We start from the raw sequence: 49,465 nt of genomic DNA on the forward strand, positions 1-49,465 counted from the left end.
CCGTTGTCTCGCAGGCGCTTGAACGCTCAGCTCCTGTGGCCGTTCCGGCTGCCGCGGAATGATATTGCGCCCATAGCGCCGCGAACTGGACCAATCGACAGCCCTCCGGCAAAGGTGCATGTGTTCTGCCTCTTTCTTGGAGGCATCCCATGCAGAAATCGATCGAACGCATTTCCGGCGACAGCGAAGGCGTTTTCTACGAATTCCCGGCATTCCGCTTCACCGGCGCCGACAAGTCAGCGCCCTCTGCCTATCTGCAGTCGGCACTCCATGCCGGCGAATTGCCGGGCGTCGTCGCCATCGACGCCTTGATGCCGGCGTTGAACAAGGCCGAAGCCGAGGGGCGCATCAAGGGCAACATCACGGTCGTGCCCTGGGCCAACCCGATCGGCCGCGCTCAATATCATTTCGGCGAACATCAGGGCCGCTTTCATCTCGGCACCCGCACCAACTTCAACCGTGCCTTTCCGCTGCTTGCCGCGCCTGACACCGCACTGTTGCCGGACACCAGGTTCGGAACGGCCGACCAGCAGTTGAAGACGCGGCTGCTGCAACTTTCCATCGGCCACGACATCGTGCTTGATCTGCATTGTGACGATGAAGGGCTGGCCTATCTCTACGTCCACACCAGCCTGTGGCCGGCAATGGCCGATTGCGCCGCCGCCATGGGCATCGATGCGGTGGTGCTGTGGAGCGAAGACAACGACGGGACCTTCGAGGGCGCCACGATCATGCCCTACCAGAACGTCCCCGCCAGCGTGGCGAAGTTCGAGCGGCGCGTCGCCACCACGGTCGAATATCGCGGGATGCTCGATGTCGACGGCGGGCTGGCCGCATCCGATGCCGAAGGTCTCTACCGGCTGCTGGTGGCGCGCGGCGTGATCGCCGACCCGGCCCTACCCGCACCAGGTCCTTTCACTGGTTTCGTTGCACCGTTGGAAAACATCGACATGATGCCGGCACCCCGGGCGGGTGCCGTGCTCTACGACGTGAAGCCCGGCGACCGCGTCGCCAAGGGCGCACGCCTCGCCACCATCGTCCACACACCAGGCGAGACGGGCGGCCGCACGGAAGTATTTGCCCCGCAGGACGGCATCATTCTGACCCGCCGCGCGCGCCGCATCATCCGCGCCGGCGAGGATCTGCTGAAACTCGTCGGCGACAAGAAGAGCGCTGATGCGCGGTCGGGGACGCTGGAGGACTGACCTAGCCCGAGATCGCCAGCCGCGCTTTCGCCTCCAGCCATTCGGCCATCTGCCGGTAGGGCACAGGCCCGTGGCTGATGCGGGAGACGCCGAGCTCGGCCAGCCGCTGGCGTGGCGGCACATGCGCCAGCGCGATGATGTTGACCGGCAACGCTGTGGCCTTGCAGAGCGCCTCGATCAGCCCCTCATCGCCAAGACCCGGCGCAAAGAAACCGCTCGCGCCGGCCCTTTCATAGGCCATTGCCCGCTCGATCGCCTGGTCGAGCAGGCCCTTGTCATGCGCATCCGGCTTCGCCTTGAGGAAGATGTCGGTGCGGGCGTTGATGTAGGCGGGAATGCCCGAAGCCTTCACCGCTGCCGCCGCCGCCTCGATCCGCTTCACCTGCACGGCGATGTCGTGCAGGCCAGTGCCGCCTACGATCTGGTCCTCGAAATTGAAGCCGATGGCGCCGGCCTGCAGCGCAAGCGTCACGGTGCGGGCAACGGCTTCCGGCTCGACGCCGTAACCGCCCTCGAGATCCATGGTCACCGGCAGGTCGACCGCCGCCACGATGCGCTTGATGTTGTCCAGCGCCAATTCCCTAGGGATTTTCTCGCCATCGGCATAGCCGAAGGCGGCCGCCACCGGCCAGCTTCCGGTGGCGATCGCCTTGGCTCCGGCTTTCTCGACGATCTTTGCCGAGCCCGGATCCCAGGCATTGTAGAGAACGATCGGGTTTCCCTTGACGTGGAGGGAATGGAACGTGCGTGCGCGCTCGATCTGGTCGGTCATCGGTGTCTTCCCGTCTTCTCGATGTTGGGTGGTTAGTCTAGGCAGGAACGCCGGCCCTGACGATGTGCCATGAGCCCCGGAAGCGGCGGCCACAAGCTGGCCTTTCAAACCTGTTGCGCATCCGGCTTTTCGCCGCTATGGATTTCGCCCATGAACATGCGTTCGATCAAGACCGTTTGGTGGTGGGCTCGCTGACAGCGGCCTGTTCGAACGCGTGCGCGTGAAAATAGAAGGTGGCCGCAACGGAATGTCCGGGCGGCCATTTGTTTTTTCAAAGCCAGTCCCGGGTCCGTTGCCCAACAAGCCAGATGGAGACGGCAATGACGACAATGAAGGTTCTGGAAAACGGCGCGGAACGCTTCGTGACCGCGGGCGGCGTCACCATTACCCGCGAGCGCCACGACAAGCCCTATGCCGGCGCGATCGACGCCTATGTCGACGGGCTGAATTCGCGCCGCGGGGCCGTGTTTTCCTCAAACTACGAATATCCCGGCCGCTACACGCGCTGGGATACGGCCATCATCGATCCGCCGCTGGTGATTTCCGCGCGCGGCCGCGCCATGCGCATCGAGGCGCTGAACGGCCGTGGCGAGGTGCTGTTGCCTGTAATCGGCAAGGCGCTCGCCAGCTTGAGCGAAGTCACAGTCACTGAAACCTCGAAAAAGCTGATCCGCCTCGATGTCGCCAAACCAGGCCGGGTCTTCACTGAGGAAGAGCGCAGCCGCGTTCCCTCGGTCTTCACCGTGTTGCGCGCCATCACCGCTCTGTTCAAGACCGACGAAGACGCCAATCTCGGCCTCTACGGCGCCTTCGGCTACGACCTCGCCTTCCAGTTCGATCCGGTCGACTACAAGCTCGAGCGCAAGCAGAGCCAGCGCGACCTCGTGCTGTTCCTGCCCGACGAAATCCTGGTCGTCGACCATTACTCGACCAAGGCCTGGACCGACCGCTACGACTATTCCGGCGAAGGTTTTTCGACCGAGGGACTGCCGCGTGACGAAATCGCCGAGCCGTTCAAGACCGCCGACCGAATTCCGCCGCGCGGCGACCATGAACCCGGCGAATATGCCAATCTGGTGCGCAAGGCGATGGATAGCTTCAAGCGCGGCGATTTGTTCGAGGTCGTGCCCGGGCAAATGTTCTACGAGCGTTGCGAGACGCAGCCTTCCGAAATTTCGCGCAAGCTGAAGTCGATCAACCCCTCGCCCTATTCCTTCTTCATCAATCTCGGCGAAAACGAGTATCTGATCGGCGCTTCGCCGGAAATGTTCGTGCGCGTCAATGGGCGCCGGGTCGAGACCTGCCCGATCTCCGGCACGATCAAGCGCGGCGACGACGCCATTTCCGACTCTGAGCAGATCCTGAAGCTGCTGAACTCCAAGAAGGATGAATCCGAGCTGACCATGTGCTCGGACGTCGACCGCAACGACAAGTCAAGGGTCTGCGATCCGGGTTCGGTCCGCGTCATCGGCCGCCGCCAGATCGAGATGTATTCACGCCTGATCCACACGGTGGATCACATCGAAGGGCGGCTGCGCGAAGGCATGGACGCTTTCGACGCCTTCCTTTCGCATGCCTGGGCGGTCACCGTCACCGGCGCGCCGAAACTCTGGGCCATGCGCTTCATCGAGCAGAATGAGAAGAGCCCGCGCGCCTGGTATGGCGGTGCCGTCGGCATGGTCAATTTCAACGGCGACATGAACACCGGCCTCACGCTGCGCACCATCCGCATCAAGGATGGCATTGCCGAGGTGCGCGCCGGCGCCACGCTGCTCTTCGACAGCATCCCCGAGGAAGAAGAAGCCGAAACCGAACTGAAGGCATCCGCCATGCTCTCCGCCATCCGCGACGCCAAATTAGGCAACGCCGCCGGCGCCGAACGCACCACCGCGCGCGTCGGCGACGGCGTCAACATCCTGCTCGTCGACCACGAGGACTCCTTCGTCCACACGCTGGCCAACTATTTCCGCCAAACCGGCGCCAATGTCTCGACCGTGCGCACGCCAGTGCCGGAGGAGGTCTTCGAGCGGCTGAAGCCCGACCTCGTCGTGCTGTCGCCGGGACCCGGCACGCCGAAGGATTTCGACTGCGCCGCGACCATCAAGAAGGCCAGGGCCCGCGACCTGCCGATCTTCGGCGTCTGCCTTGGCCTGCAGGCGCTGGCCGAGGCTTATGGCGGCGAGCTCAGGCAGTTGCATGTGCCGATGCACGGCAAGCCGTCGCGCATCCGTGTCTCCAAGCCCGGCATCATCTTCTCCGGCCTGCCCAAGGAAGTCACCGTCGGCCGCTACCACTCGATCTTTGCCGATCCGGTACGGCTGCCCGACGGCTTCGTTGTCACCGCCGAGACAGAGGACGGTGTCATCATGGCCTTCGAGCATCGCAAGGAGCCCATCGCCGCCGTGCAGTTCCATCCGGAATCGATCATGACGCTCGGCCACAATGCCGGCATGCGCATCATCGAGAACATCGTTGCGCATCTGCCGCGCAAGGCCAAGGAAAAGGCGGCCTGACCGGTATGGCCGCAGCGGACAGCGTGACGGCGATCGCGGCAAAGGAGGCGGCCAAGCAAAGGGTCGCCGCCCTCGCCTTCTGGTCGATCGTCGTCGCCTGCGTCGTGCTCGCGCTGAAGCTTGCCGCCTGGTACATCACGGGCTCCGTCGCGCTCTATTCGGACGCGTTGGAATCGATCGTCAACGTCATCGCCTCGGCCGCCGCTTATTGGGCGATCCAGGTCAGCTACAAGCCGGCCGACCAGGACCATCCATTCGGCCACCACAAGGCCGAGTATTTCTCGGCCGTGCTGGAAGGCGTGCTGATTGTGCTGGCAGCACTTTTGATCCTCAGCGAGGTCTGGCGCTCCTGGCAGGCGCCGACGCCGCTTGAACAGCCTTGGGAAGGCTTGGGGATTAACGGCGTCGCCACCGTCATCAACGCTTTCTGGGCCTGGACGCTGATCCGCGCCGGCCGCAGCGCAAAATCACCGGCGCTGGTTGCCGACGGCCGCCACATCATGACCGATGTGGTGACTTCCGTCGGCGTCTTCGGCGGTCTCGTCGGCGCAATCCTGACCGGCTGGCAAATCCTCGATCCGGCGCTTGCCGTCATCGTGGCGCTCAACATCCTGTGGCAGGGCTGGCATGTCATCGGCTCGTCGATGAACGGGCTGATGGACCGCGCCGTCGACACGCAGGAACACATGCATATCCGCGACACTATCTCGGCCAATTGCAAGGGCGCGCTGGAGGTTCATGACCTCAAGACCCGCATAGCCGGCCGCGCCACCTTCATCGAGTTCCACCTGGTCGTCGACGCCGACATGACCGTCGGCGCCAGCCACGTTATCTGCGACCGCATCGAGGATGCGCTGAAAGCCGAAATCCCCTCGGTGCGCGTCACCATCCATGTCGAACCGGATGATGAAGCGAAGCTGCCGAAAGGCACAACGGCGGTGCCGTTCGCGTAGCCCAGCGCTAGGTGCGAAGGTCTGTCGAGATTCAGGTCAGGCCGAGTCGAGAATGGTGGCTTTCGAGAACCGGAGCGGAGCGTACTTGAAGTACGTGAGCACCGGAAGCGCAGGAAGCCGCCGTTCGCAGGCCGGCCTCACCTGAATGTCGATAGGCCTTACGGGGCGCAGGCCGATTGCGGCATCGACTCCAGCCGATAAACCTTGTCATCGGACGCGGTCTTGCCGTCCGCTGCCTTCGAGCACAGGTCGACGATCGCCAGGCTGCTGTTGGGGTTGGCCAGCATCATGGTGCCGTTGGCGCCGCGCTTGAGGTAGATTTCCTTTTGGCTGATGTCGCAGGAAAAATTGCTCATCTTCGGACTGGCAGCGCAGCGCCATTGGTCGGCTTCGCCCTGACACGAATAGGTCTGCGTGACCTTGGTTCCGTTCTTCCTGGTGGTCACCGAGACGGCGATGTCGGCGCCGTCGGGCCAGTTGGCGACATCGCCGCCTGAGGCGAAGGACGCCAGTTCGACCGGCCCGCGAAAGACGCGGATCGACTGCGTCACCTGGTCGGGATGAGAGCTCAGATGCGCGGCATCGTAGTCGCGGCCGAAGCAGAAGGGCTGGTCCGGCTTCAGCCGTTCGCGCAAAGGCGCGCCAAGCGCCGGATCGATCGGATCGATCTTGGCGAATTCGGCCTTGCAGGTCGCCGCCGGCATCGGGTCGAGGCGGAAATTGTCGTCCTCTGAGCCCAGCGCCTGCCGGTCATACTCCGCTTCGCCGAGTTCGTCTTCCGATCCGGCGTCGAGATAGAGATCGGACGAGACATCGGTAATGATCAGGCGGCCTTTGTCGTCGAGCTTCAGGGAAGCCATGGTGCGGTCGCAGTCCATGCCGCAGCGGATCGGGCCCGATTTGCCGTCCTCGGATTCGTGATTGCACCAGCCGCCGGCCCATTGCGGCGTCTTGGCGCCGCGCACGGTGGTGGTGAGAAAACCATTGTAGGAGGTATCGGCGTTAGCCATCGGCTCCTCGTTCGGATGGCTCACCGGATCATGACCATAGAGGAAGAAGATCCGTGCCACCTTCTGCTTGGGATGCGCCTTGAGGTGGGCTGCGTCATAGACCCGGCCGAAACAGGCATCGGCGCCATTCGGGCTGAGTTCGGTGAGCCCTGGCCTCTCGTCGGCATGTGCGGTTCCGGCAAGCGCACTGAACAACACCGCGCCAAATCCCGCTCCGGCAATCGTCTTCCACTTCCTGAATGCCATTGGACCCCTCCCTCGCATCGACAGGACGTAACGTCAGTTTATGCTAGGATGATGGCCGCAGCCACGCAATTTGCGGTGGGCGCCAGGACGAGGAGGATGCTATGCGCCGACGCGACATGTTCCGGGCCAGCCTTGCCGGCGCCGCCGGCCTGTTCGGGTTGAGCCGGGCGGCCGCTGCCGAAGACAAGCCGAAGGTTGCCTATCACCTCAGCGATGTCGACAAGGTCAATTTCGTGCTCGGCAACATCAAGAACCACTATGAAGGCACCGGCGGCAATGTCGACATCGTGCTGGTCGTGCATGGTCCAGCCCTTGCCGCCTTCAAATCGAAAGGCATATCGGCGGCGATCTCGGGACGCTTCGCCAGTCTGGTGCAGCAAGGTCTTGAACCGCAGGCGTGCGGCAACACCATGAAAGGCATGGAGATCACGCTTGCCGACCTGCTCGAGGGCTTCCACGCCGCCGACAAGGGCGGCGTCGTCAAGCTCGCCGAACTGCAGCGCCAGGGTTACGCCTATCTCAGGCCATAAGCCGCCATGGACTTGAACGTGACGGCAACGAGAGCCTACGAAGGGAGAGCAGACATTCCGGAGGAAAAACGCCCATGACCGCGACCGCTCTTGTCATCCCAGATCTTGCCGGCAAGGCGGTGCTGGTCACCGGCGCCTCGACCGGCATTGGTGCAGCCCTCGCACTGGCCTATGCCGAGCAGAAAAGCCGGGTCGCTCTGCACTACAATTCGAGCCGCGACGCGGCCGAGAAGCTTGCCAAGACCATTCGCGATGGCGGCGGCGAGGTGTTCCTGACACAGGGCGATTTCTCAGCGGCCGCCGATGTCGAGCGCGTCGTCGAGGAAAGTGCTGAGCATTTCGGCCGGCTCGACGGGTTGGTCAACAATGCCGGCGGCATGCTTGGCCGCGTGCCTTATGCCGAGCAGACCGAGGCGCATTACGACGCGGTGATGGACCTCAACGCCCGCTCGGTGCTGACGGCGTCACGCAAGGCGATGCCATGGCTGAAGAAGCAGGGCGGCTTCATCGTCAACACCTCGTCGATCGCCGCGCGCAATGGCGCCGGTGGCGGCGCCGGGCTCTACGGCTCGGCCAAGGCCTTCGTCTCCAACGTCACCCGCGGCATGGCCAAGGAGCTGATCGGCTTCGGCATCCGCGTCAACGCCGTGGCGCCGGGTACGATCCTGACGCCATTCCATGAGCGCTATTCCACCCACGAACAGATCAAGGGCATGGTCGCCACCATTCCTCAGGGGCGCGCCGGCACGGCCGAAGACTGCGTCGGCGCCTATCTGTTCCTCTCGTCCGATCTCCTGAGCGGCTACATCACCGGCCAGGTGATCGAGGTGAACGGTGGCCAGTTGATGCCTTGAGCGGTCAATTGCATACTGCGTCTCGCAACGATGCATGTCGTGCGAGCGTTGCTGAGGTTTGAAGGGGAGACGTAAGGCAATGTACGGACTGATCGGCAAGATGCGGGCGGCGCGCGGCCAGCGCGACGCGATCATGGACGTCCTGCTCGCCTCGACCGGCGCCATGCCCGGCTGCCTGAGTTATGTCATCGCCCGCGATCCGGCGGATGCCGACGCCATCTGGGTAACCGAAGTGTGGACCGACGCCGCGAGCCACAAGGCGTCGCTGCAACTGCCCGAAGTCCAGGCCGCGATCGCCAAGGCACGGCCGATCATCGCCGGCTTCGAATTCCAGGTCGAGACCCATCCCGCCGGCGGTTTCGGTTTGCCCCAGACCAAAACCGGCTGACATCCGAAAGCAACGCAGACCCTGAATTCTGTTCGCGGGCGGGGTTCGCATTTCTCTTCTCCAGGTCTAAGACCCAGATATGGACTCCTCGCCAGACCAGCCGGCCGTCGAACGCATGGCGCGCATGCGCCCTGTCCGGCAGTGGCTGGTGCTGCTGATTTTCTCGCTGCTGTTTGCCAGCGCGCTGGAATATGCCGCACTGCCTGCGGCGTTGCTGATCGGGCCGATGCTGGCGGCCATCCTTGCCGGCACCAACGGCGCTACGGTGCGCGTGCCGCGCCCGCTGTTCGGCGCCGCCCAGGCCGTCGTCGGCTGCCTTGTAGCGGCGTCGATCTCCGCCGACATCTTTTCGGTCTTCTACAAGGAATGGCCTCTGTTCCTCGTCGTGGTGCTGGCGACCCTTGCGGCGTCCAGCCTGCTCGGCTGGCTGATCAGCCGCTGGCGGATTCTGCCCGGCACCACTGCGGTCTGGGGCTCTTCGCCGGGTGCGGCCACCGCCATGGTTCTGATGGCGGGCGCCTTTGGCGCCGACCAGCGCCTCGTTGCCTTCATGCAGTATCTGCGCGTGATCTTCGTCTCGATGACGGCGGCACTCGTGGCCAAGATGTGGGTCGACACCTCCGGCGTTGAAATCCCAGCCACTGTCTGGTTCCCGCCGATCGACACAATGGCCTTTGCCGCCACGCTCGGCGTGGCGCTGGTCGGCGGCCTGCTCGGCCGCTTGTGCCGATTGCCCTCGCCCTTCTTCCTCGGCACCTTCATCTTCGGTACCATCATCCATCTCGGCTTTGGCGTGGCGATGCAATTGCCGCCATGGCTGCTGGCACTCTCCTATGCGATGGTCGGCTGGTCGATCGGTCTGAACTTCACCCGGGCAATCCTGCGCCATGCGACGCGGGCACTGCCGCAGATCGTCGGTTCGATCGTCGTGCTGATCGCCTTTTGCGGCGGTCTCGCCTGGCTGATCAGCCATGTCCTCGGCATCGATCCGCTGACCGCCTATCTCGCCACCAGCCCCGGCGGCATGGACAGCGTCGCCATCATCGCCGCCGCCGCGCAGAACGTCGACATCTCCTTCGTCATGGCGCTGCAATCGGCCCGCTTCCTGGTCGTGCTCATCGCCGGCCCAAGCATCGCGCGGCTGGTGGCGAGAGCCGTCAGGGACTGAGTTACGAATTCAAGTATCCGGGAAGAGGAAACTGCCCATGAACCGTCGCGTGAATGCCGTCGATCTCTCAGGCCGTGTCGCCGTGGTGACGGGCGGCGCGCAAGGCATCGGCCTTGCTGTTGCCCGGCGCCTGCTGTCGTCGGGCGCCAGCGTTGCCATCTGGGATGTCGACCAGGCTGCGATGAAGAACGCCGTCGCCGAACTCGCCCCGCTCGGTCGGATCGAGGCTTTGCTGTGCGATCAATCGCTGATCGAGGCCGTGGACAGCGCCGCGACGCAAACCGAGCGCTCGCTCGGCCCGGTCGATCTGCTCGTCAACAATGCCGGCATTGCCGGACCGGCGGCTACCGTGGTGGACTATGATCCTGCCGCGTGGCGCCAGATCATCGACATCGACCTCAACGGTGTCTTCTACTGCTGCAAGCGCCTGGTGCCCGGTATGATCGCGCGCAGCTACGGCCGCATCGTCAACATTGCCTCTGTCGCCGGCAAGGAAGGCAATCCGAACGCCGCCGCCTATTCGGCCGCCAAGGCGGGTGTGCTCGCGCTGACCAAATCGCTCGGCAAGGAGCTTGCCGGCCACGACATCGCGGTCAACGCGCTGACGCCGTCGCCCGCCCGCACCCGCATCCTCGAACAGCTCACCGAGGCCCAGGTGGCCTACATGCTGGGCAAGGTGCCACGCGGGCGGTTTGTCGAAGTCGAAGAGGCGGCCGCGATGATCGCCTTCATGCTCTCGGACGAAAATTCCTTCACCACTGGCGCAACGTTCGACCTGTCGGGCGGACGGGCCACCTACTGAGAAGTAGCGCTGGTCCCTCGCCGTCTTCGTCATCGCCATCGGCGCCGCGAAGGACTACGAGCCGCTCAGCGTCGCGGCAAGCCGGTCGGGGAGGAAATCGACGAACGCGCGAACCTTCGGCGACAAATGGCGATTTGACGGCCACAGCATCCGGAACTGGCCGCGGCCGTCGACATGGTCGTCCAGCACAGTGCGCAATTGCCCATCGCGCAGCGCCTCGCGGACCAGGAAATCGGGCATGGAGCTGATGCCGAGCCCGGCCATCGTGGCGCCCTTCAGCGCCTCGGTGTTGTTGCAGGTCAGCATCGAGCGGACCTGCGGCTCGACACTGCCGCCGATGAACGGCCAACCCTGCAGCTTTCCGCTGTTTGGAAACCGGAAGCGTATGCCGTAATGGTTCACGAGATCGTCCGGTCCGCTCGGGTTGCCGTGCTGCTCGAGGTAGGAAGGTGCTGCACACAACAGCAGCCGGAAGGGCGCAAGCGGCCGTGCCACCAGGCGCGAATCCGGCAGCTCGCCGCTGCGGATTGCGATGTCGACGCCTTCGTCGATGAGGTCGACGATGCGATCGTTGAAATCGATGTCGAGTTCGATTTCGGGATAGCGCGCCATGAACTCCGACAGCACCGGCAACAGCAGGTGATAGGTCACGATCGGCGTCGAAACGCGCAACCGCCCATGCGGCGTTTCCCGCGTCCGCGACAGCATCGCCTTGGCATCGTCGATGTCGTCGAGGATGCGACGCACCCGCTCGTTGAACAGCTTGCCCTCTTCGGTCAGTCCGACACGGCGCGTGCTGCGCTGCAGCAGCCGCACGCCGAGATCCTGCTCGAGCCTGGCGACGCTCTTGCCGACGGCCGACGCCGAGATGCCAAGCGTTCGGCCGGCGGCGATGAAACTGCCGAACTCGGCGGTGCGGGCAAAGGCCAGAAGGCCGTTGAGGCGTTCCATCATATCTCTCCATTCGAGCGTTTCAGTCCGGTATATCTGGAGATTTAATACTATTTTTCTCGTAATGTCGCGGGCCTATCTTGCCGTTGCGACCGGTGCTGCGCTCCCAACGGCACACCGGCGGATCCTGCTTCAGATAGGAAAACCCATGACTTCGAAGACCACAAACGGCGCCGCCGCGCCATGGCTCGTTCTGCTTTCGGTATGCCTTGCCGCCATGACCATGCCCTTGACCTTCACCGGACCGGCCGTCGCACTCTCGCGCATTGCAGCCGATCTCGGCGGCAGCCCGATCGCGCTCAACTGGGTGACGAACGCTTTCATGCTGACCTTTGGCGCCACCCTGATGGCGCTGGGCGCGCTCGCCGACAATCATGGCCGCAAGCGGATGTTCATTGTTGGCCTCGGCCTCTATGTCCTGGCCACGCTGGGCGCGATGCTGGCCCCTGACATCGTCTGGTTCGACACACTTCGGGCTGCGCAAGGGCTCGGCAGTGCCGCCGCCTTCGCGGGCGGCGCCTCCGCGCTTGCCCAGGAATTCGAGGGGCAATTGCGGTTGCGCGCCTTTTCCTTCCTCGGCACCAGTTTCGGCATTGGCCTCGCCTTCGGTCCGGTCGCCTCCGGCCTCATCATCGAAGCATTCGGCTGGCGGTCGATCTTCATTCTGGTGGCAGTGCTTGCGATTGCCGCCGCGCTACTGGGTCTGGGCACAATCAAGGAATCGCGCGACCCCGATGCGACCGGCCTCGACTGGGCGGGGGCCGGCACTTTCACGATTGCGCTGGCCGCGCTGACCTACGGCGTGCTTCAGGCGCCGCAGAGCGGCTGGACCGATCCGCTCGTGATCGGGCTGCTTGCCATCGCTGCGCTCTTCTTTGCCGCCTTCGTCATCGTCGAGCGGCGCGTGGGCCGGCCGATGCTCGATCTCTCGCTGTTCCGCTTTCCCCGCTTCGTCGGCGTCCAGTTTCTGGCGGCTGCCCCCGCCTATGGCTTCGTCGTCCTGCTCGTGCTGTTGCCGATCCGCTTCATCGGCATCGAGGGGATGAGCGAGATCAAGGCCGGGCAATTGATGATCTGCCTGTCGGGACCGCTGTTGATCCTGCCTCTGCTTGCCGGCCAGGTGGCGCGCTGGATCGCTCCGGCGACGATCTGCGGTGTCGGCCTGCTGATCGCCGCCGCCGGCCTTGTCTGGCTGAGCCTGACCCCGCCGGTCGCCATTGCCTTGGTGGCGCCGCTGGTGCTGATCGGCATCGGCATCGCTTTGCCCTGGGGGCTGATGGACGGACTTGCCGTCAGCGTCGTGCCGAAGGAGCGCGCCGGCATGGCGGTCGGCATCTTCAACACCACCCGCGTCGCCTGCGAGGGCGTAGCTCTGGCGATCGTCATGGCTGTCCTGTCGGGTTTCACGGCTGCACAACTGGCGGGTTATGGAATAGCGTCTTCCCCGAGCGCAACCGCCGCCGCCCAGCTGCTGGTGACCGGCAATGTCGGCGAAGCGGCAGCCCGCTTGCCGGCAGCCGGAGCCACGGTCCTGGTCCAGGCCTACGAGACGGCGTTCGACAGGCTGCTGATCGTGCTGGCGGCAATCACCATCGTCACCGCGCTTGTTGTCTTCCTCGGCCTGCGCCGCGGATCGACCGTGGAGCACGAAACCGTTCCTCTGCCGATATGCCAGGAAGGATAGGCGATCTCAGCTGATGACGAGGCTCGCTATGCGGTCGCCGTCCAGCGTGAAGACCATGTCCCCTTCGCCGTTGAAGCCTTCGCCTGTGACGGCGATGCGGACGTGGTAGCTGCCATCGGCCTCGGCGATGCGGACAATGCGCAGATTGGACTTCACGCCGATATTGTCCGACTGGTTCCAGCGCGCAATCTGCTCGCGGCCGTGGAAGGATCGTCCCCAGTCGGTCAAGGATGCATCCGACACGAACGTGTCGAGAAACGCTTCGGTGTCACCTTCATTGGTGGCTTCGACAAAGCGGCGGATGGGATCGGGTGTGGCCATCAGTCCAATCTATGCATCAGATCGTCATCCAGCCAGCGGCCGAAGAAATAGACCAGCTGCTTGTGCCACCAAGGCCAGTCATGGCTGACGTCGCCGCCCCAATAGTCGACCCAGGCGGGAATGGATTTGTCGCGCAGGATCTGTTCCAGCTTGCGCGTCTCGACCAGCATGCGCTCTTCCCAGGCGCCCTGCCCGCAACAGAAGATCATCCGCAGCGCCTTCAGCCGCGCCAAGAGCTTGGGGTCGACAATGCCAGGCAGATAGTCGAGCGGCGAGTTGTAGAAAATGTCGCCTTCCAGCGCCTTGCCGAAGAAGTCGTGCGCCGAATAGACGCCCGATAGCGCGATGACGCCGCTGGCGAGTTCTGGAAAGCGGAAGACGAAGTTCGAGGAATGGTAGCCGCCCATAGAGCAGCCGGTAAACAGCGGCTTCAACTTGCGTCCGCCATTGGCTTGCTCGGCGGTCGCCAGAAACTCCGGCAACGCCTCCTCACGGACATAGCGGAAATAGGCCTCGTGACGACCGATGCGGTGGGCGGCGTCGGCATGCTTGTTGAAGAAAGACTCCGAATCGATGCCGTCGACCACGAACAGCTGGATGCGGCCGGTGTCGATGAATTCGGCCAGCGCCCCCACCCCGCCGGAATCCTCAAACTGATAGAACCGCCCTTGCGAGGTCGGGAACACGACCACCGGCCGGCCGGCATGGCCATAGCGCTTGTATTCCATGTCGCGGCCGAGATTGCGGGCAAAGCCCTTGTGATAGGAAATGTCCATCGCGTTTAAGCCTTTTCCGCATGGATATAGGCGACGGCCTCGCGCAGCGCTGCTTCGTCCTTCGAGCGCATCTGGTAGGCGTAATTTCCCATGGCGCGGCTGAAAACCTTTTCTATCGGCTGATGGTGGACGATCTTGTCGCGATGCGCGGCTAGCACGTCCTCATGGCTGTGCAAATAGTGGAGGTGCTGCTTGCGGCTGGCATAGGCGGTGAAATACTTGCCCTCATAGGGTCCGCCCGCGGCATCCTTGACCACCATGTCGGCCCACGCCGCATAGACGTCGATGTCGAACGTGTAGTTGATCGCATCGGTCATCCACGCGCCGGGCGGCCGCATGTTGACCTCGAGTGCGATGACACGGTCCTTGGTCTCGAACAGCTCGATGTGGAAGAAACGCTCGCGCACGTCGAACGCCTTCAGGATTTTCCTGCCCGCCTCCTCCACCGCAGGACTGATCCTGGGAAAGCAGGTGTAGCTCATGTGGCGGTCCTTGTTGACCACCTCCATGACGCTCTGGTCGTAGCGGTGGCTGGCCGCAAGCACCACCTCGCCGTCACGGTTGACCAGCCCGTCATAGGTCACCACCAGCCCTTCGATGAACTGCTCCATGACGAAGGTCACATCCTCGGGCTTGTCCCGGAAGAACTGGTCGAGCTCCTTGGCGTTGGAAATCTTGAAGGTGTTCGAGGCGCCGGAACCGGAATCCGGCTTCACCACCACGGGATAGCCGACGCGGCGGATGAAGGTCATGGCGCCTGCACGGTCGGAGCATTTGCGCTGCGCGATGGTGTCGACGCCGCTCTTGCGGAAGAAGGCGCGCATGCGGCTCTTGCGCTTCAAATTCTTCACGAAATCGAGCTTGGTACCGTAAATGTTGAAGTCGGTGCGGATGTTGGCTTCCAGCTCCAGCCAGTGCTCGTTGAGCGATTCGAAGCGGTCGATGCGGCCCCATTTGTGGATGAAATGGCCCATCGCCCGGAACACCGGATCGTAATCCTCCATATCGGCGACGCGGTAATATTCCGACAGTGCCGCCTTCAGCTTGCCGTCCAGCGCCTCATAGGGCGCATCGCCAATGCCGAGCACCGTGGCGCCGGCCTTCTTCAGCCGGTCGCAGAAATCGGCGCCGTTGGTGGGAAAATGCGGCGAGAAGAAAACAAAATTCATGGGCGACCTCCCCCGGCATCGCGACCTCGTCCATGCATGTCGCCCGGACTGCGAAGCAACGACGACACGCACAGAAACAACACCAAGTCTGGCGTATTTGCCGCGCGCGGGGAAGAGGCCTGGAATGGGCGCAAATGCGCCTACTTGCCTCTCCATGGCCGCTCCTGTATGAAAACCGCCATGAACACGCGCGCCACCTCCGTCGCTTCCCGTCCGACCGGCTTTGCCGGCGAGACCGTTCGCGCGCTGGCATCGACCTTGCTTCTTCTCGGCCTTATCGGCGATCGCCGGGTTCGCTGAAGGAGCGCCCGGCGGTCGAACCGCCGCTTACGCGCACGCTCCTTGGCCAGTTCAAAATTGGCAATTCACATCAAGCGAACGAAAATCTGGTAAGGCGCAGCTCGCTCTCAATCCGTCCGAAGACCGATCCGTGAGCCGCCGGGAGAATAAGACGATGAACGCACGAGAAGAGATCCGATCCGGCGAAGCCGAAAGCGTAAAACGCGCGGCCGGCCACATGCCGGGCGCCGCCCGCAAATACCAGCCCTATCCGACAGTCGGCCTCACCGACCGCACCTGGCCCAACAAGGTCATCGACAAGGCGCCGGTCTGGTGCTCGGTTGATTTGCGCGACGGCAACCAGGCGCTGATCGACCCGATGGGCCATGAGCGCAAGGCGCGCATGTTCGCGCTGCTGCTCGACATGGGCTTCAAGGAGATCGAGATCGGTTTCCCCTCAGCCTCGCAGACCGACTTCGATTTCGCCCGCTGGTGCATCGAGCAAGGCAATGTGCCGGCCGATGTCTCGCTGCAGGTGCTGGTGCAGTGCCGGCCCGAACTCATCACCCGCACCTTCGAGGCGCTCAAGGGCGCCACCAACCCGATCGTGCATTTCTACAATTCGACCAGCGAGTTGCAGCGCCGCGTCGTCTTCGAGAAGGATGTCGGCGGCATCAAGCGCATCGCCACCGATGCAGCCAAGATGATCACCGACATGGCGGCGAAGGCCGGTGGCGGCTATCGCTTCGAATATTCGCCGGAGAGCTTTACCGGCACCGAACTCGAAGTCGCGCTGGAGATCTGCAACGCCGTCACCGAGATCGTGAGGCCGACGCCCGACAACAAGCTGATCATCAACCTGCCGTCGACGGTCGAAATGTCGACGCCCAACATCTATGCCGATCGCATCGAATGGATGTGCCGCAACCTCGACAACCGCGAAAACCTGTTGATTTCTCTGCACCCGCACAATGATCGCGGCACCGGCATCGCCACCACCGAGCTCGGCCTGATGGCGGGTGCGGACCGCGTCGAAGGCACGCTGTTCGGCAATGGCGAACGCACCGGCAATGTCGACATCGTCACCCTGGCGCTCAACATGTACACGCAAGGCGTCGATCCCCATCTGGATTGCTCCGACATCAACCGGATGAAGGACGTCTACGAATATTCCAACCAGCTGAAGATCCCCGAGCGCCACCCTTACGTCGGCGAACTCGTCTACACCGCCTTTTCCGGCTCGCATCAGGACGCCATCAACAAGGGCATGAAGGCGCTGAAGAAGGCCAATACGCCAGTCTGGGAAGTGCCCTATCTGCCGATCGATCCGGCCGATGTCGGGCGCAGCTACGAGGCTATTATCCGCATCAACTCGCAGTCCGGCAAAGGCGGCATCGCCTATGTGCTGCAGGCCGATTACGGCCTCAACCTGCCGCGCAATCTGCAGATCGAGTTCAGCCAGGAGATCCAGGCGATCACCGACGCGGAAGGCAAGGAAGTGCCGGCCAAGCGCATCCACGACCGCTTCATCGAGACCTATGTCGACCAACCTGGCGGTCGGCTCAAATTCCTCGACCATCACACCTACCCTGATACCGAGAAAAAAGGCCGGCGCGTGGTCGAGGCGGTGATCCTCGATAACGGCAAGGAGACGACCATTACCGGATCCGGCACCGGCCCGATCGATGGCTTCGTCGATGCGCTGTCGCGCCATGTCGGCGTCGACATGTCGGTCCTCGACTACTCCGAGCATTCGCTCCAGCGCGGCTCGAACGCCTCGGCGATCTCCTATGTCGAGATGGAATATCCCGGCGGCAAGCTGTTCGGCGCTGGCATCAACACCAACATCGTCGCGGCCTCGCTGGAAGCCGTTGTTTCGGCTGCCAACCGTATCATCGGGCGCAAGGCCGGCTGATTTCTCGCCGGGCGCCGTATCTCCGCGGCGCCCGGAAATCCCCCATTTGCCGGGGAAAATCCCGATTTTTTCGTGTTAACCATCGGCAATTATATGGTGCGGTACGCGATCGCATAACATAAGCAAGCTTGTATGGACGTGCAGGCGCTATATGATTGCGCCTCAACCTGTGCCGACTTCGAGAGGATCGACACTTGCAGCATGCCACGCCTGCCGCCCCCGCAGTGCGCGAGACACTGGAGAGACTGCTCGCCAGCGAAACGTTCGGACGTTCCGAGCGCGCACGCAAGTTGCTGCGCTACCTCGTGGAGCGCGAGCAAGCCGGCGAAGCCGACAGGCTCAAGGGCTTCTCCATCGCCATGGACGTCTTCGGCAAGGACGGCGATTTCGATTCGTCGACCGATGCGGTGGTCCGGGTGCAGGCAGGCAGGCTGCGCGAACTTCTCCAGCATTATTTCGCCAATGAGGGCGTCGCCGAACCGGTCCGCATCGCCATTCCGCGCGGCGGCTATGTACCGTCCTATGAACTCAACGCAATCCGCCTGCCGCAGGAGCCGGTGGCGCTGGCGCAGGCGGTAGCCGCCTTGCCCGGATCGCCCGAGGACCCCGCTCTTGCCGCGCCCCCGGTTGCCTCGATGGCGTCGGCGGTTGCGGAACCTGGACCTTCCCTGGCGCGCCATCTGCACTTCTTCTGGGGCGCGATGGCGCTGGTCATCCTTATGCTGGGCGTGCTCATCCTGCGCCAGGGCAGCGGCGCACTGCTTGCCAGCAGCGATCCGGCGGCGGTGGTCGAGACGACGGGCGCAACGAGCAGCATCGCATCGCCGACGGTGGAGGCCCTGCCCCTCGTCTACATCGCCGTGAAGGCCACCGGCCCTGAGGCAGGCCGCGTCGCCGCCTCGCTGCGCGCCGGTCTTGCCGGTTTCGACACAATCGACTTCATCGGCCGTGACGCCGACAGCAAGCGCGACCCGAGCACCGACCCGACCAGCTTCGTTTTCGATGTCCTGCCGGGACCAATGGCAGGTGACGTGACGCTTGAGCTGCAGAGTGTGGCGACCGGCCGCGTGCTTTTGTCCCGCAATCTGACGGTCGCCGACAGTGCGCCTGGTACCGTCGAGGATCGTATCGCCGCCATCCTCAGCTCGACCATTCCCGCCGCCGGCCCGCTCTACAGCTACATCGAACAGAACGGCATTCAGACAGGGCTGACGAGGTGCCTGATCCTCAACGACAGATATTATCTCGACCAGAGCACCAAGACTCACGAGGCGGCCTATCGCTGTCTGGAAAACCTTGCCAGCCAAGGCGCGAAATCGTCGCTCGTCTATTCGGAACTGGCATCGCTCCATCTCGAGGCCGCGACCGATCACTACGCCTATCCGCCTGACGCGACGGTCGAACAAGCGATGTCTTTTGCCCATCGCGCCATACAGATGGGGCCGACCAGCCCCTATGCGCATCGCGCATACGGTTACCTTTACTCGCGCCTCGGCACTCCCGAGGAGGCGATCCGCTGGATGCGCAAGGCTTATCAGCTCAACCCCTACGACCTCAGCATGGCTGCCGCCTACGGCTATGGCCTGATCTTCGCCGGCAAGTATGCCGAGGGAACACCGATCCTGACCCGTGCCGTCGAGACGTTCAGCGGCCACCCGACTTGGTGGGATTACGGGCTCTTCGCCGGGCAGTTCATGCTGGGCGATATGAACAAGGCCGCGATCGCGAGCGAGTCGCTGCGCACGACGGCGATGAAATCGCATTATCTGGCGGCGCGGCTGATCGGCGCCAAGGCTGCCGGCCGCGAGCAGCTGGCGGCCAAGCTTCTGGATGAGCTGACCACCAAATTCCCTAAATTCGCCGCTGACCCGCGTGCGGCCTTCGCCGAGCGGAAATATCCCGCCGATCTGACCGAGCGGCTGGTCGAGGCGTTGCGCGCCGCGGGCCTCGGTAACGCCAGCTAGTATCTTTCCGGATCGCGAAAATTTTACTGGCCATCGGTCTGGACTGGGAGCAATCCAGCCCAATTCGAAATCTCCTGTCTTGCAATAATCATACATTTTTCATGGTCTCATCCCTCTATGTTGCCGAGCGGGGCGCCGGGCCGAAGACGGTCGTCCTGTTGCATGGCTTCGGCGGTTGCCATGACATCTGGCGCGAGGTGACCGCGACGCTGGCGCCCGGGATCAGAACACTGGCCTACGATCTTCCGGGACACGGACTGTCGCTCGATTTCCCTGGTAGCGGTCCGGCCAAGACAGCGGCGCGAGCAGTTCTCGCGGATCTCGCCGCACGCGGCGTAGCAAGGGTGCATGTCGCCGGTCATTCGATGGGCGGTGCGGTAGCCACCCTGATGGCATTGGCCGAACCCGAAACAATAGCCTCGCTGACGCTTCTGGCGCCGGGCGGTTTTGGCCCGGAGATCAATGGGCCGCTGTTGCGTCGCTACGCGGCGGCGGCCGACAGACGCGAAATCCGCACCTGCCTTGCCGCCATGTCCGGACCGCAAAGCCCGCCGCCCGAACGCATCGTTGGCGTGCTGGCGGAAGTACGCCGTCGCCCCGGCCAGTTGCGCAAGCTGGTCGAAATATCAGCCGTCATGACCAGGGATGAGCGGCAGGGCGTCATCCCCCGCGAACAGCTGGACACGCTCAACATGCCGGTGATGGTGGTTTGGGGAACGGACGATCCGGTCCTGCCCTATACTCAGGCTGATGGCCTGCCGGCGCATTTTCACATCCATCACGTCCTCGATGCCGGCCATATGCTGGTCGAAGAAGTGCCTGAGGTGGTCGCTCAGGCCGTACGCCGGAACATTGCACGCCGCGGCAGGCGCCTGCGTCCGGCACTCGACGCCGCAGCGAGCTGAACCTCGCTGGCTTCCGGCATCTCGCCAGTGCATTTTGCAAATGGCTGTGCTAACTCGCTATTAACCATATATTAGCGAGGGATGATGAAGGACTCAGACGAGCAATTCACCTCTTTAACCCCGTCGCGCAAACTGTCCGATGCCGTTCGCGACGTGAAGAATGCCTTCGCCGATCGCGACGACGTCGTGGTCGACATGCGCGAGGCGCACCGGATGCGACTTGAGTTGCTTGCCGCCGAACTCGCCCCGGTCTTTGCCGACGTGCCCGCCGACATGGACAATTTCGACTTCGTCGTCTCATCGGGCCTGCAGCCGCGGCTGTGGATCGACGCCGTCAGCCATGTCGCCATGGGACGCGACCGCCGCACCTACCGTTTCCTCAGGGATACCCGCATCGGCCGCGTGGTGTTGGCCGAATCGACCGATATGAAACCGGTTGCCGATCAGGTCACGCGCTATGTGGCGGAGCGCATCGTCGAGCGCCAGCGCATGATGGAGGGTGGCGTCGAGTCCGCCGTCGCCGGCCTGAACCGCGCCACCGTGCGGGAAGCCGAACCACCTTTGCAAGCAATCGCGCCCGGCAGGCGCTGGTCGACCTTCCTGTCCGGCCTCGGCCTGATCGCCGCCGGCGCGGTGGTCGGCCTTGCTGTGTCGGCGGTGCTGTTTTGGGATCGCATCATGGCGATGAAGATCAGCTTCTGACCAGTGGTTTAGATGCCTCGGCATCCACGCCGAGTTCCACCACCTGGAGGTCGGATGGCGGTATGGCCGGTCCGGTCAGGCCGCGACGCGTCAGCCGGATCCGCCAGCTGCCTTTTTCGCCGTCGATGTCGAGCAGATTGTACTGTGCCGCCGGATTCTTGCCGCCCGGTGACTGCCCGGCAGCGGCGACGCCGACAACCGGAATCCTGGTGCCGCGTCCGCCGATGAAGAACAGCGACGGCAGGTGCGAATGGCCGTGCAGCACAAGCTCGGCGCCATGCCGGTGAACGGTCTTGTGGAAACGGGAGATGCCAAACAGGCGCTTTTGCTGGGTAACGGCGCCGCGCACCGGCGGATGATGGATCATGATCACCCGCAACAGGCCGCGTTTGGCGCTGGCGTCGAGCACTTCAGCCAGCCTTTGCGCTTGGCCTTCGAGGAAGAAGCCGTTGGCCATGAAAGGTGCCGTGGCGCGCGCCGTCGAGACGCCGATCAGCGCGACGTTGCCGCGCACGCGCAGATAGGGAAAGGTGTTGCGATCGATTGGTGTGGTGACGCCGTCGCCGCTCATCCACGCCGCCCAGGAGCGGCAGACCTTGTCGAAGGCGCCCGGCACATAGGCGTCGTGATTGCCCGGCACCACCGAGACATCCTCCGGCGAGCCCAGCGTCTCCAGCCAGTGCTTTGCCATCTCGATCTCGCCATCCAGCGCCAGATTGACCAGATCGCCGGTGACGGCGAGGTGGTCGGGACCGCTCGCCTTCATGTCGGCGACGATAGTGTCTATGACGGCATCGTGCATATGGCGGCGGCGGTTGCGCTGCCAGTTGACGTAGCCGACCACGCGCTTGGACGCGAGTTCGCGATAGGTTACACCGGGAAGCGGCCCCAGATGGACATCGGAAATATGCGCGAGCCTGAACATCCTTCCTTCATAGGCGACGCGCCCCCCGCTTTCCACTCACTGTTTCCTGTCTGCTTACGGTTTCGCTAGCGATGGCGATATCGGATCCGGAGCAGGCGTTTCGCCAGGCCGGTTGGGCCGGCCTCAGGGCAAGGTTGTTCCATCTCTATTTCCTGCTGCGGCGGCCAATGACGCTTGGTGTGCGCGGCCTGATCCACGATCGCGCGTCGAACTCCGTCTTCCTCATCCGCCACACTTACGTTCCCGGCTGGCAATTGCCGGGCGGAGGCGTCGAGCTGGGCGAAACGCTTGGCGAAGCGCTGACGCGGGAATTGGCCGAGGAAGGCAACATCGCGCTCACCGCCCCGCCGGTGCTGAAATCGATGCATTTCAACCGCCGCTCCAGCCGCCGCGACCATGTCGCCCTCTACCTGATCGAGAGCTTCAGCCAGACGGCGCCGAAACTGCCGGACCACGAGATCGCCGAAGCCGGCTTCTTCCCGCTTGATCGTCTGCCCGAAGGCACGACGCCGGCGACGTTGCGGCGGATCGCTGAGGTTTTTGGTGGGGACCCGGCATCGCCGCACTGGTAGGCCAGAGTTCTCCGACAGCATTAGCTGCTGCGCTAACTCTCGCTGCTGAAATCGCAAAATAGTGCGCCATGCGCTCGATTGGATTTGGCGTCACGCTGCCTTCCTGAATCGCGCCCGGTCATGCGGCGCGGCGTAGTCGAGCTCCGGGCCGACCGGCACGATGCGCGTCGGGTTGATGCCCGCGTGGCTGCCGTAATAATGCGTCTTGATGTGGTGCAGGTTCACCGTGCCGGCGACGCCGGGCACCTGGTAAAGATCGCGCATATAGTTCGACAGGTTCGGATAGTCGGCGATGCGGCGCAGATTGCATTTGAAATGGCCGACATAGACCGGGTCGAAACGCACCAGCGTCGTGAACAACCGCCAATCCGCCTCGGTGATGCGCTCGCCGGTGAGGTAGCGCTGTTTTGACAGCCTCTCCTCCAGCGTGTCGAGTGCCGAGAACAGCTCCCCAAAAGCTTCTTCATAGGCTGCTTGCGTGGTGGCAAAGCCGGCGCGGTAGACACCATTGTTGATGGCCGGATAGACCAGCGCATTGACCTTGTCGATCTCGCCGCGCAGCGTCGGCGGATAGAAATCGACGCCGGCATCGCCCCATTCGTCGAAGGCGGAATTGAGCATGCGGATGATCTCGGCGGATTCGTTGGAGACGATGGTCTGTTCCCTTTTGTCCCACAGCACCGGCACCGACACCCGGCCCGAATAGGCGGGATCGGCTTTGGTGTAGATCTGATGCAGGCAATCGAGGCCGTAAACCGTGTCGCCGGTGGCTCCGTCCTCGGCCAGAAAAGTCCAGCCGTCGGCGCCGAGGAAATGATGCACGACCGAAACCGAGATGATGCCTTCGAGCTTCTTCAGCGCGCGAAAAATCAGCGTGCGGTGCGCCCACGGACAGGCGAGCGAGACATAAAGATGGTAACGGCCCGGTTCGGCCTTGAAGCCGCGCGTACAGCCTTTAGCCGGCGCGCCATCACGCGTGATCCAGTCACGCCACTGCGTCTCGGCGCGCACGAACCTGCCGCCGCTATCGACCTTGGCCGGGCGGTCCTGCCATTTGCCTTCGACCAGCAATCCCATGCGAAATCTCCTTGCCTGCCTTGGCAATGTAGGTGCAAAGCGGCAATGTCGAAGTCGTCATCTGCTGAACAGAGCGTCACTCGTCCGAAATGCCTGATAAAAGCGACCGATTGCAGCGGCCGAAAAATGATGCTAGCGGACACTCCGCATGTTCGACTTTGCCTCGATACGGTTTGACCGACGACGAAAGGGCGCCCGCGCTTAGAAAGCGCTGACTGGCGAACGCTGCCGCTTGCAGCAACCTTCCTCGTATATCGGACCGCAAAGACCATGAGCCTTGCCGACGTGAAATACCTGCCGGAAACACCGGCACATGACCCCGAAATCGAAGCCATCAACGACGAAGCCTTCGGCCCCGGTCGCTTCGTGCTGGCCGCCTACAAGATCCGCGAGGCCGGCGGCCACGAGCGCTCGCTGTCCTTCGTCGCCGTCGATGGTGACATCGTCGTCGCTTCGGTGCGCATGACCCGCATCGCCGCCGGCGCCGGCCGCGCGCTGATGCTCGGGCCGCTTGCCGTACGCCCTGCGTTCAAAAATCTCGGCATCGGCCGCCGGCTGGTGGCGATCGCGCTGGAGGCGGCGGCCAAGGCCGGCGCGCCGGCGGTGATCCTTGTCGGCGACGAGCCCTATTACGGCCCGCTCGGCTTCAGGAAGATCCCGCGCGGCCAGATCTCCATGCCACGCCCGGTCGACCTCGACCGGCTGCTGTCGCACGAGATCGTGCCTGGCGCCGTGGCGCGTCTTTCCGGTGAGGTCTGCCATGCCAGCCTTGCCAGGATTGCCGAGAACGTTCCGGCGATGGCCTGATTGCCCGGCCGATCGAGACGTCTCGATGGACCGGTCAGGTTGCACCATGCCAGCGACCTCCGTAGCATGATCCGCAAAAGCAGGGAGGACGCGGCATGAACCCGAACGGCCAGATTGCGATCGTAACCGGCGGCGGCTCCGGACTAGGCGAGGCAACCGCCCGCGCGCTGGCCGATAAGGGCGCCCGCGTCGCGATTTTCGATATCGGCCTCGACCGGGCGGCGAAAGTGGCGGGCGACATTGGCGGCACCGCCATCCAGTGTGACGTCAGCAGCGCCGACAGCGGTAAGGCCGCGGTCGCCGAAGTGGAAAAAAGGCTTGGGCCGGCGCGCATCCTGGTGAACTGCGCCGGCATTGCCATCGGCGTGAAGACCATCGGCAAGGACGGTCCGCATCCGCTCGACCAGTACCGCAAGGTGATCGAGATCAACTTGATCGGCACCTTCAACATGATCCGCCTCGTCGCGGATCGCGCCGCCAAGCTCGAGCCGTTGCAGGGCGGCGAGCGCGGCGTCATCGTCAACACGGCGTCGGTCGCCGCCTATGACGGCCAGATCGGCCAGGCCGCCTACGCCGCCTCCAAGGGCGGCGTCGTCGGCATGACGCTGCCGGTCGCCCGCGATCTCGCGCGCTCCGGCATTCGCGTCTGCACCATCGCGCCCGGCATCTTCAAGACGCCGATGATGGCCGGCATGCCGCAGGAGGTGCAGGATTCGCTTGGTGCGGCCGTGCCCTTCCCATCCCGCCTCGGCGAACCGTCCGAATATGCGGCGCTCGCCCTGCATATCGTCGAGAACCAGATGCTAAATGGCGAAACCATCCGTCTCGACGGGGCGATCCGCATGGCGCCGAAATAGCTGGCCATGACGGCCGGCGCAGCCGCAGTGAAGACCGGCCCTCTGGCCGGCCTGAAAGTCATCGAGATGGCCGGGCTCGGCCCGGTGCCGCTGGCCGGGCTGATGCTGTCGGAAATGGGCGCCGAGGTGCTGCGCATCGAGCGCGCCGGATCGGACCAGCCTTTGCTGCCGCTCTCCGATGCGCACAATCTCGACCGTTACGGCCGCTCCATCCTGCCCCTCGACCTTAAGCAAGAGAAAGGCATCAAGCTGGTGCTGGGTCTCGTTAAGAAAGCCGATCTGCTGATCGAGGGCTTTCGTCCCGGTGTCATGGAGCGATTCGGTCTCGGCCCGGATGCTGCATTGGCGCGCAACCCGGCGCTGATCTACGGCCGCCTGACCGGCTTCGGCCAGGACGGGCCGCTGGCCGGCCGCGCCGGCCACGATATCACCTACCTCGCCTATTCCGGTGTGCTGCATACCATCGGCCGGGAGGAAGGCCGGCCGGTGCCGCCGCTGAACCTGATCGCTGACAATGGCGGCGGCGCCATGATGCTGATCGCCGGCGTGCTCGCAGCGCTGTTTGAGCGTTCGCGCTCCGGCAAGGGCCAGGTGGTCGACGCGGCGATGGTCGAGGGCGCTTCGATGCTGGCGGCGCCCATACACGCCTTCATGGCGGCCGGCCTGTGGAGCGACAGGCGCGGCGCCAACCTGCTCGATTCCGGCGCCCCCTTCTACGACACCTATGAGACGGCGGACGCACGCCACGTCGCGGTCGGCTGCCTTGAGCCGCGCTTCTTCGCCGAATTCGCCAGGTTGCTGCCACTGGGCGAGCATTTTGTCCGCGGCCAGTACGACAAGGCGTTGTGGCCGGACATGCGCGCCACCTTCGCCGACCGGTTCCGGCTGAAGACGCGCGACGACTGGGCCGGTCTGTTTGAGGGCACCGACGCTTGCGTCGCGCCGGTTCTGTCGCTTGCGGAGGCCAGGAACCATCCGCACAATCGTGCTCGTCACGCATTTGTGAAGACGGGCGCGTTCGAACGCCCGGTACCTGCGCCGCGCTTTTCCGCCTCGCAGCCGGCGCTTGCCGCCATGCCGGATGATGACGACCAGCGGCCGCAAATCGTGCTGGCGCGCTTCGGCTTTTCGGCAGATGAGATCACAGCGCTTGTCAAATCCGGTCTGATTGGCCAATAACTGGATGAAGAAAATCAACTTAACCCGGTGAGCATTTTGAACGAGCCGAAGAAGGACGTCATTCGCGCGACGGACGCCGAGGCGGTCAGGCTGGCAACAACCTTGATCCGCAGCGCCAGCTTTGGCGCCCTGGCGGTCATCGAGCCCTCGACCGGTTCGCCGCTGGCCTCCAGGGTCGGTGTCGCCACCGACACCGATGGCGCGCCGCTGATCCTTGTCTCGGCGCTCTCCGCCCACACCGGGGCGATGCTTGCCGAGCCGCGTTGCTCGCTGCTTGTTGGCGAACCCGGCAAGGGCGATCCGCTGGCGCACCCCAGGATAACGCTGGTTTGCCGGGCCCAGCCGCTTGAGCGCGGATCGAGCGCGCATGCCCGCGCCGAGCGGCGCTATCTCAATCACAATCCCAGGGCTAAGCTCTATTCCGGGCTCGGCGATTTCTCGATCTTCCGGCTCGAGCCGGAGCGCGCCAGCCTGAATGGCGGTTTCGGCAGGGCCTATCTGCTGGGCCGTGCCGATCTCATCACCGATGGGCCGATCGTCGAAGAGCTGGCCGCCAGCGAACAGTCCGCCCTCGACCACATGAATGCCGACCATCTCGACGCAATCGCTGTCTATGCGCATCATTTTGCCAAGGCCGAAGGTGATGGCTGGACCATGACGGGGTTCGATGCCGAGGGCATGGATCTGGCATCGGGCGACGCCGTTTGCAGGGTCTATTTTCCGCAACCATTGAAGACCGCGCGCGACCTGCGGCCAGTTCTTGTCGACATGGCCAAGACCGGACGTATGCCGGCTACGCAAGGATAATCGTCATGAATCAAAAGCATGTCTTGAGATTTGGGCGAAATGATCTACGATTCATACGGCGCTGAATCAGCAGCGCGATCCACAGCTGAATTATAGCACCCAACGCTATTTGCCCCCATAGCGTTCGGATGAGCAGGGAAACATGGGGCATGGTCTCTACCAAATTAATCGCCAATGCCGAATCGGCGGCGACGTTTCTGACCCTTATGGGCAACGAAAAGCGGCTTTTGATCATGAGCTATCTGGCCGACGGTGAGATGTCGGTCGGCGCTATCGCCGAAAAGGTGATGCTCAGTCAGTCCGCTTTGTCGCAACATCTGGCCAAGCTCAGGGCGCTCGATCTTGTCGAGACCCGCCGCGACCGGCAGATGATCTACTATTCCTGCAAGTCGGACGCCGTGCGCGAGCTGCTGCGCATGCTGGACGGCATTTTCGGGATCGGCGACTTGTCCCAGATGGCAACGCGTCTGCGCCGCGCCGGGACTTGACCTGCGGCTCCGATCGCTCCTTACCTGGCTGACGATTTTTCGCTGGCCGAGGTATTGATGGGTCCGATCCAGATCGACGACGCGCGCGATCCGCGGGTCGCCGCCTATCTCGACATCCGCGAACGCGATCTCACCGGCCGCCATGGCCGGTTCGTCGCCGAAGGCAAGGTGGTGCTGAACGTCCTGCTGTCAGGCGGACGCTTCGCCGCCGAGTCGGTCCTGGTTCTGGAGAACCGGCTGGCCGGGCTCGACGACATCCTGCGCAAGGCCCCTGCCGACCTGCCGGTTTACGTTGCGAAAAGCGACGTCATGGACAGGATCGCCGGCTTCCACATGCATCGCGGCATATTGGCGATCGGCAGCAAGGGCGCGCCGCAACCCGCAGAGGCCTTGCTCGACACCTTGCCAGCCGACGCGCTGATGGTCGTGCTCATCGGCATCGCCAACCATGACAATATGGGATCGATCTTCCGCAACGCTGCCGCCTTCGGCGCCGATGCCGTGTTTATTGACGCCACCTGTTGCGATCCGCTGTATCGCAAGGCGATCCGCGTCTCCGTCGGCGCAGCGCTGAAAGTTCCCTTCGCCTCCTTCAGCGACACTGAAGGTTTCATCGCGAAGCTCGACGAGTTGGGCTTCGGCCAGGTCGCTCTATCGCCGCGCGGTGAGGCTGACATTCGCAATGCCGCGAGACCGAAACGACTGGCGCTCTATCTCGGCACCGAAGGCGAAGGCCTGCCCGAGAGGCTGCTTGACCGGCTGCGGACGGTGAGGATTGCGATGTCTGAAGGGTTCGACAGCCTGAATGTCGCTGCAGCCTCAGCCATCGCGTTGCATCATTTTTCGACTGCCAAGTCGGTAGCCGCTCAAGATTTTTGAAAGCCAGCGGCCTGAAGCTCAGCCCGCCGAATCTGCCTTTTGCAGCGCCCGCACGCGATCGGCGAGGCTGATGGTTCCCGATCGCGCTTCCTGCGGCGCAGCCAACGCCTTGGTGATCGGCGAATCGGGTCCTTCGAGCTTGGCCGTCAGGCTGACCACCTCTGCCGCCAAGGTGTTCATCTGTTCGCGCAGCGCATCACCGGCGCTGCGCCCGTCATCGCCATTTCTCGTGGTTTCGGAACCGCCAAGCTCCGTCTTCAGCCGGCTGTTCTCACGGGCCAGCGTCGTCAGCCTGGCTTCCAGCCGCTCGCGATCGCCTTCGAGCTTGGCTAGCACCTTGTCGACGTCCTCATTACCAGCGGGGGCATTGTCTTGCGCGCCAACAAGGCCAGCAGCCACGGCGCCTCCCACAGCCTCGCCCTTCAACCGTTCGCGAAGCCGGACCAGTTCCTTTTCGCGGCGATCGAGCTTGTCCTCGCGATCGGCAAGCGTGGCGAGCAGGCGCTCGAGCTTCTTCTCGAGATCGGCGGTTCTCTTCTTCTCGGCTTTCAGAGAATCGCGCGTGGCCTTGCTCTCGGCGACGACTTCCTGATGGCGCTTCTCGGCTTCCTTACGCTGGCCGCGCAGCACCGAAATGTCGTTGGCGAGCTTTTCCAACTCCGATTCGCGCGCCACCAGTTCGATCTGACGATTGCTGGAGGAGAAGGAGGCGTCGTCATACATGTGCTCGAGCTTTTCGAGCTCAAGCGCGCGCTTTTCCATCATGCGCTCGGCCTGCACCAGCTTGTCCGTCAGCTGCTGTATCTGCTGCTCGCGATGCAGCAGCAATTCGTTTTTTTCTCCGAGCTCGAAAAGCGCCTGCTTCTTGTCCTTGCGCTCGACCGCCAGGCCTTTCAGCGCCTCGCGCCCGCGACTGATTTCGACGAGTTGCTCATTGGCCTGCTCACGCAGCGTCTTGACGCTGATTTCGAGCCGGCGCGTCGTCATGGCGAACTCGGCCCGCAAGCTGTCCTTGTCGGCCTGGATCTCGGCCAGCGTTCGCGGCACCGACGCCTCGACACGCCTGCGCGTCAGCGCAACCGCCCGCCGCCAGATGGCCGGCGCAACCAACAGCGCCAGAAAGCCGGCGCACAGAAAGCCGAGGGCGAAGAACAGGATCGACTGAACCAAGGTGACTACCCGTTACAGGCGGGTCGCTAGCCGACAACCGCCAAGTCTGGACTTTGCCATGTTCGCATGACGCAAATCCAGCGCTGCGGCAAGAGTATGCCGCAGCTTGATCGGGTCGGCACCTGTTGATCGGGTCGACCTGTGGTCGGAATCGCTCAGAAGGGATTCCAGGTCGGCCTCTGCGTCAGCTTCAGATAGCCGAGATTGACGCCAAGCCGCGCGCCGACGCCGGTGCGGATCGGCACCAGCAGCACCCTGTTGTTCTGCAACACGTTGAAGCCGACGCCGGCCACGACATAGGCGGAACCGGCGACGCCGCCGAACCGATTGTAGAGATTGCTGACGTCGTCGAGATTGTAGACGAGCATCATCACCCGCGATCCCTCGCCGCCGAAATCCCAGCCGAGCGACGGACCTTGCCAGAACACCTTATGGTCGCCGGCATTCTTGGTGTAGAGCGTGCCTTCGCCATAGGTCAGGCCGCCGATCACCGCGCCAGAACCCTCTTCGCCGAGCAGATAGCCATTGGGCAGGCCGTAGGAGGCAAAAATCTTCTCGACGACGGTGGCGAGACCGCCCGACGTCGCGCCGAAGAACTTGTGGCCGGAATCGACGATCTCCTGAGCGGTGTATTCCTGCGCCCGCGACGCAGAGGTTGAGAAGGCGAGAGCGCCCATGAGGGCAATCGCCATGAAGAAGACACGGACAAAGGTCCGGTCGTAGAATCGGGAAACCATGCTTCCAATCTCCGTCAGGGAGCACTTTCGCCGACACCTCGCACCCCGTCCGGCTCTTTAGGCGGCCGTTAAGGATGGCTGTTACGGGCAAACTATGCCGTAATCCTTTTTCAACCATTAACCTTCCACATGAACATGGCGGTTCGAAGGCTGTCTGACCGTCTGTGCGGGCTCCCATCCTGTGCAAACACGCCATTTTTGCTGACGAGAATTGTGGATTTGTTGCTGCACGCTCGGGCGCTGTGTATTCAGAAGCGCTGGGGAAAGAGCGTGATTCGGGTGGGTGAGGCGCGGCGGTCGCTCGCGTGGCCACCAGCATGTGAATTTTTTGCAGGGATTTTTGCCGATGGCCGAGCTTTTCTCTCTCTCCGCACCCGATCTCGCAGCCTTGTTGTGCAGCCGCGTCTGCCACGACATCATTTCGCCGGTTGGGGCCATCAACAACGGCCTTGAACTCCTCGACGAGGGCGGCGCCGACGAAGACGCCATGAAACTGATTCGCCAGAGCGCCAAAAACGCTTCGGCCCGGCTGCAGTTCGCCCGCATTGCCTTCGGCGCCGCAGGTTCGGCCGGCATGATGATCGACACCGGCGATGCCGAGGCCGTCGCCATCGCGTTCCTGAAGAACGAGAAGCCGGAACTGGTCTGGAACGGCGTTCGCGCCCTGCTGCCCAAGAACAAGGTCAAGCTGCTGCTCAATTTGCTGCTCGTCGCCAACGCCGCCATCCCGCGCGGCGGCAAGTTGGTGGTTACACTGGAAAACCTCGACACCGAGCCGCGCTTTGCGCTTGCGGCAAGCGGCCCGATGCTGCGTGTGCCGCCAAAATTCCTCGAACTCCATTCCGGCAACAAGCCCGAGGAGCCGATCGACGCCCATTCGGTCCAGCCTTATTACACGCTGCTTCTTGCGCGTGAGGCCAACATGACAATCTCGATCCACGCGACCGCCGACGAGATCGTGCTGTCCGCGGTCTGACGAGCCGAAGTCGTTACCGGCTCGGCCGACCGCCAAGAACAAGTCAAGTATCTTTTCCCGCTGATATTTGCGGGCTTGGCCGAAATTCAGAACAGCCAAGTTTCTTCGTCGGCGACGCGTCGGCTGGCACGGCGGGCAAACGACATTTTTGCAAAAACTTTACCTAACGGCTTTTCGGCTTCTTTACCAGATCGGCTTAAGGTGCATCCCGATACCCCGGATGCCGCCGGTTCGCCCCAAGGCAAAGAGGACCCGGAAATGAAGCGCTGCATGTTTGTTGACGATTCGAGTGTGATCAGGAAGGTCGCAAAACGGATTCTTGGCGGCTCCGACATGGTGGTGATCGAAGCGGCCACCGGACTTGACGCGGTCGAGATGTGCGCTGCCGAGATGCCCGATGTGATTGTCGTCGACGGCGCCCTGCCGGACATGCAGGCGGTCGATCTCATCCGCCAGGTCCGCGCCATGGAAAGCGCGATCAAGCCGCAGATCCTGATTTCGTTGGTCGAAGTCGATGTCGCCTCGATCATGAAGGCAAAGCGCGCCGGCGCCCAGGGCTATCTGTTGAAGCCGTTCAACCGGCCGCAACTGCTCGAACGCTTTCGTACCCTGAAGGTCGCCGCCTGATTCGGCTCGTGCTCGAACTGAAGGACAGCAAAAAACCCGGCCTGAGCCGGGTTTTTTGCATTGAACTCAATCAGATGATTCGGTCAGGCGCTGACGCGGATGTCTTCCGGCTCGCGCAGCACATAGCCACGGCCCCAGACCGTTTCGATGTAGTTCTGGCCACCGGACGCAGCGTCGAGCTTCTTGCGCAGCTTGCAGATGAAGACGTCGATGATCTTCAATTCCGGTTCGTCCATACCGCCATAGAGGTGGTTGAGGAACATTTCCTTGGTCAGCGTGGTGCCCTTGCGCAGCGAGAGCAGCTCCAGCATCTGGTATTCCTTGCCGGTCAGATGCACGCGCTGGCCACCAACTTCGACGGTCTTGGCATCGAGATTGACCACCAGGTCGCCGGTGGTGATGACCGACTGGGCATGGCCCTTGGAGCGACGCACGATGGCGTGAATGCGGGCGACCAGCTCGTCCTTGTGGAACGGCTTGGTCATATAGTCGTCGGCGCCGAAGCCGAGGCCGCGCACCTTGTCTTCGATGCCGGCCATGCCGGACAGGATCAGGATTGGCGTCTTCACCTTGGAGAGGCGAAGTGTCCGCAAGACTTCGTAGCCTGACATGTCGGGAAGGTTGAGATCGAGAAGAATGATATCGTAATCATAAAGTTTCCCGAGATCGACGCCTTCTTCGCCGAGGTCGGTCGTATAAACATTAAAACTTTCGGATTTGAGCATCAGCTCGATGCTCTGAGCGGTTGCACTGTCGTCTTCTATCAGCAGAACGCGCATTTCATTCCCCTTTTCTGCCGCCGGACCAAGTCACGACCCATCCGGGACCGGAGCAGTGATTGCCTGAACAGAAGGCTGCCATCGAATGGTTAACAAAACCTAATTCCGCACCCAGAACGGTACCAGATTTTTTAACCGCTTTCTACACCCTCTTGAATCTAATGATGAATCACAGAACCAAATCGCTAATGCAACACATTAATAAGTTGGACTAAGTGACTCAAGGGACTCGCTGGCCGGCTTCCGTATCGGGAGCCGGAATTTTTACCCGGCCTTAAGTCCTCGCCCTTATGATTAACAATGCCCGTAAACGAATGGTTACCGCCGGCAAAAAACTTTAGGAATTTGTTTCCCATAGTTCGGGGAATGCCGGTGGATACGGGTGTCGCCAGGCCCTGGCGAGCGGATTGGACGATATGTGCAGGTGTGCGTTTGCGGGAGTACCGAATCATGAAGTCACGTGAAAACCTCGTTCGGCTGAAGCAGTTTCAGGTGAATGAGAAGCGGCGGCAGCTGCTGCAGCTCGACACGATGATCGCCGAGTTCGAGCGCATGGCTGTTGAACTGGAGCTTCAGATCACCGCCGAAGAAAAGAAGGCGGGCATCACCGACGTCAGTCATTTTGCCTATCCAACCTTCGCCAAAGCGGCGCGTCTGCGCCGCGACAATCTCAGAAACTCGCAAAGCGACCTCGCCCAGCAGCGAAGCGCTGCCGAATCATTACTCGGCGAAGCTGAAGCGGAGCTTTCCAAGGCCGAGATGCTGGAATCGCGCGACACCAAGATTCGCGATGCGGAACTCGGCGGCCGCAGCGCCATGATCGGCTGAAGACTGTATCTGATCCAGCCGGCAGCAACTGACGCCGCGCCTTGAGTGTAGCCGCACCAAAGGGCTCCGGCGCCGCTGATCTGGCCGCGAGGCGGCCGCAACTTCAGGCCTGTGCCTGCAACTCTGCTTCCTGGTTCGCCGCTGCCCTTGCCCGCGCTTCCTTGATGTCGGGCACATGCTCTTCCGACCAGGACCGTATCTGGGTGAGCAGCCCCGCCAGGTTCTGGCCAAGTTCCGTCAATTCATATTCGACCCGCGGCGGGATCACCGGAAAGATTTCGCGCCGCACCAACCCGTCCCGCTCGAGAATGCGCAGCGTCTGCGTCAGCATTTTGGGCGTGATGCCTTCCAGCCTGCGCGCCAGTTCGCCATTGCGCATCCGGCCGCGGCGCAATGCGCAAACCACCAGATAGACCCATTTGCTGGCCAGCATTTCGAGCACGGCGTGCGAAGGGCATGTCCGCTGGAAGGCATCATAGCCGCCGCAATCATTATCACTATCCATGAGGTACCTATATATAGAAAAGGTACATACTAGACAAGAGAATATTACTATCCAAATGATAGTGGCATATGAACCCAAGCAGGAGCTTGCCATGCGTGCCGTTATCCAGAATTCCGTCGGCGGACCCGACGTCCTCGTCATCGCCGATCGTCCCGCCCCCTCGCCCAAATCGGGCGAAGTGCTGGTCCGCGTGCACGCAGCCGGCATCAATCCGGTCGATGGCTCGGTACGCGCCGGCAATTATCCATTGCTGGGCGAACCGCCCTTCACCCTCGGCTGGGATATTTCAGGCACCGTCGAGGCGCTAGGCCCGGGCGTCAACGGTGGCCTCAAGGTCGGTGACGCCGTGTTCGGCATGCCGCATTTCCCCAAGCAGGCCGCGGCCTATGCGGAACTCGCCGTCACCCCGGCCGATGAAATCGCGCCAAAGCCGCGAATCCTCGATCACGATCACGCCGGCGCGCTGCCGCTGGCCGGCCTGACCGCCTGGCAAGGCCTTGTCCGCCATGGTGGCCTGAAGCCCGGCCAGCGCGTGCTCATCCATGCCGCGGCCGGAGGCGTCGGGCATCTGGCGGTGCAGATCGCCAAGGCGCGCGGCGCCTATGTCATCGCCACCGCCAGCCCGGGAAAACTTGATTTCGTCCGCTCGCTCGGCGCCGATGAGGTCATCGACTACACCAAGGGCGATTTTACCGCCGAGGTCCGCGACCTCGATTTGGTGCTGGACCCGATGGGCGGCGACCATGCCGACCAATCGCTGACAGTCCTGAAGGACGGCGGCGTCCTGGTGTCGCTGCTCAACGTCCACGACACCACTCGGGCCAAGGCTGCGGCGCGAAACATCCGCGTCGAGCGCATGTCCGTGGTGCCTGACCGCGAAGGCCTCGTTGAGCTTGGCAAACTGGTCGACGCGGGAAAGCTTGCCGTCCATGTGGCAAAGAGCTTTCCGCTCGAACAGGCGGGCGCGGCGCACGCCTTTCTCGCCACCAGGCCGATCGGCAAGGTGGTGCTGACGGTCTGAAACAACCCTCAAGACAGGCAAAAGGGCGCGGTTACCGCGCCCTTTTCTGTTGAGATCCTGGCTCTAGTGCCGGTATTGCTGAATGCGCGTCGTGCGCAGTCCGGCAAGGCCGTATTCGTCGATCGACGCTTGCCAGGACAGGAATTCCTCGGTGGTCAGCTTGTAGCGCTGGCATGCCTCGTCGAGGCTCAAAAGCCCGCCGCGAACCGCAGCAACCACTTCCGCCTTACGCCGGATAACCCAGCGACGTGTATTCGTCGGCGGCAGATCGGCAATCGTAAGAGGGCTGCCGTCAGGCCCGATAACATATTTGACTCGCGGTCTAACAAGATCGGTCATCGTACTCTCTACAAAAAACTCAAAGACCCAATCCCCACCACATTACCGCCACAGCTTTAAAAATTGCCTAAGCGAACCCTAATGACTAGGTAAGGATCATGAACGCCGCGTTAGTCTTTTCGTCGGCATTTGAGTGAACGGCCGGGAGACACGCAATTTTCCCGTGAAATCGGCGCCCCAGCAAAGCTGGCGCCGCCGATGTGGTTGACCTATATTCGCGCCACTGCCATTGAAGCGCCGCGCAGAACGAAAGAACCATGAACAGCCTCGATCTTCCCGCCAGCCCGCAAAACACCCGCGTCGTCGTCGCCATGTCGGGCGGTGTCGATTCGTCCGTCGTCGCAGGCCTTTTGAAGCGCGAAGGCTATGATGTCGTCGGCGTCACGCTGCAGCTCTACGACCATGGCGCGGCAACGCATCGGGCCGGCTCGTGCTGCGCCGGCCAGGATATTGACGACGCCCGCCGCGTTTCCGAGACATTGGGCATCCCGCATTACGTGCTCGACTATGAAGAGCGCTTCCGCAAGGCGGTGATCGATCCGTTCGCCGAGAGCTATGTCGCCGGCGAAACGCCGATCCCCTGCGTGTCCTGCAATCAGACGGTGAAGTTCGCGGATCTGCTGGCGACCGCCAAGGACCTTGGCGCCGACGCGCTCGCCACCGGCCACTATATCCGCTCCGGCGCCAATGGCGCCCACCGCGCGCTGTTCCGGCCGGTTGATGCAGACCGCGACCAGAGCTATTTCCTGTTTGCCACCACGCAGGCGCAGATCGACTATCTGCGCTTTCCGCTCGGCGGCCTGTCGAAGCCCGCGGTGCGCGCCATTGCCGAAGAGATGGGGCTGACCGTCGCCGCCAAGCAGGACAGCCAGGACATCTGCTTCGTGCCGCAGGGCAAGTATTCCGATATCATCGCCAAGCTGAAGCCGGCTGCCGCCAACCCGGGCGATATCGTTCATATCGACGGCCGCGTGCTTGGCCGCCATGACGGCATATTGCGCTACACGATCGGCCAGCGCCGCGGCATCGGCATTGCGTCGGGCGAGCCGCTCTACGTCGTCCATCTCGACGCCGACCGGGCCCGCGTCATTGTCGGCCCGCGCGAGGCGCTGGAGACGCACAAGATCTACCTGCGCAACATGAACTGGCTGGGCGATGGCGCGCTGTCAGACATCCCGGCCGCCGGCATGGAGCTGTTCGCCAAGGTCCGCTCGACGCGGCCGCCGCGCCCGGCCGTACTGCATCACCGCGCCGGCAGCACCTTTGTGGAACTGGTCGACGGCGAGTCCGGCATCGCGCCCGGACAGGCCTGCGTGCTCTATTCCGATGACGGCAACGAGGCCCGCGTCTTCGGTGGCGGCTTCATCGAGCGTTCGGAGCGCGGCGCCGAGGCCGAAGCCATGCTGACGCGGCTTGCCGCCCGGCCGGCGCAGGTTCCCGCCGAGTAAACACTACTTTTCTCGGAGACCGTTGGCCGCCGGAGTAGAATTTCCAAACGGTCTCAGGATTTGGTGTGTGTGACCGTGCCTGCCGTCAGGATGCGCAGCACCCTGATGGCTTCCTCGCCGCTGGTGCGCGGCTCGGCGCGCGTCTCGATGCACTGGATGAAATGCTCTAGTTCGCGCGTCAGCGGCATGCCCTGGCCGACCGCGACATAGGATGGTTCGTTGGTGGTGAAGGCCCACTGGCCGCTGTCCTGCCACACTGCGTGGCGGTAGACGGCAAGCTTGCGCTCCCACGGCTCGACATCGTCGAACACCGCCATCGCCTTGGTGCCGACAACGGTCAGCCGCCGCTCGCGGTAAGGGTTGAGCCGCGAGGCGAAGAGATGGCTGCGCAATCCATTGGGGAAGCGCATATGCAGATGCGCGAAGTCGCTGAGGTTGTCGAGCAGTGCCGCCCCCTCGCCTCGCACCTCGATCGGCTCGGTCCCGGTGATGGCCAGGATCATCGACAGATCGTGCGGCGCCAGATCCCACAGCGCGTCGTTCTCAGTGTGGAATTTGCCGAGGCCGAGCCGGTGCGAATGGATGTAGCGGACTTCACCGAGCTCGCCATTGTCGATCAGCGCCTTCAGCGTCTCGAAGGCGGGATGGAAGCGCAAGACATGACCGACCATGAACACGCGGCCATTATCCTTAGCCGCCTGCACCGCGCGTTCGGCATCAGGCACCGTCAGCGCAATCGGCTTTTCCACCAGCACATCCTTGCCGGCTTCAGCGGCGCGTACGGCGAGATCGGCATGGAATTGCGGCGGCAGCGCCATGACGATGGCGTCGATATCGTCGCGCACGAACAGCTGATCCGGCTCGATCGCCAGGCAGTCCTGCTCGCTGGCAAAACCTTCGGCCCGCGCCCGATTGGCATCGGAAACCGCATGCAGCGCGCCAAGCGCCTTGAGGGTGCGGATGTGGTTGCTGCCCCAGTATCCGCAACCGAGGACTGCAATGCGCGGCTTCATCAGCTTCAAACTCTAGATTTCTTGGCCGAGACATAGCGACGTGCCCCGCCGAACTCAACCCCGGCGACAAGAGCATGGTCCCGAAAAGTGGGAACCGGTTTTCACGGACAAACGGGGAACCTGTTTTGTCCAGAGACCATGCTCAAACAAAAGACTAGAGCCCCATCCCGACTGCATCGGGATGGAACAGGCTCTGGCCTCAGATGTCTGCCCGGCAAAGCTTTTCTCGGGCGACAATATGCCGGCGCGCCTGACGCATCGATGCTTGACAGGCTCGCCATCCCAACCTTATATCCGCGCGACCTTGGCGAACGCCTCGAACTGCCTTGCGATTTAAGGTGGATTTCGGGCCTTTCGCCGCCCTGGCGGGGTAGCTCAGTTGGTTAGAGCACGGGAATCATAATCCTGGGGTCGGGGGTTCAAGTCCCTCTCCCGCTACCACTTAATCAATAAGATCAATCGGTTACGTTGGCATCCGCTACCGTCAGCCACACTGAGCACTGTGGCCGACGTCGAAACGCGCCTTGGGCGGACCTATTCGTCGGCGAAGTAACAACTAACGCAGCAGCATGCAGACTGCTGAGCACGCACGCGGCGAACTGCCAAAACTCAACTTAGCGTCCTGCGCGCCTGCCGTGCAGTTGATCCGAGCCGGGTCAAAGTTCGTCTACAGGCGTTGCATGCCAGCCCTGATCGCGTTTGCTCCAGTAGATTTCTCCCAGCCTCGTCGTCAGAGAGCCTGGCTTTCCGTCGCCGATCGGTTTGCCGTTGACGCTGGTGATCGGCATGACGCCGCCGGCAGTGCTGCAGGCGAACACCTCGTCGGCGCCGGTCAGGTCGCTTTCGGAGATCGATCTCACCTCGACGGCCTGTCCGATCTCACGGCAGATCTCGATGACGCACCGACGCGTTATCCCCTCAAGTACATTGTATCCTGGTGTAGAGAGGACCTTGCCCGTCAGTGCGAAAACATTGAACCCGGGACCTTCGCTTATGGTGCCGAGATGGTTCTTCATCAGCGAGGTTTCGCAGCCGGCATCATAGGCGTCGTAGAGGCTGAGCACGAAGTCGATCCAGTTGTAGTTCTTGATCTGCGAGGGAACAGAGTCCGGCGGCAGGCGCCAGCGGCTGGAAACCCAGACAGAGAGCCCGCGCTTGCGCTGTTCTTCATTGGCGACGACCACGAACGGCACGCAAAAGGCCATGAACCTGTTTTTGCACAGGCGCGGATCGCGCGATCCGGAGGGGCCAAGTCCGCGTGTCATGATCATCTGGACTGTCGCGTTGGCCAATCCCGTCATCTCAACGCAGGATTTCAGGATCGTCTCGATTGACTTGCGCTCGACAGGCATCGTGTAGCGCAGCCGGGCACAGGATTGTTCGAAGCGGTCAAGATGATCCTGCAGCCTGAAGAAGGCGCCATTGCGAACGGAAACCGTGTCCTGGCAGGCATCGCCACGGGTGAAGCCCCAGTCCATCAACGGGATCGACGCTTCTCCGATCGGAACATAGCTGCTGTCAATGAAGGCGATGCCTTCGGGGTGCAAGCCGAGTGTCCTGTTCATTTCAATCTCTTTCATGGCCGCGCGAGTGCGCTTGAGACGCTGGCTGTCGGCAGGCGACGATGTCCAGACGGAGGTTGCAGTTCGCTTCGATCCGACAATGGCTCAGCCGGCGGGCGCGCGTTTCATACGATCTTCAATCTTCAGGATCAGCATCGAAGCCGGATAGCTGACGATGAAATAAATGACGAAGGCAGCCGTATAGACCTCCAGGTATTTGTAGGTCGTCGATGCGATCTGGTCGGCTGTGAACATCAGCTCGTTCACCGAAATCACCGCCACCAGAGCGGTGTCCTTGAACATGGCGATGAAGTAGTTTCCGATTGGCGGAATGGCGATCCGAAGGGCTTGCGGCAGTACTACCAGCAGGAAGATGGGTGTCGGCCGCATGCCGAGCGAACGTGCAGCCTCGACCTGCCCCTTGCCAATTGCCGATATGGCACTGCGGTAGACCTCGGAGAGATAGGCCGCGTAGTTGAGCGACAGGCCGAGTATCCCGGCAACCAGGGCCGGTATGTAGATGCCGACATAGGGAAGCACATAGTAGATATAGAAAAGCTGCAGCAGCAGCGGCGTGCCTCGGATGAAGTCGACATAGATCGCCACCGCCCATCGGACGGGTCCGATGGGCGACATGCGTGCGAGCGCAATGAGAAGGCCCAGCACAAGGGCAATCGCCATCGACGCGATCGTTATCCCGACGGTCAGGGCAGCACCCCTTAGCAGCGCCGGCAGGAACTCGAGCACGTCGTTCATTGCGATCTCCTGTCAGCGCTTAGCTGCAACAGTTCGGAAACGGAAAATACCGCTCGACCGGAAGCAGGCCCCACTTTTCGAGAACCTTGCGCAGCCCACCGGAAAGCTGGAGCAGTCGGTTCTGCTCGTCGAACGCCTGCCTGAGCGCAATGTCGTCCTTGCGGAAGCCGGCGCCCACAGCATAGTCGCCGATGGGCATCTTGTAGTTCAGTATCTCGACCGGCAGCGTCCGATCGTTCTTCAACGCGTCGGCCGCAACCATGTCGTCGAAAGCGGCCGCATCCAGGCGCCCGGCGCGCAACTCGGCGAGGATCTGCGGAATGTTCTTATAGGCCTTGACCGTGACGGAGGGGTCGGCTGCCGCCATCTTGTTCAGCCAGTCGAGCTGGATGGTTCCCAGATAGGATCCGACTGTGTGGCCCGGGAAATCGGCCTCGCTCTTGATCTTCGCGGGATTGCCCTTGGGCACCACGAGCGCCTGCCCGGCGCGGTACATCGGCGCCGAGAACACGATCTGCTCGGAGCGCTTGACGGTGATCGCGATGTTGTCCGAGATCAGGTCGCAGCGGCTGGTGTTCAGCGCCGAGATAATTCCAGAGATCGGCACTTCATAAAGCTCGATTTCCGGCACGCCCAGAGGTTCGAAGATGGCACGGACCATGTCGATGTCCGTACCTTCCACCTTGCCGCTGGTCGGATTCTTGTAGGCGTATGGAACGTCGTTGGATGAGCAGACAACGACCTTCTTGGCCGCCTGGATCCGGCTGAGCGATTCATCGGCAGCACTTGCGGCGGACGAGGCAAAAGCTGCGGCGGCGCAAAGCGACGCGGTGACCAGAAAACTGCGCTTAACTGACATGATCATTCCCCTTTTTTGGTTAGTTGATTGATTGTTCATTGTTAACAATATTTCGCCGTAAGATGTATCTCCTCTCGTTCATTCCTAAGGCGCTGAGAGGCCGACAGAGCCGCCGCGGATACGGTCGTCGGATCGGCCCTCCGCCTCGCGGAGCCATTCAACCAGACGCTCGCCATCTGCGGTGTTGTGTTGCGCGGCAAGCCGCTCGGCCTCGCCAGCCCGGCCTTCCCGCATCGCCGCGATGAGGGACTCATGGGTGACGATGTAGTCCTGCAGCGAAAGGAACTTGCTGACGAGGGACTGGTAGAGGCGGACCTGGCCGGCGATCAGTGCGTAGTGTGCCTGCAGGGCGGAATGCTCGGTAAGCTCGGCGATCGTTAGGTGAAGCTGGAAATCCGCTTCCACCGCGCGCGTCCGCACGCCGGACGAGACCGCCTTCACGACCTTGTCGTAGGCTTGGTCCAGCCGATCCCGCTTTTCTTCGGTGATGGTCTCGGCGAGCAGCCGTGCAGCGAAGGCTTCCAATGCATTGCGTAGCGTGAACAACTCCCAGGCATCGCGAGAGGTCAGCGACCTCACGCTGTAGCCGCGGTATGGTTCCTGGACGATCAGCCCTTCGGCAACCAGAAGCCGCAGCGATGCGCGGATTGTTCCACGGCTGAGACCGAACGAGTCAGCAATCACCTCTTCCGTCAACTTCTCACCGGGCGCAAACACACCCGTAAGGATCGCGTCGCGCAATTTGTCGGCGGCCTGCGCATCGAGACTGCGGCGGGTCACCTCCATTTGCGGAGCGGGTTTGCGATTCAGTTTGGGACGAGCCATGGAATGAGCCTTGAATGGAAGCGGGTCAGGATGTGTAGCATGCAACTTCAATGAGATTTCTGTCTGGATCTCGAAAATAGACCGAGCGCATCGCGCCGCTCGCGCCGGTCTGATCGACAGGCCCCACCTCGATGGGAATCTTGAGCGTACCCAATTCCTGCACGATGTCGTCGATGCCGCCTTCGGCGATGAGGCACAGATCGCCCGTCCCCGGCGCGGGAATGTCGGCATGCGGCGTATATTCGCCGCGATACGGATGAAGGTTGATCTTCTGGTTGCCGAAATGCAGCGCATTGTAGGTGCCGTCGAACACGACATGGCGCATGCCGAGCACACGCCGGTAGAAATCGATGGTCTGCGCCATGTCCCTGACGGTGAGCACCACATGATCCAGACCTTTAATCTTCATTGTCGCCACCTTCTGCTCAGTCAAGCCGCGCGCTCGTGCTCTTCCGCGAGCCTTTTGATGATCTCCCGCTTCAGCACCTTGCCATAGGCGGACTTCGGCAGCTCCGGCCAGAACACCACCTGGTTGGGAAATTTGTATCTTGCGACGCGGCCGTTGAGGCCGTCGATGACATCCCTCGCGGCAATCTCGCAGCCGGCTTTCACCACCACCACTGCCACCCCGCATTCACCCCATTTTGGATGCGGCATGCCGACCACCGCCGCTTCGGTGATCCGCCCGTCGTCGAGGATCGCCTCTTCGATCTCGCGCGGATAGACGTTCAGCCCGCCGGAAATATACATGTCGGAGGCGCGGCCGGTGATATGGAGAAAACCACGCTCGTCGAGGAAGCCGAGATCGCCGGTGTAGAACCAGCCGTGTCGGAAGGCTTTTGCAGTCGCCTCCGGATCGTTGTGATAGCCGGCAAAGGCAGCCTGGCCACGGGCGCAGATTTCTCCCGTTTCGCCGGCAGCAAGGCGCTGGCCATCGGTGTCAAGGATCGCGACCTCGACGCCGGTGCGAGGCACCCCGCAGCTGCCCACGGCATGGTCCAGCGAGCCGGACGTGGCCGGTTCGTGCTGGCCGGGTGACAGCACTGTGATATTGGCGGTGAACTCGCCAAGGCCATAGTGCTGGACAAGGACGTTGCCCAGCTTGGCCAGGGCGAGTGCCTGGTCGGAGCGGGCCATTGGCGCACCACCGTAGTTCACATGACGCAGCGAACTGTGGTCGTAGTGATCGACGGACGGGTGCTCGACGAGGGTCTTGAGGAGAGTCGGCACGGCGAAGAAGTTTGTCACCCTGTGCCGCATGATCGTCTTCCAGACCGTTTCGGGATCGAGTGAGGTGGCCGTCAGGATGATCTGCGGCGCGCCGCGCGCCACATGTGCCAGTGCATGAACGCCGGCGCCGTGCGACAGCGGCGTGATGACGAGCGAGGCGTCGTTTTCGCTGGTGCCGGGAAACATGTCCGCCAGATGGCTGGCAACGACAAACGCCAACTGGCCATGGGTGAGCACGGCGGCCTTGGGGCGGCCGGTGGTGCCCGATGTGTAGAAGAACCAGGCCGGCTGGTCCCGATCCACATCCGCCTCGACAAAGCTGTCGCTGCCGTCCGCGAGAAATTGTTCGTAGACCAGGCTGCCTTCGAGCGCTGCGTCAAGGCAGACGGACAGCGGCGCCGGGTCCAGCGCGGCGCGCATGGCCTCACAATGCGCGGCGAATTCGCTGTCGAAGACGGTCGCGCACGCCGAGGCGTGCCCGGCCATGTAAGCGACCTCGGCCGGCGTCAGCCGGAAATTGACCGGGACCCAGACTGCGCCCAGCTTGAAGCAAGCCCATTTCACCTCGAAGGCACGGTGGCTGTTGCGCGCCTGGACCATGATCCGGTCACCCGGACGAATACCGGATTTGAGCAGTGCACCAGCAAGACGATTGACCCGCTGGTCGACCTGCGACCAGGTAAGAGTCCGCTCCGGAACGACGACGCCCGGACGATCGGCGAAGCGCCGTGCGTTCTGGGTCAGGAAATGGCCGATGTTGAAGGTCGACATCGCTTCACCTGAGCGGTTCGAGGACGGTGGCATAGTTGGCAACCGAGACGCCGCCCATGTTGAAGACGCCACCCAGCGCTGCGTTCTTGATCTGCATGCCGCCCGCGCTGCCGGTGAGCTGCATGGCGGCGTTGACCAGCATCGAGACGCCGGTGGCGCCGACCGGATGACCTCTGGCCTTCAGCCCGCCCGACGGATTGACCGGGAGTTCGCCAGTCATTTCGGTGGTGCCGTCCATGATGGCGCGAGCGCCCTCGCCGCGCCCCGCGATGCCCAGCGCCTCGTACTGGATGAGTTCCGAAATGGTGAAGCAGTCATGCAGTTCGATGAAGTCGAGATCGCGGTTGGTCAGGCCGGCCTGCCCCATCGCGCCGGACCAGGCACGCGCGGCGCCTTCGAACGAGGTGATCTCCGGCCGTCTCGATAATTGCAGGTAGTCGCTGGTCTGGCACATCGCGCGCAGCGCGACCGCCCTCTTCATGCGCAGCGCGGTGGCGGCATCCGTCAGAACGAGTGCTGCGGCACCGTCGGAAATCAGCGCGCAGTCGGTGCGCTTCAGCGGACCGGCGACGACCGGATTGCGATCCGATACGTTTCGGCAGAATTCGAAACCGAGATCCTGCCGCATGTGCGCCAGCGGATTGGCGACGGCGTTGCGATGGTTCTTGGCCGCGATCCCGGCCAGCGCGTCGGACTGGTCGCCGTATTTCTGGAAGTAGGAAGAGGCTATCTGCCCGAAGACGCCGGCAAAGCCTCCTTCGATTGACCGTGTCTCCTCGACATAACTCGCCTTCAGCAGCGCCCGGCCGACCGACGCGCTGTCCAGCGCCGTCATCTTCTCCACGCCGATCACCAGGGCAAAGCGCGCCCGCTTCGATTCGACGGCGCGGGCCGCCTGGTAGACGGCAGCCGAGCCGGTAGCGCAGGCATTCTCGATCCTGGTCGCCGGCTTGAAGCGCAGGTCCGGGCTGCCGTTCAGCACGAGAGATGAGGCAAAGTCCTGCTCGACGAGGCCCGGATTAAAAGTGCCGACGAAAATTTCGTCGATCTCATCGCCCCGCAGACCGGCGTCGTCAATAGCGTCGGCAGCCACGCCTGCGATCAACTCCTCCAGGCCGGCGTCCAGCCTACCGAATTTGGAGTGCGACCAACCAACGATGCATGTGAGCATTTCAAGCGCTTCCGGCTGAGGATTTCGACCAGCGTCGCGCCGTTTTAGTTAATTGTCAACAATTGTTTTTTATAAACGATACCGGTGTGCGCATCACTTGTGGATTCGAAAAAGTCTGCGGGAAGAGACGGGCATAGAGGCCCTGCGCTTGACGGCGGTAGGTATTCCCGTTCAGGGAAATCCTGTCGGCATGGACAGTCCCGTCACGCGCGGCAACGAAGAAAATACCGCACGTCTTCTGGATATGGGGAAAGGCGGTAGCGCTCTCCTGCTACCACCTTTCCCAATATTCCTTTGACGCCGTTGGGAGAGGCATTCCCACCGAGCGGTGCCGTTAGACGCCCCGTGATTTCGACTTCGAATCCGCCGATCCTCGACGGTCTTGGAACCTCTTAAATGACTTCCGACAAGCATATTGGGACTTTGGTCTATTGCACCTTAGGACCGAAGCCGGGCGATGGAACCTTTGCCCAAGGTTAAGGTTCGAGCCGCGCATTCGTGGCTCGGCTGGAAGGCCGCCACCACTTAGTTTCAGTAAATCGCTGAGGGGAGTGGCACATGCCTATTTCCGAAGAAATGATGGACGAGTACCTCGAATTTCAATGCCCCAACTGCTCCCATGTAATGGTGAAGAAGGGCTCTTGGGTGAAGGTGATATCTACCTTCAACTGCGACCGATGCAACGCGAAGATTAGGATCGGTTATTTGAGCAAGCTCGCGCTTTTCGAACAAAAGATGCAGAGCATGCGCCTATCATAGTCCAATCCGCCGGTGCGCGAGGAAGGGCAATCGACAGCAGGCGTTGCGTTACTCAACAATACCTTAGGTTGGCGTCAGCTGTGCCGGCACTACCGGAGAAGCCTGCGGTGAAGCCGTGACAGCTTTCAGCCTGCCCTTCTTGTCCAGCTTCGGCTTTTCATAAACGCGCTTTGCTGGTGCTGCCTGCAGAAAAAAGTGCTGCGCTGAAGATGCTCGATGGGGTCAGCAAGGACATGAAAAAAGCCCGCCGGCTTGAGCCCGCGGGCGAGAATTTCATCAAAGGCTGACGGGGGGTTTGAATTCTCGTCGTAGATAAAATTTAGCTGAAGCTCACATTGGATCAACTAGTCCTTACGGCCTATCGTCCTGTTTCGAGCAACCCCTATCTCCACTCCGAGACGAGGTAGATCAGGCAGCGAATGATGGAGCGGTTTGCCAAAAAACTCACTCTTCGCGCGAAGGAACAAGCGCTCGCCCAAGCGAACGACCGAGAATCCCTGCGAACTCAAATCGCCGAAGCCTACAAAAGCCTTGCCGAGATGTCCGAACGACTGAAGGCCGCGGATCTCGCGGACGGGCGCCTGAAAGTGTACCGGCCGCGCTACGGAGGCAATTTCTCGTGCCCAATCTGTTGGGTGGAACGCGGCACAGTCAGGATGCTCCGTCGCGAAGAGGAGCCGAACCATGCGTACCGATGCAAAGCATGCGGTTTCAACGAATTGGATGATCCGTGATAGAAGCGGCTTCAGGTTCACCAGGTCTAATCAGGCGGCGGGTTCCCAAAAATCGGACTTGGGGCATGTCATCGCCAAGCGTGGCGCCGCGCGCCGTGCCGAACGACCCGCAAAACGTTGTATGGTGGCCCTTACAGGCCATGGGTCTATTTTATTCCGGTGACCCTGCCTGCTCTATCGAGACTGCAATTGACCTTTGCCTGCCGGACTTCGATGCCACCTTGCCTTGCGTAGTCCACTCGCACGTTGATCGGCGCCGAGATTGCACCGCGGCGTTGACGCAAGGCACCCGCGCTTGCCGCGCGGACACGGATGGCCCCAAGCGGCTTGGCAGCGGACATGACCGCCGAGCGGCAGGCTTGCACGACCGCAACTGGCGTCCCGGGAATCGCTTCCAGTGGTCCCAGAAATCCAAAGGGATACCCTTTGGTGAAGCCCCGCCCTGATTTGGAAGGCCTTAGGACAGGCGGCAGAACCATCGACTTTCTGGTGGTCTTGGCAGTCGCTGCCGAGACTGCGGCCGGACTACCGGCAGCGGTAGCCGATTGGTTTTCGGCGGACTCATCATCGCCGACGCCGACACCTGCGCCAACCGAAGCTCCAACGTTTGCTCCGCCCGCACCGTCGACGCTCGTGCTTACCCCCACAGACGTGCCTTGCGCACCAGTGCTCACTCCAGCACCGATCCCGAGACCGCCGACGTTCGCGCCCACCCCCACTGATGTGCCTTGCCTACCGCCGCTCACCCCTGCGCCGAGTCCGATGCCGCCGACGCCGGTGTCAAAAGCCGAGGCAGGCGCGGCCGCCATTCCGGTCATCAATGCGGCCACGACGCAATTTTTCATTGTCATGCTCCCGTGCGGCATACATTTCGCTCCCTAGTCCTCACTGGCCCAGGCCGCGCTTTTTCGGGGGGCGCGTTGGGAGCAATGCCGCGGGAAGATCGATGGTAGCCAGCACCTCCGATTGCGATGGGTCCTGGCCCTTTTCCTTCTGTTTCTCCTGCGAGCGCGGTTTACGGGTTGCCCCTGAGCGCGGTAATTTAGCTGCAAGCTCACCCGCTGGGGCGCGTACTTTCGGCGCGCGCTGCAATGCTGTAATGCGACGCTTATCCTTGAAGATGTCAATTGTCTCACGCGCGGCACTGAGGCTGCGGGCCAAACCGTTAGACCTTTCACGCTCCTGGTCCAGCGCCGCACTCAACACAGTCGATTGCTGCCTCAACGCATCGCGTTCCTTCCGAACAGAGTCGAGCTCACTTGTGGCTGAGTCTGCTCGTTCGCGTTCCAGTTTGAGTGCTTCCCCAGCCTGCTTGGAAGCGGCTTCGGCCACTTGGCGGTCCTTTTCGGCGCTGGCCTGCTCGACTGCGGCCAGATTTGCGCCTGTCTTGAGAGCATCGATCGTTTGATAAGCCGTGGAAAGTTGTTGCTTCAAGAGCGCAACCTTCTGGCGCTCGTCCTCAAGCGCTTGCTTTGCAGGAGCCTCGGTGGCTTCCATGGAGGGGTTGGCTCCTGGCACGCTGTTGTCCGCGCTTTCAGAGAGAGTGGCTGCCGCCCGGAGATTTTCGATAACACGTTGCGCCGTCTCCAAACTGTGCGAGAGCGCTTCGTCTGTTTGCTGCTGTGCTTTTAAGGCCTGAGCTTGCTTGGCGAGCTCCGCTCGTGCTGTGGCCAACTCGCGGCGCAACCCTTCCACATTCTCGTCGAGCGAGGTGTGTGCATCCTTGGATGCCTGCGCTTCACCGAGGACCGCACTGGATGCAGGGGATCCCGACACGCCCGTTTGCGTGTTGCCCGGTTCTTTCTCGAAATCGGTGTGGTCCAAAACCACGATCGACGAGTTGTCGTTAGCTGTGCCGGCTGTTGACGCTTCCGGGGCCAACTGACTGTACGCTGGAGATGCAACCAGCAGAATGAGGGTTAGCGGGACGAAAAGAGACATAGCGCCACGCGATGCCCTGCGTCTCCCTCGGGATAAAATCAATAGGCGTCGATTAATGAAAGTGAAGTCATAGCGGAGACGCTTCGATTTGGTATTCTGCGCATAGACCATCGCTGAAACTCATCAACCACGGCCCTCACCGCCATTGTATTTTCCACTTACTGCGGGCCACGGCGCTAAATGCCGCGTGAGACGAATTTTATCCCTGTCTCCCTACTTGTCTTCGTTCGAACGGACGAAGGACATTCCCTGCGCTCGCTAGGCTCGACCTATGAACAAAATGGGGACCATCAGGCCGACGGCGCTGGCCAGCAAAAGGCTGATCATCGCGACGATGAAAACCTCAAGAGCGCAACTGGCCCATTTACCTGTGATCGACGAAAAATGCAGCTTCGATCGCGAGGGCTTCGTCCCAATTGCCGACTCATTGGCCACCTCTTCTGGGCGGAGACGATTAGCCATCCGCCCTACTCCACCGTCACCGATTTCGCCAGATTGCGCGGCTGGTCGACGTCGGTGCCCATGAAGACGGCTGCGTAATAGGCCAGCATCTGGATCGGCAGCGCGTAGATGATTGGCGAGATGATCTCCGGCACGTCGGGCAGGATGATCGTCTCCATCGTCTTGACGCTGACCTGCGCCGCGCCCTTGGCATCGGTGATCAGGATGATCTTGCCGCCGCGCGCCGCCACTTCCTGCATGTTGGATACGGTCTT

52 protein-coding genes and 1 tRNA gene (1 of these 53 cut by a window edge) are annotated in these 49,465 nt (G+C 62.4%); 28 read left to right on the forward strand and 25 right to left on the reverse strand.

The features are described 5' to 3' along the window. On the forward strand, positions 1-62 hold the end of the coding sequence (locus AC1DXM_RS29425) for an MFS transporter (protein ID WP_477238692.1). It extends 1,114 nt beyond the left edge of the window; the window shows 62 of its 1,176 coding nt (coding positions 1,115-1,176); its start codon lies off the left edge, out of view; it ends in the stop codon at positions 60-62. 87 nt (positions 63-149) lie between these two features. Next, positions 150-1,205, forward strand: coding sequence for a M14 family metallopeptidase (locus AC1DXM_RS29430; protein ID WP_477238694.1), 1,056 nt, complete (start codon positions 150-152; stop codon positions 1,203-1,205). A 1-nt stretch (position 1,206) separates the two neighbouring features. Here AC1DXM_RS29430 and AC1DXM_RS29435 read toward each other — a convergent pair whose 3' ends face one another. Continuing rightward, entirely contained in the window at positions 1,207-1,977 is a 771-nt protein-coding gene (locus AC1DXM_RS29435) for an isocitrate lyase/PEP mutase family protein (RefSeq protein WP_477238696.1), read from the reverse strand. Positions 1,978-2,285: 308 nt separating this feature from the next. Between AC1DXM_RS29435 and AC1DXM_RS29440 the strand changes: the two genes are divergently transcribed. Further along, on the forward strand, positions 2,286-4,490 hold the full coding sequence (locus tag AC1DXM_RS29440) for an anthranilate synthase (RefSeq protein ID WP_477238698.1): 2,205 nt from the start codon (positions 2,286-2,288) through the stop codon (positions 4,488-4,490). A gap of 5 nt (positions 4,491-4,495) precedes the next feature. Beyond that, positions 4,496-5,443: a cation diffusion facilitator family transporter gene (locus AC1DXM_RS29445; protein ID WP_477238700.1), complete on the forward strand. Its 948-nt coding sequence runs from the start codon at positions 4,496-4,498 to the stop codon at positions 5,441-5,443. 158 nt (positions 5,444-5,601) lie between these two features. Here AC1DXM_RS29445 and AC1DXM_RS29450 read toward each other — a convergent pair whose 3' ends face one another. Beyond that, positions 5,602-6,699 carry a hypothetical protein gene (locus tag AC1DXM_RS29450; protein ID WP_477238702.1) on the reverse strand — a complete coding sequence of 366 codons (1,098 nt, stop codon included), beginning with the start codon at positions 6,697-6,699 and terminating at the stop codon, positions 5,602-5,604. Between the two features lie 101 nt (positions 6,700-6,800). Between AC1DXM_RS29450 and AC1DXM_RS29455 the strand changes: the two genes are divergently transcribed. The 5 genes from AC1DXM_RS29455 (at position 6,801) to AC1DXM_RS29475 (ending at position 10,441) form a co-directional block, all read left to right on the forward strand. Continuing rightward, complete coding sequence (locus AC1DXM_RS29455) at positions 6,801-7,229, forward strand: DsrE family protein (RefSeq protein WP_477238704.1); 429 nt, start codon at positions 6,801-6,803, stop codon at positions 7,227-7,229. A gap of 74 nt (positions 7,230-7,303) precedes the next feature. Next, positions 7,304-8,083, forward strand: coding sequence for an SDR family NAD(P)-dependent oxidoreductase (locus AC1DXM_RS29460; RefSeq protein WP_477238706.1), 780 nt, complete (start codon positions 7,304-7,306; stop codon positions 8,081-8,083). 79 nt (positions 8,084-8,162) lie between these two features. Then, positions 8,163-8,471, forward strand: a complete 309-nt coding sequence (locus AC1DXM_RS29465) for a putative quinol monooxygenase (protein WP_477238708.1) — start codon at positions 8,163-8,165, stop codon at positions 8,469-8,471. Between the two features lie 79 nt (positions 8,472-8,550). Beyond that, positions 8,551-9,639, forward strand: coding sequence for an AbrB family transcriptional regulator (locus AC1DXM_RS29470; RefSeq protein WP_477238710.1), 1,089 nt, complete (start codon positions 8,551-8,553; stop codon positions 9,637-9,639). A 49-nt stretch (positions 9,640-9,688) separates the two neighbouring features. After that, positions 9,689-10,441: an SDR family NAD(P)-dependent oxidoreductase gene (locus AC1DXM_RS29475; RefSeq protein WP_112561190.1), complete on the forward strand. Its 753-nt coding sequence runs from the start codon at positions 9,689-9,691 to the stop codon at positions 10,439-10,441. A gap of 54 nt (positions 10,442-10,495) precedes the next feature. Here AC1DXM_RS29475 and AC1DXM_RS29480 read toward each other — a convergent pair whose 3' ends face one another. Then, positions 10,496-11,392, reverse strand: coding sequence for a LysR family transcriptional regulator (locus tag AC1DXM_RS29480; RefSeq protein ID WP_477238712.1), 897 nt, complete (start codon positions 11,390-11,392; stop codon positions 10,496-10,498). A 148-nt stretch (positions 11,393-11,540) separates the two neighbouring features. Between AC1DXM_RS29480 and AC1DXM_RS29485 the strand changes: the two genes are divergently transcribed. Next, a complete protein-coding gene (locus AC1DXM_RS29485; protein ID WP_477238714.1) occupies positions 11,541-13,076 on the forward strand; it encodes an MFS transporter in 1,536 nt (511 codons plus the stop codon). A gap of 6 nt (positions 13,077-13,082) precedes the next feature. Here AC1DXM_RS29485 and AC1DXM_RS29490 read toward each other — a convergent pair whose 3' ends face one another. From AC1DXM_RS29490 to AC1DXM_RS29500, 3 genes are read right to left on the reverse strand one after another with little or no spacing between them, the layout of a single operon-like run. Next, positions 13,083-13,397 (reverse strand): nuclear transport factor 2 family protein, encoded by a 315-nt coding sequence (locus AC1DXM_RS29490; RefSeq protein ID WP_477238716.1) that lies wholly within the window; start codon positions 13,395-13,397, stop codon positions 13,083-13,085. After that, a complete protein-coding gene (locus AC1DXM_RS29495) occupies positions 13,397-14,173 on the reverse strand; it encodes an esterase family protein (protein WP_477238718.1) in 777 nt (258 codons plus the stop codon). Before AC1DXM_RS29495 ends, AC1DXM_RS29490 begins: the two co-directional genes overlap by 1 nt. 5 nt (positions 14,174-14,178) lie before the next feature. Further along, positions 14,179-15,342 carry an ATP-grasp domain-containing protein gene (locus AC1DXM_RS29500; protein ID WP_477238720.1) on the reverse strand — a complete coding sequence of 388 codons (1,164 nt, stop codon included), beginning with the start codon at positions 15,340-15,342 and terminating at the stop codon, positions 14,179-14,181. A gap of 517 nt (positions 15,343-15,859) precedes the next feature. On the opposite strand from AC1DXM_RS29500, the gene leuA reads away from it, so the two are divergent. From leuA to AC1DXM_RS29520, 4 genes are all read left to right on the forward strand, one after another. Further along, a complete protein-coding gene (gene leuA / locus AC1DXM_RS29505) occupies positions 15,860-17,536 on the forward strand; it encodes a 2-isopropylmalate synthase (RefSeq protein WP_477238778.1) in 1,677 nt (558 codons plus the stop codon). A gap of 194 nt (positions 17,537-17,730) precedes the next feature. Next, positions 17,731-19,500 (forward strand): tetratricopeptide repeat protein, encoded by a 1,770-nt coding sequence (locus AC1DXM_RS29510; protein WP_477238722.1) that lies wholly within the window; start codon positions 17,731-17,733, stop codon positions 19,498-19,500. Between the two features lie 101 nt (positions 19,501-19,601). Continuing rightward, a complete protein-coding gene (locus AC1DXM_RS29515; protein ID WP_477238724.1) occupies positions 19,602-20,405 on the forward strand; it encodes an alpha/beta fold hydrolase in 804 nt (267 codons plus the stop codon). Positions 20,406-20,489: 84 nt separating this feature from the next. After that, a complete protein-coding gene (locus AC1DXM_RS29520; protein ID WP_477238726.1) occupies positions 20,490-21,107 on the forward strand; it encodes a hypothetical protein in 618 nt (205 codons plus the stop codon). Here AC1DXM_RS29520 and AC1DXM_RS29525 read toward each other — a convergent pair. Beyond that, positions 21,097-22,032, reverse strand: a complete 936-nt coding sequence (locus AC1DXM_RS29525; RefSeq protein WP_477238780.1) for a metallophosphoesterase family protein — start codon at positions 22,030-22,032, stop codon at positions 21,097-21,099. The genes AC1DXM_RS29520 and AC1DXM_RS29525 overlap by 11 nt on opposite strands. A gap of 71 nt (positions 22,033-22,103) precedes the next feature. Between AC1DXM_RS29525 and AC1DXM_RS29530 the strand changes: the two genes are divergently transcribed. Next, a complete protein-coding gene (locus AC1DXM_RS29530) occupies positions 22,104-22,604 on the forward strand; it encodes an NUDIX domain-containing protein (protein ID WP_477238728.1) in 501 nt (166 codons plus the stop codon). A gap of 90 nt (positions 22,605-22,694) precedes the next feature. On the opposite strand, the gene AC1DXM_RS29535 is transcribed toward AC1DXM_RS29530, so the two are convergent. Next, positions 22,695-23,681 (reverse strand): glutathione S-transferase family protein, encoded by a 987-nt coding sequence (locus tag AC1DXM_RS29535; protein ID WP_477238730.1) that lies wholly within the window; start codon positions 23,679-23,681, stop codon positions 22,695-22,697. A gap of 270 nt (positions 23,682-23,951) precedes the next feature. On the opposite strand from AC1DXM_RS29535, the gene AC1DXM_RS29540 reads away from it, so the two are divergent. The 6 genes from AC1DXM_RS29540 to AC1DXM_RS29565 all read left to right on the forward strand — a co-directional run bounded on the left by AC1DXM_RS29540 (position 23,952) and on the right by AC1DXM_RS29565 (position 28,698). Continuing rightward, positions 23,952-24,488 carry a GNAT family N-acetyltransferase gene (locus AC1DXM_RS29540; protein ID WP_477238732.1) on the forward strand — a complete coding sequence of 179 codons (537 nt, stop codon included), beginning with the start codon at positions 23,952-23,954 and terminating at the stop codon, positions 24,486-24,488. Positions 24,489-24,583: 95 nt separating this feature from the next. Next, entirely contained in the window at positions 24,584-25,345 is a 762-nt protein-coding gene (locus AC1DXM_RS29545; RefSeq protein WP_477238734.1) for a 3-hydroxyacyl-CoA dehydrogenase, read from the forward strand. A gap of 6 nt (positions 25,346-25,351) precedes the next feature. Beyond that, entirely contained in the window at positions 25,352-26,524 is a 1,173-nt protein-coding gene (locus tag AC1DXM_RS29550) for a CaiB/BaiF CoA transferase family protein (RefSeq protein WP_477238736.1), read from the forward strand. Positions 26,525-26,560: 36 nt separating this feature from the next. Then, entirely contained in the window at positions 26,561-27,331 is a 771-nt protein-coding gene (locus tag AC1DXM_RS29555) for a HugZ family pyridoxamine 5'-phosphate oxidase (RefSeq protein ID WP_477238782.1), read from the forward strand. A 149-nt stretch (positions 27,332-27,480) separates the two neighbouring features. Beyond that, positions 27,481-27,819, forward strand: a complete 339-nt coding sequence (locus tag AC1DXM_RS29560; protein WP_112561151.1) for an ArsR/SmtB family transcription factor — start codon at positions 27,481-27,483, stop codon at positions 27,817-27,819. Between the two features lie 57 nt (positions 27,820-27,876). Beyond that, a complete protein-coding gene (locus AC1DXM_RS29565; protein WP_477238738.1) occupies positions 27,877-28,698 on the forward strand; it encodes a TrmH family RNA methyltransferase in 822 nt (273 codons plus the stop codon). Between the two features lie 18 nt (positions 28,699-28,716). Here AC1DXM_RS29565 and AC1DXM_RS29570 read toward each other — a convergent pair whose 3' ends face one another. Beyond that, positions 28,717-29,868 carry a coiled-coil domain-containing protein gene (locus AC1DXM_RS29570; RefSeq protein ID WP_477238740.1) on the reverse strand — a complete coding sequence of 384 codons (1,152 nt, stop codon included), beginning with the start codon at positions 29,866-29,868 and terminating at the stop codon, positions 28,717-28,719. Between the two features lie 155 nt (positions 29,869-30,023). Further along, complete coding sequence (locus AC1DXM_RS29575) at positions 30,024-30,560, reverse strand: DUF1134 domain-containing protein (RefSeq protein ID WP_235984549.1); 537 nt, start codon at positions 30,558-30,560, stop codon at positions 30,024-30,026. A 391-nt stretch (positions 30,561-30,951) separates the two neighbouring features. Between AC1DXM_RS29575 and chpT the strand changes: the two genes are divergently transcribed. Beyond that, positions 30,952-31,581, forward strand: a complete 630-nt coding sequence (gene chpT / locus AC1DXM_RS29580) for a histidine phosphotransferase ChpT (RefSeq protein ID WP_477238742.1) — start codon at positions 30,952-30,954, stop codon at positions 31,579-31,581. A 258-nt stretch (positions 31,582-31,839) separates the two neighbouring features. Continuing rightward, entirely contained in the window at positions 31,840-32,208 is a 369-nt protein-coding gene (locus AC1DXM_RS29585; RefSeq protein ID WP_477238785.1) for a response regulator transcription factor, read from the forward strand. A gap of 83 nt (positions 32,209-32,291) precedes the next feature. Here the strand turns inward: AC1DXM_RS29585 and ctrA are convergent, their stop codons facing one another. Then, complete coding sequence (gene ctrA / locus AC1DXM_RS29590; RefSeq protein ID WP_006203583.1) at positions 32,292-32,987, reverse strand: response regulator transcription factor CtrA; 696 nt, start codon at positions 32,985-32,987, stop codon at positions 32,292-32,294. 450 nt (positions 32,988-33,437) lie between these two features. Here ctrA and AC1DXM_RS29595 point away from each other — a divergent pair, with 450 nt between their 5' ends. After that, on the forward strand, positions 33,438-33,815 hold the full coding sequence (locus AC1DXM_RS29595; RefSeq protein WP_477238787.1) for a flagellar export protein FliJ: 378 nt from the start codon (positions 33,438-33,440) through the stop codon (positions 33,813-33,815). 103 nt (positions 33,816-33,918) lie between these two features. Here AC1DXM_RS29595 and AC1DXM_RS29600 read toward each other — a convergent pair whose 3' ends face one another. Next, on the reverse strand, positions 33,919-34,320 hold the full coding sequence (locus tag AC1DXM_RS29600) for a winged helix-turn-helix transcriptional regulator (RefSeq protein WP_477238744.1): 402 nt from the start codon (positions 34,318-34,320) through the stop codon (positions 33,919-33,921). 91 nt (positions 34,321-34,411) lie between these two features. Here AC1DXM_RS29600 and AC1DXM_RS29605 point away from each other — a divergent pair, with 91 nt between their 5' ends. Then, positions 34,412-35,341 (forward strand): NADP-dependent oxidoreductase, encoded by a 930-nt coding sequence (locus AC1DXM_RS29605; protein ID WP_477238746.1) that lies wholly within the window; start codon positions 34,412-34,414, stop codon positions 35,339-35,341. Between the two features lie 63 nt (positions 35,342-35,404). Here the strand turns inward: AC1DXM_RS29605 and sciP are convergent, their stop codons facing one another. After that, complete coding sequence (sciP, locus tag AC1DXM_RS29610) at positions 35,405-35,680, reverse strand: CtrA inhibitor SciP (RefSeq protein WP_013529904.1); 276 nt, start codon at positions 35,678-35,680, stop codon at positions 35,405-35,407. Between the two features lie 257 nt (positions 35,681-35,937). Here sciP and mnmA point away from each other — a divergent pair, with 257 nt between their 5' ends. Beyond that, positions 35,938-37,128 carry a tRNA 2-thiouridine(34) synthase MnmA gene (gene mnmA / locus AC1DXM_RS29615; RefSeq protein WP_142869579.1) on the forward strand — a complete coding sequence of 397 codons (1,191 nt, stop codon included), beginning with the start codon at positions 35,938-35,940 and terminating at the stop codon, positions 37,126-37,128. A 53-nt stretch (positions 37,129-37,181) separates the two neighbouring features. Here mnmA and AC1DXM_RS29620 read toward each other — a convergent pair whose 3' ends face one another. Then, a complete protein-coding gene (locus tag AC1DXM_RS29620; RefSeq protein WP_477238749.1) occupies positions 37,182-38,141 on the reverse strand; it encodes a Gfo/Idh/MocA family protein in 960 nt (319 codons plus the stop codon). Positions 38,142-38,505: 364 nt separating this feature from the next. Here AC1DXM_RS29620 and AC1DXM_RS29625 point away from each other — a divergent pair. Beyond that, a tRNA-Met gene (locus tag AC1DXM_RS29625) sits at positions 38,506-38,582 on the forward strand. 215 nt (positions 38,583-38,797) lie between these two features. On the opposite strand, the gene AC1DXM_RS29630 is transcribed toward AC1DXM_RS29625, so the two are convergent. The 7 genes from AC1DXM_RS29630 to AC1DXM_RS29660 form a co-directional block, all read right to left on the reverse strand. Then, entirely contained in the window at positions 38,798-39,706 is a 909-nt protein-coding gene (locus AC1DXM_RS29630) for an aminotransferase class IV (protein WP_477238751.1), read from the reverse strand. 102 nt (positions 39,707-39,808) lie between these two features. Next, the gene (gene ehuD, locus AC1DXM_RS29635) at positions 39,809-40,459 is read right to left on the reverse strand and encodes an ectoine/hydroxyectoine ABC transporter permease subunit EhuD (protein WP_095203550.1); all 651 of its coding nucleotides are present in this window, start codon (positions 40,457-40,459) and stop codon (positions 39,809-39,811) included. Positions 40,460-40,478: 19 nt separating this feature from the next. Next, positions 40,479-41,318, reverse strand: a complete 840-nt coding sequence (locus AC1DXM_RS29640; RefSeq protein ID WP_477238754.1) for a substrate-binding periplasmic protein — start codon at positions 41,316-41,318, stop codon at positions 40,479-40,481. An 84-nt stretch (positions 41,319-41,402) separates the two neighbouring features. Then, on the reverse strand, positions 41,403-42,143 hold the full coding sequence (locus AC1DXM_RS29645; RefSeq protein ID WP_477238756.1) for a GntR family transcriptional regulator: 741 nt from the start codon (positions 42,141-42,143) through the stop codon (positions 41,403-41,405). A 25-nt stretch (positions 42,144-42,168) separates the two neighbouring features. Continuing rightward, positions 42,169-42,552 (reverse strand): VOC family protein, encoded by a 384-nt coding sequence (locus tag AC1DXM_RS29650; protein WP_477238758.1) that lies wholly within the window; start codon positions 42,550-42,552, stop codon positions 42,169-42,171. Positions 42,553-42,572: 20 nt separating this feature from the next. Continuing rightward, positions 42,573-44,144 carry an AMP-binding protein gene (locus AC1DXM_RS29655; RefSeq protein ID WP_477238760.1) on the reverse strand — a complete coding sequence of 524 codons (1,572 nt, stop codon included), beginning with the start codon at positions 44,142-44,144 and terminating at the stop codon, positions 42,573-42,575. 4 nt (positions 44,145-44,148) lie between these two features. Then, positions 44,149-45,315 (reverse strand): acetyl-CoA acetyltransferase, encoded by a 1,167-nt coding sequence (locus AC1DXM_RS29660; protein ID WP_477238762.1) that lies wholly within the window; start codon positions 45,313-45,315, stop codon positions 44,149-44,151. Between the two features lie 1,181 nt (positions 45,316-46,496). Between AC1DXM_RS29660 and AC1DXM_RS29665 the strand changes: the two genes are divergently transcribed. Further along, the gene (locus AC1DXM_RS29665; RefSeq protein WP_477238764.1) at positions 46,497-46,808 is read left to right on the forward strand and encodes a hypothetical protein; all 312 of its coding nucleotides are present in this window, start codon (positions 46,497-46,499) and stop codon (positions 46,806-46,808) included. A gap of 146 nt (positions 46,809-46,954) precedes the next feature. Here AC1DXM_RS29665 and AC1DXM_RS29670 read toward each other — a convergent pair whose 3' ends face one another. From AC1DXM_RS29670 to AC1DXM_RS29685, 4 genes are all read right to left on the reverse strand, one after another. Then, the gene (locus AC1DXM_RS29670) at positions 46,955-47,653 is read right to left on the reverse strand and encodes a hypothetical protein (RefSeq protein WP_477238766.1); all 699 of its coding nucleotides are present in this window, start codon (positions 47,651-47,653) and stop codon (positions 46,955-46,957) included. Positions 47,654-47,693: 40 nt separating this feature from the next. After that, positions 47,694-48,860, reverse strand: coding sequence for a hypothetical protein (locus tag AC1DXM_RS29675; RefSeq protein ID WP_477238768.1), 1,167 nt, complete (start codon positions 48,858-48,860; stop codon positions 47,694-47,696). Positions 48,861-49,007: 147 nt separating this feature from the next. Then, a complete protein-coding gene (locus AC1DXM_RS29680; RefSeq protein WP_477238770.1) occupies positions 49,008-49,211 on the reverse strand; it encodes a hypothetical protein in 204 nt (67 codons plus the stop codon). A gap of 5 nt (positions 49,212-49,216) precedes the next feature. Next, a partial coding sequence (locus AC1DXM_RS29685; RefSeq protein ID WP_477238772.1) for an SIS domain-containing protein occupies positions 49,217-49,465 on the reverse strand: 249 nt, incomplete at its 5' end.

This window comes from Mesorhizobium sp. P3_A2 (assembly GCF_056403115.1).

Coding starts and splice junctions, on each gene's coding strand:
- AC1DXM_RS29430 (WP_477238694.1), top strand. CDS start 150: ATGCAGAAATCGATCGAACGCATTTCCGGCGACAGCGAAGGCGTTTTC.
- AC1DXM_RS29435 (WP_477238696.1), bottom strand. CDS start 1,977: ATGACCGACCAGATCGAGCGCGCACGCACGTTCCATTCCCTCCACGTC.
- AC1DXM_RS29440 (WP_477238698.1), top strand. CDS start 2,286: ATGGAGACGGCAATGACGACAATGAAGGTTCTGGAAAACGGCGCGGAA.
- AC1DXM_RS29445 (WP_477238700.1), top strand. CDS start 4,496: ATGGCCGCAGCGGACAGCGTGACGGCGATCGCGGCAAAGGAGGCGGCC.
- AC1DXM_RS29450 (WP_477238702.1), bottom strand. CDS start 6,699: ATGGCATTCAGGAAGTGGAAGACGATTGCCGGAGCGGGATTTGGCGCG.
- AC1DXM_RS29455 (WP_477238704.1), top strand. CDS start 6,801: ATGCGCCGACGCGACATGTTCCGGGCCAGCCTTGCCGGCGCCGCCGGC.
- AC1DXM_RS29460 (WP_477238706.1), top strand. CDS start 7,304: ATGACCGCGACCGCTCTTGTCATCCCAGATCTTGCCGGCAAGGCGGTG.
- AC1DXM_RS29465 (WP_477238708.1), top strand. CDS start 8,163: ATGTACGGACTGATCGGCAAGATGCGGGCGGCGCGCGGCCAGCGCGAC.
- AC1DXM_RS29470 (WP_477238710.1), top strand. CDS start 8,551: ATGGACTCCTCGCCAGACCAGCCGGCCGTCGAACGCATGGCGCGCATG.
- AC1DXM_RS29480 (WP_477238712.1), bottom strand. CDS start 11,392: ATGGAACGCCTCAACGGCCTTCTGGCCTTTGCCCGCACCGCCGAGTTC.
- AC1DXM_RS29485 (WP_477238714.1), top strand. CDS start 11,541: ATGACTTCGAAGACCACAAACGGCGCCGCCGCGCCATGGCTCGTTCTG.
- AC1DXM_RS29490 (WP_477238716.1), bottom strand. CDS start 13,397: ATGGCCACACCCGATCCCATCCGCCGCTTTGTCGAAGCCACCAATGAA.
- AC1DXM_RS29495 (WP_477238718.1), bottom strand. CDS start 14,173: ATGGACATTTCCTATCACAAGGGCTTTGCCCGCAATCTCGGCCGCGAC.
- AC1DXM_RS29500 (WP_477238720.1), bottom strand. CDS start 15,342: ATGAATTTTGTTTTCTTCTCGCCGCATTTTCCCACCAACGGCGCCGAT.
- leuA (WP_477238778.1), top strand. CDS start 15,860: ATGCCGGGCGCCGCCCGCAAATACCAGCCCTATCCGACAGTCGGCCTC.
- AC1DXM_RS29515 (WP_477238724.1), top strand. CDS start 19,602: ATGGTCTCATCCCTCTATGTTGCCGAGCGGGGCGCCGGGCCGAAGACG.
- AC1DXM_RS29520 (WP_477238726.1), top strand. CDS start 20,490: ATGAAGGACTCAGACGAGCAATTCACCTCTTTAACCCCGTCGCGCAAA.
- AC1DXM_RS29525 (WP_477238780.1), bottom strand. CDS start 22,032: ATGTTCAGGCTCGCGCATATTTCCGATGTCCATCTGGGGCCGCTTCCC.
- AC1DXM_RS29530 (WP_477238728.1), top strand. CDS start 22,104: ATGGCGATATCGGATCCGGAGCAGGCGTTTCGCCAGGCCGGTTGGGCC.
- AC1DXM_RS29535 (WP_477238730.1), bottom strand. CDS start 23,681: ATGGGATTGCTGGTCGAAGGCAAATGGCAGGACCGCCCGGCCAAGGTC.
- AC1DXM_RS29540 (WP_477238732.1), top strand. CDS start 23,952: ATGAGCCTTGCCGACGTGAAATACCTGCCGGAAACACCGGCACATGAC.
- AC1DXM_RS29545 (WP_477238734.1), top strand. CDS start 24,584: ATGAACCCGAACGGCCAGATTGCGATCGTAACCGGCGGCGGCTCCGGA.
- AC1DXM_RS29550 (WP_477238736.1), top strand. CDS start 25,352: ATGACGGCCGGCGCAGCCGCAGTGAAGACCGGCCCTCTGGCCGGCCTG.
- AC1DXM_RS29560 (WP_112561151.1), top strand. CDS start 27,481: ATGGTCTCTACCAAATTAATCGCCAATGCCGAATCGGCGGCGACGTTT.
- AC1DXM_RS29565 (WP_477238738.1), top strand. CDS start 27,877: ATGGGTCCGATCCAGATCGACGACGCGCGCGATCCGCGGGTCGCCGCC.
- AC1DXM_RS29575 (WP_235984549.1), bottom strand. CDS start 30,560: ATGGCGATTGCCCTCATGGGCGCTCTCGCCTTCTCAACCTCTGCGTCG.
- chpT (WP_477238742.1), top strand. CDS start 30,952: ATGGCCGAGCTTTTCTCTCTCTCCGCACCCGATCTCGCAGCCTTGTTG.
- AC1DXM_RS29585 (WP_477238785.1), top strand. CDS start 31,840: ATGAAGCGCTGCATGTTTGTTGACGATTCGAGTGTGATCAGGAAGGTC.
- ctrA (WP_006203583.1), bottom strand. CDS start 32,987: ATGCGCGTTCTGCTGATAGAAGACGACAGTGCAACCGCTCAGAGCATC.
- AC1DXM_RS29595 (WP_477238787.1), top strand. CDS start 33,438: ATGAAGTCACGTGAAAACCTCGTTCGGCTGAAGCAGTTTCAGGTGAAT.
- AC1DXM_RS29600 (WP_477238744.1), bottom strand. CDS start 34,320: ATGGATAGTGATAATGATTGCGGCGGCTATGATGCCTTCCAGCGGACA.
- AC1DXM_RS29605 (WP_477238746.1), top strand. CDS start 34,412: ATGCGTGCCGTTATCCAGAATTCCGTCGGCGGACCCGACGTCCTCGTC.
- sciP (WP_013529904.1), bottom strand. CDS start 35,680: ATGACCGATCTTGTTAGACCGCGAGTCAAATATGTTATCGGGCCTGAC.
- mnmA (WP_142869579.1), top strand. CDS start 35,938: ATGAACAGCCTCGATCTTCCCGCCAGCCCGCAAAACACCCGCGTCGTC.
- AC1DXM_RS29620 (WP_477238749.1), bottom strand. CDS start 38,141: ATGAAGCCGCGCATTGCAGTCCTCGGTTGCGGATACTGGGGCAGCAAC.
- AC1DXM_RS29630 (WP_477238751.1), bottom strand. CDS start 39,706: ATGAACAGGACACTCGGCTTGCACCCCGAAGGCATCGCCTTCATTGAC.
- ehuD (WP_095203550.1), bottom strand. CDS start 40,459: ATGAACGACGTGCTCGAGTTCCTGCCGGCGCTGCTAAGGGGTGCTGCC.
- AC1DXM_RS29640 (WP_477238754.1), bottom strand. CDS start 41,318: ATGTCAGTTAAGCGCAGTTTTCTGGTCACCGCGTCGCTTTGCGCCGCC.
- AC1DXM_RS29645 (WP_477238756.1), bottom strand. CDS start 42,143: ATGGCTCGTCCCAAACTGAATCGCAAACCCGCTCCGCAAATGGAGGTG.
- AC1DXM_RS29650 (WP_477238758.1), bottom strand. CDS start 42,552: ATGAAGATTAAAGGTCTGGATCATGTGGTGCTCACCGTCAGGGACATG.
- AC1DXM_RS29655 (WP_477238760.1), bottom strand. CDS start 44,144: ATGTCGACCTTCAACATCGGCCATTTCCTGACCCAGAACGCACGGCGC.
- AC1DXM_RS29660 (WP_477238762.1), bottom strand. CDS start 45,315: ATGCTCACATGCATCGTTGGTTGGTCGCACTCCAAATTCGGTAGGCTG.
- AC1DXM_RS29665 (WP_477238764.1), top strand. CDS start 46,497: ATGGAGCGGTTTGCCAAAAAACTCACTCTTCGCGCGAAGGAACAAGCG.
- AC1DXM_RS29670 (WP_477238766.1), bottom strand. CDS start 47,653: ATGAAAAATTGCGTCGTGGCCGCATTGATGACCGGAATGGCGGCCGCG.
- AC1DXM_RS29675 (WP_477238768.1), bottom strand. CDS start 48,860: ATGGTCTATGCGCAGAATACCAAATCGAAGCGTCTCCGCTATGACTTC.
- AC1DXM_RS29680 (WP_477238770.1), bottom strand. CDS start 49,211: ATGGCTAATCGTCTCCGCCCAGAAGAGGTGGCCAATGAGTCGGCAATT.